The sequence below is a fragment of the Amycolatopsis sp. NPDC114503 genome, assembly GCF_055633655.1.
Genome location: NZ_JBVKDT010000001.1, coordinates 949861 through 1005451 on the forward strand (window position 1 = coordinate 949861; position 55591 = coordinate 1005451).

Here is a 55591-nt window from a genome sequence, read left to right on the forward strand (position 1 = left end):
TCGGCGCGCACGATGTCGATGCGGGCGTGCAGGAGCCGGCGCAGGTAGGACAGGTCTGTCTCCTCCTGCGCGGCCTCGTCGCGCCGCTCGCGCAGCACCGGGAGCGGCAAGTCGCCTAGTCCGGTGAGATATCCCGGGCCGAGGACGCGGTCGATCCGTCGTCGCCCGCCGGGACGCACTTCGATCACGGGCACATCCTGCTCCACATTCCGCGACGACGCTACCGTCGAGTTCACTTCAGCCCCGCAGTCTCTGCGCCGCTTCCCGTCCGGGCGCCGCGTGCTCGCCCGGCACCGAGTCCGGATCGACAGTGGCCTGGACCACTCGGTCCTCGTCTCCTGCCAGCAGTTCCGCCCCGCCCGGCACCGAACGTTTGACCAGCGCCAGCGCGATCGGCCCGAGTTCGTGGTGCTGCGCGACCGTGCCGATCCGGCCGACCACGCGCTCGCCGAGCTTCACCGGGTCGCCGGTCTCCGGCGTGATCTCCGGCGAACCGTCGAGGTGCAGCAGCGCGAGATACCGCGGCGGGCGGCCGACGTTGTGCACCTTCGAGACAGTCTCCTGGCCGCGGTAACAGCCCTTCGCGACGTGCGCGGCCGAGCCGATCCAGCCGACCTCGTGCGGGATCGTCCGCTCGTCGGTGTCGACGCCGAGCCGCGGATGCCGCGATTCCACGCGCAGCGCGTCGAAGGTCCACGAGCCGGCCGGGCGTGCGCCGGCGTCGGTGAGCCGTTGCCACCATTGAGTGAGCTGAGCACGCGGGACCACGAGATCCGCACCCGCTCGCGTCGGCCACGGCATCCGCCGGGCGAAACCGCCCTCGGGCAGCGCGGTCACCGAATACGGCTCGGCGCCGAGCTCGACGCCGAGCACGCTGTCGGTCTCCGGGCCCAGCACCGAAAGAACGGCCAGTTCTTCCGTCGCGTCGCGAATCTCGACCTTGGACCAGAATTTCATCGCTTCGAGGTACTCGCGCAGGGTTTGCTTGCCGCCCTTGGGCAACGCGCTCGTGACGACCGGATCGGGGTCGCTGTCGAGGTACACCGTCTCGCCGGTGTGCGCGAGCACGAAGTGGGTGTCGACGTGGCCTTGGCTGTCGAGGACGAGTGCTTCGGTGCCAGTGTTTCCGGCGAGTTCGGTGACGTGTTGCGAGATCACCAAATGCAGCCAGGACAAGCGTTCCTCGCCGGTGACGGCGAGGATTTCTCGGTGCGAGCGGTCGATCACGACCACTCCTCGGGCGGCGGTGCGCTGCTCGGCGAACGGATCGCCCCAGTGCCACGGAACTCCGGCTTCCGGATGGCCCTCGGGCGCGGCGACCGCGCGGGGGATTTCGAGCAGCGGCGAGCTGTACGGCATACCGCTAAGGGTAAGTGAGTACCTTGTGGGGATGCGCGTTCTCGCCTTCCTCGACGGTTCACTGGCCGACCCCGAAGCCGCCCACCTCCGGGTGGACGACCTCGGCCTGCTGCGCGGAGACGGGGTGTTCGAAACGATCCTCGTGGCCGTGAAAAAGCCGCGGGAAATGCGCCCGCACCTCGACCGGCTCGCCCGTTCCGCGGCGATGCTGGACCTGCCCGCGCCGGATCTCGAGGGCTTCGCCCGAGCCGCGCAGGCGGTCGTCGACGCGTGGCAGGGCGGGCCGGAGATCGCCCTGAAACTCGTGTACACGCGGGGTGTCGACGGTGATCCGGAAGGCAAGCCGACGGCGTTCGCGATGGGCTTGGAGGTCGACGAAAAGGTGCTGCGGGCGCGCACCGAAGGTGTCTCGGTAGTGACCCTGGAGCGCGGTTTCGGCCCCGAACTCGCCGAACGCGCCCCGTGGCTTTTGCTCGGCGCGAAAACGGTTTCCTACGCGATGAACATGGCCGCGCTGCGCGAGGCGTCCCGTCGCGGAGCCCAAGATGTGATCTTCACCGCTACCGACGATTCGGTCCTCGAAGGACCGACGTCGACGGTCGTCCTGGCGAAGGAACGGACGCTCTACACGCCGCCGTCCACTGTTGGCATCCTGCCAGGAACGACGCAGTACGCGTTGTTCCGCGGCGCGGAGAAGGCGGGCTGGTCGGTGAAGGTGGAGCCGCTGTCGGTGGACGACTTGCTGCGCGGGGACGGCGTTTTCCTCACGTCGTCGGTGCGGAAGGTGACCCGGGTGCACACGCTGAACGGGACGGAGCTGCCGGATTCGTCGGCGCTGCACGGCGAGCTGGTGGCGGCTTACGAGAGCGAGTACTGAGGGCCGCTGCGTTCGCCTCGAGGTAGGGGATGTCGCGAAGGCAGAGCTGGTCGTGGCCGTCCGCGACATGGCTGGCGAAGCCTTCGTGGCCAGCTGCTGCCTGGGTCCGCATGAGCTGTACGAGGTCGCGCAGCCGGGCGGCGGTCGAGGTCAGCGGGTAGGTGCTGACTTCGCCGGGGAGAAACTCCAGCACCTCGATGTCGCCTTCGGCACCGAAGTATCGCGGAGCCTGCCGGAATCCGGCGTTCTCGAGATGGCGCACGGTCCGCGCGGGCGCCGCCCGCCGGCGAATACTTCCTCAGTCACGTCCGAAAGCTAGCCCGAACCCTCCGTCCGAGCAGCCGAAATAAGCACCACCGACGGCGTGACCCCCTCCGCCCGATAGGCGCTGATCTTGTGGTGCCCGTCCAGCAAAAACGGTCGCGTACCGGACAAAACCACCGCCACCGGACGGTGTCCGGAACGGATTGCCGTGCGGTAGTACGCGACCCGGGCATCGTCGTCGTCCGGCCAGTCGTTCGCCGGGACCAGATCCGCCGCCTCGAACCGCTGCGGGCCGCTGACCCGGTACTGGCCGTCGGCGAGCAGCGCCAGCAGTTCGCGGAGGGTTTCCGCCAGCGGAAGGCGTACCTGACCGGTCGCGAGCGCGATGCGCAGCGACTGCGGCAGCTCCGCCCGTCCTCCGGTGTTCAGCTCCAGGAAACCCGCGCCGCCGGTGATCGTTACCCGTTCCACGCTCAGAAGGACGTGTGGAACCGCACCAAGATTCCGGGGCGTGCTTGAGCGAGTGCTCCGAGTGACCCCTGTCTCACGACCGCGACCACTGGATAACCGCCCGTGGTCGGGTGATCGGCAAGGAACACCAGCGGCAATCCGTTCGGCGGAACCTGAATCGCGCCGGTGAGGACGCCCTCGCTCGGTAACTCCGAAGTGGACACTCGACGTAGTGGCGGCCCGTCAAGGCGGACCCCCACTCGGTTGGATTCCGCGGTGACTGTCCACTGTGCGTTGAGCGCGCTCGCGGGGTCGGCGAACCAGTCGTCACGGGGCCCGAGCAGGACCGGGACGGCCAGCCGCGACGGCACGGGCGCGGCGGCGACCACGTCGGCACCGGTCGGAACACCGCTGACCGGACCGAGGGGGACCGTCGTGCCAGCGTCCAATGGCGAGGGGCCGAGTCCAGATAGGACATCAGTCGACCGGCTCCCCAGCACTGGCGGCACCGCGATGCCGCCGGACACTGTCAGGTAGCAGCGCAGCCCGGTGGCTGGTCGGCCGATCGTCAGTTTTTGGCCTGGCCGCAGCGAAATCGGCGTGTGCGAGCCGGTTTCCCGTCCGTCCACCGACACCGCGACCGGCGGTCCGGTCACCGCGGCGGTGCACGAAACCGCGGCCCGGACGGTCAATCCGCCCAGCACGGTTTCGATCCCGGCGGCATCCTCGGCATTGCCGACCAGCCGGTTGCCGAGCCGGAGCGCGGCGACGTCAAGAGCACCCGACGGTGGGACGCCCAGATGTGCGTAACCAGGCCGGCCGAGGTCTTGCACCAGAGCCAGAGATCCGGCCGAGACGATCTCCAAGGCGCGCATCAGACGCTCCGGAACCGGACGCGGAGACCGGGCGTGAACAACGCTGGTGGCGCGGCTGAAGGCTCGAAGAGCGTCGCCTCGGTGTGTCCGATCAAGCGCCAGCCGCCGGGAGATTCTCGCGGGTAGACGCCGGTGTACTCGTCGGCGATGGCTACCGCGCCAGCGGGGACCCGGGTCCGCGGAGAGGCCAGCCGCGGCTGCTGCAGCTGAGCGGGAAGCCCGGCGAGATAACCGAAACCTGGCGCGAAACCGGTGAACGCGACCGTGTAGACCGCGCCGGTGTGGAGAGCGACGACCTCGTCCACGCTGAGCCCCGCGTCCTCAGCGACCAGAGAGAGGTCTTTGCCGGAATACCGCACGTCCAAAACAACTTCGCGGGCATCCCCGGCAGGCGGATGGTCCAGATCGGCCGAAGCCAGCAAGGAACGCGCGGCTTCCAGGGCACCCGCGGACGCGACTACCAGCAGAGTGCGAGCACCGGGGACGATCTCTTCGACGCCGTCGAGCGCGGCTTCGGTGAGGGTCGCCCGGGCCGCGCTCATCTCGTCGAGCGAGGCGCAGTCGAGCAGGGCGGCGTGTTCTCCGTACCGCCGCCAGCGCACGGCGTCTCCCGGAGCCTCAGCCCACCACTCGGCGCAGGAGCGCGGAGGCGTGCGGCTGCATTTCCTGGCCGACCATCGCGCGTTCCTCGACGTACCCGAGGTCGCCGTTCACCAGGCCGTACAGCCGCTGCGCGCCGGTGACTTCCTTGGCCGTCGCGGTGCGGATGACCGCGTCGGTGCCGAGCTCCCAGGACGTCTGGCTGCGCGGTTTCCCGTAGTACAGCTCGACGATGCCGGAGCTGTGCGTGAGCAGCAGTTCCAGGGTGTCGTCCTCCTGCGGACGCCAGAACCCGGTTTCGCGGGCGGCGGGCCGCAGCACGCTGCCGTCCTCGTTCAGCAGCCACGAGCGTGCCTCGTGGTACAGGAACGGGCGGCCGTCGTGGGCGACGGTCAGCTGCTGGGCGAACTTGATCGGCCCGTCGATCGTCGGGTAATCGATCTCGCCCTCGCCGCGCCAGACGCCGACGAGCGGCAGCAGTGCCAGGCACGCGTCGTTCAGGTTCGGGCCCTCGCGCAGGTTCGCCGTGTCGTTCGGGATCGGCAGGTCGTCCCACAACGGCAGGTTGCGGTCGCGCGTGCCGGCGGCCCGCTCCTCGGCTGCTGCGATGGCCTCGTCGCCACTCGTCATGCTGGTCAGCGCTGGTCGGCGTACAGCCGGTAGACGACAAAGACCGCGAACAGCACGGTGGCGATGCCCGCGATGATCAACAGGGTCGTAAACAAGGTCTCCACAGCGAGGACAATAGTCCGCCCCGCCTCATCCGGCCCTGCGCAGGGTCGCGGCGGTGAGGACGGTCACCACGAGCAGTGCCGCGCCGGACACCGCCATCGCGGTCTGCAGCCCGGTCGTGAGCGTGCTGCCGTGGTCGAGAAGGGCGCCGAGCGCGGCGACGCCGAGCGCCATTCCCACCTGTCGCGCGGCGTTCACCGTGCCGGCCGCGGTGCCCGTGCGCTGCACCGGAAGCCCGGCGAGCCCGACGACGTTGGTCGGCGTGATGCTCAGGCCGAGACCGATGCCAGACAGGGCGAGCGGGACGCTGAGCAGCCAATACGGGCTCGCGGTGTCGACCAGCAGGAAGGCGAAACTGCCCGCCGCGGTGATGACCAGGCCGATCGGCAGCACGCGTTCCGCGGTGAAGCGGGCGGCGAGCCTTCCGGAGAAAAACGCGAGAACGGCGTTGGCGACGACGTACGGCAGCATCTGCACGCCTGTCGTGGAGGCAGTGCTGCCCCAGGCCTGCTGCAGGTACACGGCGATCAGCACCGGCAGCGGGTAGCAGGCGAAGCCGATGACGAACGACGTGAAGATCGAGGTGGCGAAGCGGAGCTTGCCGAACAGCCGAATCGGCAGCATCGGATGCTGGGCCCGCAGCTCCACGACGATGAATGCGGCTAACCCGAGCGCGCCCACCACCGCGATCACGGCGTCGGACGCGATCACGGCGTAGGTGAACGACCCGATCCACAATGCGCCGAGCAGTTGGCCGGACAGGTCCAGCGCGCCATGCGCGGGATCGGACGACTCGCCGAGACCCCTTCGGCCAGCGAGCACCGCGAAGACACCGACCGGCAGATTGATCAGGAAGATCGAAGGCCAGCCGAATGCGTCGGTGATCGGTCCGCCGATGAGCGGACCGATGACGAGCGCGCATCCGGCGACCCCGCCCCACGCCCCCAGCATCCGGGCCCGTTCTCGCGGCTCTGGATACGCGTGCGCGAGGAGCGCGATACCGCCCGGGATGACCGCCGCGGCCGCTGCGCCTTGCACGATGCGTGCGGCGACCAGCAGACCGAGTGTCGGCGCGAGGCCGCAACCCAGCGAGGCGAGCGTGAACAGGGCGAGCCCGCCGAGGTAGATCCGCTTGCGGCCGTATCGGTCGCCGAGCGTGCCGCCGGTGAGGATCAGCGCGGCGAGCGCGACGGTGTATCCGTCGACAATCCATTGCAGGTCAGTGAATTCGGCGTGCAGCTCGCGTTGAATCGTCGGCAGCGCGACGCTCACCACGCTCGCGTCGAGCAACGCCATGAAGCTGCCGAGGAAGACGGCGACGGCCAGGAGCGGGCTCCGCACAACGGTTTTCGTTTGGGACACACTCGCGAGCCTGGCTCCTCAAGCCGACTTGAGGTCAAGTGTCCCGCACACGAGGAAGGGCCCCTCGGAAACCGAGGGGCCCTCCTGCGGAAGAACGTTGTCAGGCAACCGAAATAGCCAGCTGGTGCAGGCCAGGGCCTTCCGCGGTCACGTTGGCCTCGCCGTTGCCCGTGCGGTGCAGCGCGCGCACCGTCCAGGAGCCGGCGGCCGCGTAGAAGCGGAAGTCGCCGTCGGCCGAGGAGACGACCTCGCCCGCGAAGTCGCCGCCGCCGTCGAGCAGCCGGACGAACGCGCCGCCGACCGGTCCGTCGGTGCCGGTGACCTTGCCCGCCAGCACGACCTGGCCGTTGGTGTCGAAGTCCGCCGGGGTCGCTTCCTGCACAGGTGCGCTGCAGCCGTCTGCCATCACTTAGCTCCCAACTCGACCGGAACGCCGACCAGCGAACCGTATTCCGTCCACGAACCGTCGTAGTTCTTCACGTCCGCCTGGCCGAGCAGCTCGTGCAGGGCGAACCAGGCGATCGAGGAACGCTCGCCGATGCGGCAGTACGCGATGGTCGCCTTGCCCTCGTCGTAGCCCGCCTCGGCGTAGATGTCCTTGATCTCCTGCTCGGACTTGAAGGTGCCGTCCTCGTTGGCGACCTTCGCCCACGGCACGTTCAGCGCGCCCGGGATGTGGCCCGGCACCTGCGACTGCTCCTGCGGCAGGTGCGCCGGGGCGAGCAGCTTGCCGGAGAACTCGTCCGGCGAGCGCACGTCGATGTAGTTCTTCGCGCCGATCTCCTTGACGACCTCGTCGCGGAACGCGCGCAGCGACAGGTCCTGCTCCTTGGCCTTGTAGGTCGTGGCCTCGCGCTTGACCTCGTCGGAGTTCAGCTCGCGGCCGTCGAGCTCCCACTTCTTGCGGCCGCCGTCGAGCAGCTGCACGTTCTCGTGGCCGTAGAGCTTGAAGTACCAGTACGCGTAGGCGGCGAACCAGTTGTTGTTGCCGCCGTAGAGGATCACGCGGTCGTCGTTCGAGATGCCCTTCTCCGACAGGAGCTTCTCGAAGCCCTCCTTGTTGACGAAGTCGCGGCGGACGCCGTCCTGGAGGTCGTTGCGCCAGTCGAGCTTCACCGCGCCGCGGATGTGCCCGTTGTCGTAGGCGGTCGTGTCCTCGTCGACCTCGGCGAACACCACGCCCGGGGTGTCCAGGTTTTCCTCGGCCCACTGGGTGGTGACCAGGACGTCTTCTCGGCTCATGGGAGGCGAACTCTCTTTCTGGGTTGGGTTTACGAGGACGCCCGCGCGGGGCTGAAACGCTTGATCAGCAGGTACACCTGGCACCCGAGGCAGTAGTTGAACGCCGCGTTGAGGAACGCGGCGAAGAGCGCGAACGCGGTCGCGACGACGCCGAGCGGCGTCACGCCGGTCGCGAAGCCGATCGTGCCGACGAGCGCGAACACGAACCCGACCGCCTGGGCGAACCGCAGCGGAGCGGCGTCCTCGCGTTCGGTCGGCGGCCCGAGCCGCGGCGCGACCACGAGCCGGTACAGCACCGAGTACGGCGCGGGCTTGAGCCCGACGAACGCACCGATCGCGAAGACCACGGTCTGCAGTGCGAGCAACGGCCACCACTGCGTGACGAGCACGACGGCGAGCACCACCGTGGTCACGATCGCGGCGAACCTGGGACCTCGCGGGTCTACGGCCGGTCCGGCGGACATGGGTTCCTCCTGCTGAGTGCGAGGGGAAGGCGTGCGGACAGCACGCGGCGAAGACGGATGGAGCTCGAGGAACGGCGCGAGACGTGCTTCAGCGCCGTCCGGGAAAAGGCAGACACAAGCTGCTGCGCACGCGGCAGAAATCGACCGCGCGACGCTGCGTCAGGAGGGTGATGGGCAGCTCGTCCACAGGGGGAGGGTACCCAGGCTCGCTCGCTCCCGGAACCATGTTCATTCCTTGGGACGAGGTCCGGATCCTGAGAATCAACCGTCGCGGCCAGCCGGGGCGGGGCTCTCTCCCCTTGGCCGACGGACTTGGCGCGCGGTGCGGAGGTCTGTGAGGGGAACCCGAGGGGCTCAGAGTCCGTGGGGGTGGCCCTCACGGACCTCCGCGGAAGCGGCGGCGCGCCTCAGCGAGGTGCGGCGGCGAGGTGCGGGCGGAGCGCTTCCAGCAGCTCCGGGCCCTTGGGCACGCCGCCCACGCGCAGCAGTTCCCGGCCTTCCGGGTCCAGCGCGAGCGTGGTCGGCGTGCTGAGCACCGACAGCGCCTGCGCGACCTCGGGACGTTCGGTGACGTCCAGGTCGACGTGGTGCAGGCCGTCGGTCTTCTCCGCGAGCGACGACAGAATCGCCCGCGTGTGCCGGCACGGGGTGCAGAACGTGGTGGAGATCTGCACCAGGGTGACGGCGGATTCCGGATCAAGGGCATCGATGACCGGAGCGGGGAGAGCGCGGGTCGCGGCGGCCGGTTTGGCCGCGCGGATCCGGCCGTTGCGGGCGCGCAGGACCAGGCCCGCGGCCGTCGCCACGACCAGCGTCGCGAGCAGCACCCACACTCCGGTCACCGGGATCAGCCTCCGTGGTTGGTGGACAGGTCGGAGAAGTTCACGTCGTGCGCTTCGCCCTTGAGCGTCACCGAACCGCTGTCCACGCGGACCGCGGTCGGCGTGACCGACAGCGGCAGCCGGGCCGTGTTGATGGTCGCCCGGAAGTTCGGCAGCAGAGCTTTCTGCACAGCTTCCGGAACGATCGTGGTGCTCTGGTCATTCCCGAACTGCAACCGGTAAGGCACGATCGAGATCGACTTCTCCTTGAGCTGGATCAGCGCGAAGCAGAAGATCTCCACCTTCTGCCCGGCCACCTGGACGTCGCCGGAGATCCGCAGGCCCGCGCTGGTGCCGTCGGCCGGTTCGCCGTCGGCGTTGGTGGGCGTCGGGTCCGGCTGCTTGCCCTGCTCGGTGTCGCCGTACTTCACGTACGCCTGGGTCGACTGCTCGATCTTCAGGTTCTGGATCTTGTTCAGCGGCGAGACCCGCGCGAGGTCGGCCGCCTTGATCGTCACCGCGCCGGTGAGCTTGCCGATCTTCACCGCCTTGGTGTTGCCGGACGTGAGGTCCGACAGCGGCGCGATGACGTCCTCGAGTTCGGCGCTCACGCGGAGGTCGCGAAGTTCGCTGCCGACCGGCACGCCGTCGGCGGAAACCGTGATGTGACTGTAGTCACCGGAGAGGGCCTGCACGGTGAACGGGAAGCCGTGGATGGTGACCGACGGATCGTCGCTCAGCCCGAGCTGCGCGCGGGCTTTCTGCGAGATCGTGTGCTCGGCGAAGGCCGCTGCTCCGAAATCCGCACCGACCAGCAGGAGCACCAGCACTCCCAGCACGATGAGCCACCGCCGCACGCGCCTGCCGCGGCGGCCGCTGCCGGGGTTGCTGGCCGGTCGGTCGTCCCGGGTCACGGGCCTGCTCGCCATCGCCTCGGTTCTCCTGTTCGGGTGGATTTCGTCGTGGTGCGGGTCACGCTCTGGCTGTTAGGCCAGGTGTGATCGATCCAGCACGAGCTAGGTGCCGGGGTGTTCACCCGCTATTCTCACTTAGCACCGACCGACGCCACGTTTGAGGCGACGAATCTGAAGGCGGTGCGGATCATGAGCTTGGACCTGCTGGTGCTGACGGGGGAACTCGACGCTACCTCCGTACTACCCGCGCTGGACCTGCTGCCGCACACCGTACGCGTACGCGAGCCGGAAGTGACGGCCCTGCTCGACGCGGGCCACCGGGACGTCATCCTTCTCGACGCGCGCAGCGACCTCGCGTCCGCGAAGAGCCTGTGCCGCCTGCTTAAAGGCGCGGAGGACGAATCGGGCACACCGGTCATCGCGGTCGTCGGCGAAGGCGGCTTGGTCGCGGTCAACGCCGAATGGCGCACGGACGACATTCTTCTGCCCACCGCGGGTCCCGCGGAGGTGGACGCGCGGCTGCGGCTCGCGACCACTCGCGACGGCATCGGCCTGCAGGCGGACGCCGAACTGCGCGTAGGCGACCTTGTCATTGACGAAGCGACGTACACGGCGAAGCTGCGTCGCCGCACGCTTGAGCTGACGTACAAGGAGTTCGAGCTCCTTAAGTACCTCGCCCAGCACGCAGGTCGGGTGTTTACCCGCGCGCAGCTGCTGCAGGAAGTGTGGGGTTACGACTTCTTCGGCGGCACGCGCACGGTCGACGTCCACGTACGGCGCCTTCGCGCGAAGCTTGGCCCGGAGCACGAGCAGATGATCGGCACTGTGCGAAACGTCGGCTACAAGTTCGAGCGGCCGGCGAAGGGCGCGAAGCCGGTGGTCGCCGTTCCGTCCGACGCTTCTGAGCTGACCTCGCGCTGACATTCGCCGGTAGGGTCGGTTTGTGGCTATCGACCTTGGCGACTGGACGACCGAACCCGACGACGCGGTGCGCGAAGTGCTGCTCGCGGCCAAAGCGACTGACGGACGTCCCGAGGTCGACGCGACCGGGCCGTTGCCGCACGACTTCGACGGCGGGCTGCATCTCCTCACCCGCCTCGACGGCGCGCCTGCCGGATACGTTCACCTTGATACCGAAGGCGATTCCCACGGCCATCAGGTCGCGGAGCTTTTCGTGCACCCGGATTTCCGGCGTCGCGGCGTCGGTACCGCGCTCGCGCGGGCGCTGGCCGAACGCGCCGAGGCGGGATTTCGGGTGTGGGCACACGGCGATCACCCTGGTGCGGCGGCGATCGCGGCGAAACTCGGCCTCGGCCGGCAGCGCGAACTGCTGATCCTGCACGTCGAGGTCTCGGGTGCGGATTGGCCAGAACCGGTGCTGCACAACGGTTTCCGGCTGCGCACCTTCGTGCCGGGCCAGGACGAGGACGCGATGGTCGCGGTCAACGCGCGCGCGTTCGACTGGCATCCGGAACAGGGCGCGCTGACCGCCGCCGAGGTGCGGGCCGAAGAACGGCTGGCCTGGTTCGACCCGGCCGGCTTCTTCCTCGCGGAGAACGAGAGCGGCGAGGTCGTCGGCTTCCACTGGACGAAGGTCCACGACCCGGTGCCCGGCCGATTCGACGGCGACCCGGTCGGGGAGGTCTACGTAGTCGGCGTCGATCCTGCTACTCAGGGTAGTGGCCTGGGCAAGGCGCTGACCTTGGCCGGACTCCGCTACCTGCGCTCTCGGGGGCTACCGAGGGTGATCCTCTACGTCGAGGGCGACAACGCCGCGGCCTTGGCTGTGTACAACAAGCTGGGGTTCCAGCGTTTCGAGACCGACGTCCAGTACGGTGCGTGATCACGGTCGACGCGTCCGGTGACCCGTGTTACTTTCTGCGTACTGGCAGGTCACGAGCAGGCCACGGCACCCATTCGGGGTAGTAGTCCTGCTCACAAACGGTGACTTGTTCACCTTCCGTTCATACAACCAAGGACGACCGTCCACCGAGGCTGCCTAGTGTCCGGTTCCGGTGCGGCTCAACCCGCCGCCAATCCCGACCGGATTCAAAAAGGCACATCTCCGAGTGGAGGAAATGCAGTGAAGATCATGCGGCCCCTGGGTGCCGTCGGCATCGTGGCGAGCGCCGCGCTCGTCCTCGCCGCTTGTGGCTCCGACCCTTCGGCGTCCAACAGCGGCTCGGGCTCGAACTCCGCCGCTCCCGCCGCCACCGGAACCGCCAACGTCGACTGCGGGGGCAAGAGCCCGCTGTCCGCCGAGGGCTCGAGCGCGCAGAAGAACGCCATCGAGGTGTTCAACCAGGCCTACGCCAAGAAGTGCTCCGGCCAGAAGGTGAACTACAACGGCACCGGTTCCGGCGCCGGCGTCAAGCAGTTCAACGCCAACCAGGTCGACTTCGGCGGTTCGGACTCGCCGATCAAGGACGCCGACCTCGAGGCCGCCACCAAGCGCTGCGGCTCGCCCGCGCTGAACATCCCGCTGGTCGTCGGCCCGATCGCGGTCGGCTACCACCTGTCCGGTGTGGACAAGCTGACGCTCACCCCGCAGGTCATCGCCAAGATCTTCAACGGCGGCATCAAGAACTGGAACGACCCGGCCATCAAGGCGGTCAAGGGCAACGAGAGCCTGAACCTGCCGGACAAGCCGATCCAGGTCGTCTCCCGCTCCGAGGAGTCGGGCACCACCGACAACTTCCAGAAGTACCTCGGCGCGGCCGCGAAGGACGTCTGGACCCAGGGCGCCGGCAAGAAGTTCAACGGCGGCGTGGGCAACGGTGCGCAGGGCTCGAACGGTGTCGCGAGCACCGTCAAGGGCGCCGACGGCTCGATCACCTACGTGGAGAGCGCGTTCGCCAAGGACGGCGTCACCCCGGCCAAGATCGACAGCGGCTCCGGCGGCGTCGAGCTGAGCGCGGAGAACGTGGCCAAGTCGCTGGACGCCGCCAAGTTCGCCCACCCGGGCACCAACGACCTGGCGATGGACCTCAACGGCATCTACTCCAGCAACGTGCCGGGCGCCTACCCGCTGCTGCTGACCACGTACGAGATCGTGTGCTCGAAGTACTCGAACCCGGACGTCGCGAAGGCCGTCAAGGCGTTCCTGACGGTGTCCGCCACCGACGGCCAGCAGCCGCTGTCGGCCAAGGGCTACGTGCCGATCCCGCAGAGCCTGCAGGACAAGGTGCTGAAGGCCGTCAAGGAAATTTCCTGAACCGCCTAACTGGTACGAAGGCTGACAGAGACTGTCGATGAGCGACCAATCCTCGACGCGAACGCCCACCGGCGACCCCGGTGGGCGTTCGTCGTCCGCCCGAGCGTTCCCGGAGGATCCGATTTCGGACAAGCCACCCGCGCCGGCGCCCGAAGCGCCCCCCGCGCGGAAGAAGCCGACGAAGGTGCGAGCCGGTGACCGCATCTTCCAGAATCTGACCACCGGGGCCGGGATTTTCGTCGTCGCCCTGATCGCCTTGATCGGGATTTTCCTGGTCGTCCAGGCGATTCCGGCGCTGAAGGCGGACAAGGTCAACTTCCTGTTCAACCACGGGTGGTCGACGAACGACCCGGCGAACATGGCGTTCGGCATCGCCGACCTCGCCGAGGTCACCGTGGCGACCTCGGTGGTGGCGCTGATCATCGCGATGCCGATCTCGCTGGGCATCGCGCTGTTTCTCACCCAGTACGCGCCGTCGAAACTGGCCCGGCCGTTCGCCTACGTCGTGGACCTGCTCGCCGCGGTGCCGTCGATCATTTTCGGCCTGTGGGGCATTCTCGTGTTCGCGCCCGCGATCGAGCCGTTTTCCGAGTGGGTCAACAGCACTTTCTCGTGGATTCCGATTTTCGCGCCGGGCAACATCGCGCCGAACGTGCGCGGCACCATTTTCACCGCCGGAATCGTGCTGGCGGTGATGATCCTGCCGATCATCACGTCGCTTACCCGCGAGGTTTTCGAGCGCACGCCGACCGCGCAGATCGAGGGCGCGCTCGCGCTCGGCGCCACGCGCTGGGAGGTCATTCGCACCACGGTGCTGCCGTTCGGCAAGGCCGGTTTCGTCGGTGCGTCGATGCTCGGCCTCGGCCGCGCACTCGGTGAAACCATTGCGCTGGCGGTGATCCTGCTGATCCCGCAGGGCCGCAACTTCGACTGGAGCCTCTTCGACGGCGGCGCGACGTTCGCCTCGAAGATCGCCCAGAACTACAGCGAGTTCAACAACCCGACCTCGGCCGGCGCCTACATCGCGGCCGGTCTGGTGCTGTTCGTGCTGACGTTCCTGGTCAACTTCGCCGCCCGCTCGATCGTCGGCAAGAAGGGGGAGTGACCATGTCGACCACCCTCGAACGGCCCGCCACGACACCGGCTTTCCAGCAGGTGAGTGCGGCCCGCAAGGCCAAAAACGGCGTAGCCACCGTGCTGGTGTGGCTGTCGTTCCTGATCGCCGTCGTCCCGCTGGTGTGGGTGCTGTACACGGTGATCGCCAACGGGATCAAGCGGATCCCGTACAGCAACTGGTGGGGCCAGGACTTCGGTTCGGTGCTCGGCGACGAGGTCGGCGGGGGCGTGCTGCACGCGGTCATCGGCACCCTGATGCAGGGTGTGGTGTGCGCGGTCATCTCGGTGCCGATCGGCCTGCTGGTCGCGATCTACCTCGTCGAGTACGGCCGCGGCAAGCTGGCCAGGGCGACCACGTTCATGGTGGACATCCTGTCCGGTGTTCCGTCCATTGTGGCCGCTCTGTTCATTTACGCGCTGTGGGTCACCACGCTCGGCCTGCCGCGCAGCGGGTTCGCGGTGTCACTGGCGTTGGTGCTGCTGATGATTCCGGTCGTCGTCCGCTCGTCGGAGGAAATGCTGCGGATCGTGCCGGACGACCTGCGCGAGGCTTCTTACGCGCTGGGCGTGCCGAAGTGGAAGACGATCATGAAGATCGTGCTTCCGACGGCGCTGTCGGGCATTCTCGGCGGCATCATGATGGCGCTCGCCCGCGTGATGGGCGAAACCGCGCCGCTGCTGGTGCTCGTCGGCTACACGTCTTACGTCAACTGGAACATCTTCAGCGGGGAGCAGGCGTCGCTGCCGTTGGTGATGAACAACGAACGCGCCACCAACTCGATGGACCCCGGCAGCGTCGGCTTCGACCGGATCTGGGGAGCCGCGCTCACCCTGGTGCTCATCATCGCCGTGATCAACCTGCTCGCCACGGTCCTTTCCCGCATCGTCGCCCCGAAGAAGAAGTGAGTCATGGCCAAGCGAATCGACGTCAAAGACCTGGACATCTACTACGGCAAGTTCCACGCCGTGGACAGCGTCACGCTGAACGTCCCGCCGCGGAACGTGACCGCGTTCATCGGGCCGTCGGGTTGTGGCAAGTCGACGGTGCTGCGCACGCTGAACCGCATGCACGAGGTCATTCCCGGCGCTCGGGTCGACGGCCAGGTGCTGCTCGACGGCGAGGACATCTACGCCTCGGCGGTGGACCCGGTGCAGGTGCGCCGCACCATCGGCATGGTGTTCCAGCGGCCGAACCCGTTCCCCACGATGTCCATTAAGGACAATGTGGTGGCCGGGCTTCGCTTGGGCGGGACCAAAAACCGCAAGCAGCTCGACGAGATCGCCGAGCGGGCGCTGCGCGGCGCGAACCTGTGGAACGAGGTCAAGGACCGGCTGAACAAGCCGGGCGGCGGCCTTTCCGGCGGTCAGCAGCAGCGGCTCTGCATCGCGCGGGCGATCGCGGTGCAGCCGGACGTGCTGCTGATGGACGAGCCGTGCTCGGCGCTGGACCCGATCTCGACGCTCGCGATCGAGGACCTGATCGGCGAGCTGAAGAAGGAATACACGATCGTCATCGTGACGCACAACATGCAGCAGGCGGCGCGGGTTTCGGACCAGACCGCGTTCTTCAACCTGGCCGGCGTCGGCCAGCCCGGGCGGTTGATCGAGCTGAACGACACGGAGAAGATCTTCTCCAACCCGGACGAGAAGGCCACCGAGGACTACATCTCGGGCCGCTTCGGCTGATTCCACTGTGGACGGCCGCCCTGGGTTTATCGCCAGGGCGGCCGTTTTTCATTTCCGGGCACTAAAAAACCGCCACCCGCGCTTGGCCCGGGTGGCGGTTTGCGTTGTGGTGCCTCAGATGGTCAGGTCCTCGTCGTCGGTGCCGTAGCCGGGCATCCGACCGGTGACCACGAAAATCATCCGCTTGGCGACGGACACCGCGTGGTCGGCGTAACGCTCGTAGAAGCGGCCGAGCAGCGTGACGTCGACGGCGGAAGCGACACCGTGCGGCCATTCGCGGTCCATCAGCACGGTGAACAGGTGCCGGTGCAGATCGTCGACCTGGTCGTCCTCGGCCTCGAGATCCTTGGCGGCGGCCACGTCCTTGGTCTTGATGACGGCTTCGACCTGGCGGGCGAGCCCGACCGCGGCGCGGCCCATCTCGGAGAAGTACGGCTTGACCGCGTCCGGCAGCACCGGATCGGGGTGGCGGCGGCGGGCGGCCTTGGCGACGTGCAGGGCGAGATCTCCCATGCGCTCCAGGCTTTCCGCCGCGTGGATGGCGGCGAGCACGGTGCGCAGATCGGTCGCGACCGGGGCCTGCAGCGCGAGCAGCGCGTACGCCTGCTCCTCGCATTCGGCGCGCGCGTCGTCGACCTTCGCGTCGTCGCTGATCACCTGCTCGGCGAGGCCGAGGTCGACCTCCAGCAGTGCTTTGGTGGCCCGCTCCATGGCGTCGGCAACCTGGACCGACATCGCGGCCAGGTTTTCGGCGAGCTGATCGAGTTCCACATGGTAGGCCTCACGCATGACCACACCCTACGACGTGGACTGGCCGAATACCGCATCGCTGGGTGAACCGCATGTGAACCCCGCCTAACGAATCCGAATGATCAGCCCGTGTTGACGCTCTTGCGCGAATCGGCGTTGGCCGGCGGCGCGCTGGCCGCGGTTCCGGCGGGCTGGTTGCCCGGAAGCGGCTTGTTGTCGCGCAACGCGTCGAAGAGGCTCTTGGTCTTTTCCTGGATCAGTACTTCGTTGCCGCGCTTGTTCGGCAGGCCGACGGTGGGCACGGTCATGAAGTTGATGTTGGCCGGGTCCAGCCCGCGCATCGACTGCGCGAGCGTCATCATCTGCTGCACGCCGAGGTTGTCGCCGAACGTGGCGTGCGCGAACGCGGTGATGAAGCCGGACAGTTTTCCTGGATCCAGCACGACATCCGAAGACATGACCTTCTTGAGCAGTGCGCCGATGAACGCCTGCTGCCGCTTGATCCGGCCGTAGTCGGAGGTCGGGTCGCCGATGACGTGCCGGGCGCGCACGTAACTCAGCGCCTGGTCGCCGGAAATGGTCACGTCGCCGGTTTCGGCGAGCACCTTGCCGAGAGTGGTGTCGTCGATCGGTTTCTCGTTGTGCACAGTCACGCCGTGCACCGCGTCGACCATTTCCTTGAACCCGTTGAAGTCGATGCCGATGAAGTGGTTGATCCGAAGGCCGGTGATCTTCTGGATCACTTTCGTCATGCACTGCGGCCCGCCGACCGCGTAGGCGGTGTTGAGCTTCGCGATCTTCTGCTCGCGCACGACCTCGTCGGTAGTCTGCGATTTGGCCGGGTCCCACCGGTTGCAGTCCGGGCGGTCGATTTCGAGGTCCCGGGGGAACGAAACGACGACGACCCGCTTCCGGTCCGCGGGAACGTGCGCCACCATCACCGTGTCCGACCGCGCGCCAGGGATATTCGACGCGTCCCCGACATTTTCCTCGGACGACGCCCCGTCCCGCGAATCGGAGCCGACCATGAGGAAGTTCTCGTCGTTGGCCTGCGCGTCGGCGTTCTGGATGTCGGAAGAGTTCTCGTCCAGCGCGGAAACCTCGGTGAACTTGGCGTCGAACCACGTGACCGCGCCCCAGGCGACCCCGGTGCCGATGAAGATCAGCACGGCGACCACGATCAACGCGATCCGCCCGATCCGGATATTGCGCGCGATATGCCGCTGCTTTTTCTCCTGCAGCCGAGTCTGCTCGGATTGTTCGGCGGGCTTTTCTTCTTCCTCGTCGTCTTCTTTGTCCAGCAAAACGACCCGCTGCAACGCGGTCCGGGTCTGCTCGAACAACGCCATCGACCGGGTAGTGAGCCGCTCCCGCCGTTCCCGGCGCTTCGCCTCCTCAGCCGCCGCGTCGTCGTGCGCGGCCGAGAACCGAGCGAGACTGTGATCGATCTTGCGACGGTACTGAGTCGCCTCGTCGATCACCTCCATCTCGTCGGTCATGGTGAGCGGATCCATCTCAGCCCGCGCCGCCACAGCCGACTTCACCGGCGCACGCCGCGGCCGCTTGCCGTTCGGCCCCTCGACCGCCGGGCTCAGTTGCGTGCGCTCCGGATCGGCGTCCGGTTTGACTGCCGGGCTGAGCTGGGTGCGTTCGGGGTCAGCGTCGGGTTTGACTGCCGGGCTGAGCTGAGTCCGCTCGGGATCCGCGGGGTGCTCCGGGGCCTCGGCCGGGCTGAGACTGAGCCCCTTGACCGGCGTGAACTGCGTCCGATCGCCCGCGAGCGCCTTCCCGCCGAGCGGGGGGCGTTCAGGCTCCGACCCACGCCGAGGTCGCTCACCACGCCGCGGTCGCTCGGGCGCGCCTTGCGGACTGGCGCTGTCGATCGCGGAACCGTCGCCGTCGAGGAACGGACTGAGCTGAGTCTGCTCAAGCCCCCTTGCGCCACCGCGTGGCCGGGGACCTTGGCCAGGCTTGCCTCGCAACCGATCCGGCTCGATCGCCGGACTGAGCTGGGTCCGCTCGAGCCCGTCCTCCGGCTCTGCGCCGTTGACGGCGCTGGGCCGCCGCGCACCTGCTACCCGTCGACCAGGGATCCGGTGCCCGCCGGAGTCCTGCCCGGGGCTTCGCTGCGCGTCGGGGTCGGGTCCGCCGGGCATTGCTGCCGAGTCGGGCCCGCCCACCGGTTGCCCTGCGGACTCCGGGCTTGCCGCCCGTCGCCTGGTCGGGCCGGGGACTGGCATTGCCGCCGATTCAGGACCGGCTACTGGTTGCCCGGCGGGTGCTCGTCGCCCGGCAGGACCGGGCATCGGCATCGCCGCAGACTCAGGCCCGCCGATCGGTTGCCCCGCGGACTCAGCCCCAGCTGCCCGTCGCCTCGCCTGACCGGGCATTCGCTGCTCGCCCGACTCCGGACCAGGTACCCGGTGCCCGCCAGAGTCTTGACCGGGCGTCCGCGGCCCAGCGGAGTCGGGGCTGGCCAACCGGTGCTCGTCGGGCATCGGTGGAACCGCCGAGTCAGGACCAGCGATCCGTTGCTCGCCAGGCATCCGTTGCGCAGCCGCGCCGGGATCGACGAGCGGCTGCCCACCAACACCCGGCCCAGCCGACCGCGGTCCGCCGGGGCCAGCCATTCGCGGCCCGTCCAATTCCGGACCAGGCAACCGATGCCCGCCAGAATCCGGACCGGGACCCCGTTGCCCAGGAGCGTTCTCCGCACCGTGCGGCCGCCGAGGCCCAGGCGGATCCGGCGAAACCGGAACCCCGCCACCCTGCCGAGGCCGAGGCGGAAACCCGTCCGCCCGCCGACGCCGAGGCTGCATCCCCAGCTCCGGAGAACCCAAATCCTGCTTGGCGCTCCCGGACACCCCGTCGTCCGCAGGCCCAGCCCCGGCCGCACGCCGCCGCTGCGGTTCTCCCGGCCGCCCACCAGTCTCACCCGGACCAGGCCGCCCACCAGTCTCGCTCGGACCAGGCTGTCCGCCCAGCTCGCTCGGACCAGGCGGCCCGCCAGCGTCGCCCGGACCAAGCCGACCACCCAGCTCCACGGACCGGCCTTCAGCTTCGTCAAGCCGCCCACCAGCGTCGCCAGACCCCATCGGACGACTACCAGGCTCGGCAATCCGCCCACCCGGCTCCCCACGACGGCCACCGGCCAGCCCGGCTACCTCGCCAGGCCCAGTCCCGTCGGAATATCCACCCCCGGCGTTCTGCTCGCCCAAGTCCCTGCGACGACCACCGGGCCCGCCGACTTCACCAGGCTCAACCCGATAAGCCCCAGCCTCCCGACGTCGAGCGCCCCCACCAGACTCGCCGCTCCGAACATCCCCACCGGCACCATCCACCGGCAACCCGGCAACATCCGGAGCACCGTGGCGATTGCCATCAGGCACCGCACCGCCGAGAAGCGCCCGCCCGCCCACTCGCGCAGCAGTCCCGCCGTTGACGTCCGAAACGCCACCACGACGATCCCCATTCGCCCGACGGCCGCCGGAAAAACCATCGTCATCGCCCGAGGAACCACCGCGCGGGTTGCCGATCCCGTTGACCTGGCCGTTCACGGGTACGTCGGCTGCTGGCCCGCTGGCTCCGTTCCTGAAACCGGAACCGTCGGCACCTTCTCGACCGTGCCGATTGCCAACGCCATTGGCCAGGTCGGGGCCCGAGGCCACGTCTTCTTCCGCAGCGCCACCGTGTCGGTTGCCGCGCCCGTTTGCCCGTCTGCCAATCGAGTCGTCGATTCCGGCCGGTTCGCTGTGCCGACTGCCGATTCCGTTGACGCGTCCGTTCGCCGGTCCGCCGACTGGCGGGACGTCGTCCGCCGCAGACTCGCCGTGCCGACTGCCGACCCCGTTGACGCGCCCGTTCGCCGGTCCGCCAACTGGTCCCGCCGCGGGTTCGCTGTGCCGACTGCCGATTCCGTTGACGCGTCCGTTCGCCGATCCGCCGATTTGCGGGAGATCGCCCGCCGCAGGCTCGCCATGCCGACTGCGGAACCCGTTTGCCCGGCTGCCAGCCGAACCGGTGTCTACTCCGGCCGGTTCACCGTGCCGTCCGCCGACTCCGTTGGCGTAGCCGTTTGTTCGCCCGCCCGCTGGTACGTCGTCTACCGCAGGCTCGCCATGCCGACCGCCGAACCCGTTAGCCCGCCTGCCAGCCGTGCCGTTGCTGCCTCCGGCCAGCTCGTCGCCGCGCCCGTCCGCTACTGAAGCGTCATCCTCCGCCGACCCGCCGTGCCGTCCGCCGTCCCCATTGACCTGCCCATTCGCCCGATCGCCGCCCAGATCCGAGGCATCCCCCGGCTCAGCGTGCCGACTTCCGACCCCGTTGGCGTGCCCATTCGCCCGCCGCCGGCCCGGTTCGGCGGGCAACCCGGTGCCACCGTTCGCCCCCAAAAAACCAGCGTCCGGCTCTGCTCGCCGTCGTCCCGGCTCGGGTCTTTCGGCGTCCGCGCGGCGTCGTCCGGGCTCTGCCCGGCGGGCACCCGGTTCCGCGAGCCGGCTCACCGGCTCCGAGAGTTGCGTCCCGGGATCCTCGGCGAAGGCAGGGCGTTCCCCGGTGTGCCGCGCGACCACGTCGGACACGCTGATGCCGCCGTGAGTGTCCATCGAACGGCGGCGTCCGCCTCGGGGCCGTGCCGTGCTGTCGGAATGGCGACCGGTGCCGGGGGTGTTGCGCTCGTCGGGCACTCGGTCTCCTCTCGCACGTCAGGCGCCAGGCTGGGGCGGCTTACCTTTGAACACCCGGCGGCTTCGCCGGGTCTCCCAGGACTCGTCGTACCGGGGGAGCTTTTCGTTATCGTACGGATACCCGCCGTTCGTGACGACACCCTCCCGCGAATTTCTTCACCATGAGTCGACCTAAGGCGCACTGAAGCGGACGAACAGGTGAAGTTCGGGTTCGATGAATGGAGTAATCGCAGGCGTGCGTTACTCAGAGTGCGTAATTACCTGCGCGGTCTCGCGGTCATGGAAAGCGACCTTGTTGCGGCCGGCCCGCTTCGCGGCGTAAAGGAGATTGTCGGCGCGATGGAGCTGACGCGGCCCGGATTCGGTGCCGTGCGCGAGGCCGACGCTGATCGTAACCCGAAGGCCCGGCTGCAGTTCTGACCAGGGATGACGAGCGACCCGCAGGCGTGCGGCGTCGGCGACCCGGACGGCTCCCCGATGATCGATTCCCGGCAGGACGAGAGCGAATTCCTCGCCGCCGTACCGTGCGCAGAACGCATCGGCCGGCAGCCCCTCCTGAAGGAGATCGGCGACCCGGCAGAGGACGCGGTCGCCGAGAAGGTGACCGTACGTATCGTTCACGGACTTGAACCGGTCCAGGTCGACCAGGGCAACGGCCACCGCGGCCGGCAGTTCGGGCAGCCGCTGGTCGAGGTAGCGGCGGTTGTAGCTCGAGGTGAGCGGGTCGCGAAGACTGCCCGCTCGGGCAATGTCGAGCGCCGAGCGCAGGTGCCGGTAGGCCCGCCGCCAGTCGCCGCGCGTCGCGAACAGGTCCGCGATGGACTCGTGCAACGTGAGCAGGTCTGGCGCGGTCTCCCCCGTTCCGAGCTCGTCGTCCGCCGACACTCTGACCTCCGCCACTCCATCGTTTTCGTCGTAAAGGAGCGGCAGCTTGAGTCATCGGTACGTACGAAGGTGAATTTCGCTCAAGTGGACGACGGACTTCCGCTGATGTCACGCAGCGGAGTTCTCCGCCTCAGAGCGCGGAAAAGGGCTTTTTGTCCTTGAGCTGCGCGAATTGATCACGAGCCCAGTAACTCGCGTCAGTCGCCGGATCCGTGATCCACTGTGTGTAATCAGCCCAGGAAATCCATCGCCAGCCGCCCACCTCTTCGGGATTCGGCCGCGGATCGACGTCCGTCCACGCGGCGAACACCGGACAGAACTCGTTCTCCACGATCCCCTGGAAGGGCGGCGTGCGGTAGCGGTACGTGGGCAACACGCACTCGAGGTCCTCGAGCCCGGGCAGCCCGAGCTCGTACGAGGCCCGCCGGCGCACGGCGGCCTCCAACGCTTCGGCGGGCGCGGGATGACCGCACACGCTGTTGGTCCACACCGCCGGCCATACCTTCTTGTGCGGCGCGCGTTGGGTGATCAGCAGGGCGTTGTCCGAACGGCGCAGGACGTAGCAGGAGAACGCGAGGTGCAGCCGCGTCTCGGCGTGATGACTGGCGAGCTTCGGCCCGGTCTCCCCGGTGGGCACGCCGTCCTCGGTCACGAAGACGACGCGTTCGGTTTCGGCTTCAGTGCTGGTGTCCACTCCGGATACTGAACACCACGCACCTACCGGCCGATACCGCGAGCCGGGTGGCCGTTTCGCCCGATTCGAGTGTCGGATCTTCACGCAGCGCTCGAACCCCGAGCCCGTCGGACGCCCAGCCGAACGACGACGCAGGCCAGACCCGGTGTCACCGGCTGCCGAGATGCTCGACGATCAACGAGGTCAAAGCCTCCGGCGCTTCCTCCGCGACCCAGTGCGACACCTCCTCCAGCATCTCGAACCGGTACGGCCCGGTGCACCAATTCGCCGTGTCGAGCGCGGCGGTCGAACCGAAGGCGACGTCCTCCGTGGACCACACATACATCGCCGGCACCGAAATCTTGCCGATCTTCCCGCCCGGACGCCCGGCTCGGTACCAGTTCAGCGCGGCGGTGAGCGCGCCTGGTTCGGACAGTCGCTGGACGTACTCGTCGATCTTGCTCGGCGGGATGCGCCGGTCGAAGATTTCGCGCAGCGCCTTGGCGTTGTCGGCCAGCATGCGCTGCTCGGTCGCGGGCGTCTGCCGCCACTCCGTCATATAGGCCGACCGCAGGTGCTGGTCCTCGTCCGTCCGCATCGCTTCGGCGAGCGCCCCGGGGTGCGGCGTGGACACCACGGTGAGGCTGCGCAGCCGGTCGGGGTGCTCGTCGGCCGTCCACCACGCGACCGCACCACCCCAGTCGTGGCCGACCAGATCGAACTTGCTCCATCCGAGCACGTCGGCCATTGCCACGACGTCGGACACCAGCGTCGTGATGCCGTATTCGGCCGGGCGCTCGGGCCGAACATCCGGCGAATAACCGCGCTGATCCGGCGCGATCGCGCGGTATCCGAGCACGCCGAGCGTCGCCACCTGGTGCTCCCACTCCACGGCGGCCTGGGGAAAGCCGTGCAGCAGCAGTACCGGACGGCCGTCTTCGGGGCCGGCCGCGATTGCGTCGAAGGATCCCGCGTCGGTCGGGATCGTCAGCTGGTCGATCACGAGTCGCACTCTACGGACAGGCACCGACAGTTTCGGGCGGTCTCTCGCTGTCACTGTGATCTGAGCTACACGGGAACAAATAAGTTGAGTCGTACGTTGGCAACTTTGCAAGCCTTGGTCAGCGCCCCACCAGCTGGCCGCAGTTGTCCGAAAGGGGATTCGACATGCTGATCCGCACCGACCCGTTCGCCCAGTTCGACCGCCTGACCCAGCAGTTCTTCGGCGGTCAGGGCACCGCGTCGCGCTCCGTCCCGATGGACGCTTACCGAGCCGGCGACGAGTACGTCATCCAGTTCGACCTCCCGGGAATCGCGCGCGACTCTATTGACGTGAGCGTCGAGCGCAACGTGCTCACCGTCCGCGCCGAGCGCACCCCGGTCACGGTCGAGGACGCGCAGGTTCAGGTGTCCGAGCGGCCGCGCGGCAAGTTCTCGCGCCAGCTGTTCCTCGGCGACACGCTCGACACCACGCGCATCGCCGCGGACTACGTCGACGGCGTGCTGACGCTGCGCATCCCGGTCTCCGAGAAGGCCCAGCCGCGCAAGATCACCGTCGGCGGCGCACCGCAGGAGATCGACGCCTGAGGCCTGCGGACCGAAGTTGTCCCCAGGTTGTCCACAGTGGGTTGTGGATAACCTGGGGACAATTGCTATCTGTGCAGGTCAGATGGGGATATTCACGCGCTCGGCGGGTTGGCGCTTACGCATCAGCGGCGCGATCGTGCGGTTGAGGACGAAGTACTCCGCGACGACCACGCAGATCGTGATCGAACCCCACGCGCTCGTCGTGTAGATGTCGGCGAAGCTCAGCGTCGGGAAGATGCCCTTCATCGCCGCGCCGATGCCGAGGAAGCCGCGGAGCACGACCGCGGCGAAACTCAGCGCGTAGTTGCGGATCATCCAGATGCGGTGGAGCTGGATCTGGCCCTGCCGGATGAAGGCGTAGCCGCGGTAGAGCGTGTAGAGCCACGCGACGGACAGCAGGTAGAAGGCGATTTGCGCCGAGATGCCGTCGACCGAGAACGTTGCCGCCACGAGTGCGGCGACCGCGGCGAAGATCATGCTCACCACGTAGACGCGGCCGAGTACCCGGTGGAGTTTCGGCGGTCGGGCGCGCAGTCTCCGGGAGAATTGGAACGGTCCGATCAGCAGCACCAGGCTCGCGGGCAGGGCGTGCAGCACGATCGTCAGGTAGTGCGAGGCGATCGCCGGGTTGAGCGGGATCCGGCTCAGGGCCGGGTCGCCGGTCAGGTAGGTCGTGGCGGAGAACAGCGCGACGCCGACGACGGACACCGCGACCGCGGCCAAGGCGATCCGTCGACGGCTGCGGCGGGAAACGGCGAAAGTCATCACGAAACTCCTGCTCGGACTGGGTCTGGGCAGTGAGCGTCTCGTGATGGCGGGGGTGGCCGCGTCGGTGAGAATTGCGTAGATCGGGTGGTACGCGAGGGGTTTGCCGTCGCTGCTGGCTCGGCGAGGTGCCGAGTTCGCGGTCGCTGTTGTGATGCGACCTCTGCGGTGCGGTGAAGTCCGCGACGACAGGGTTTCTAGCTTCCGAACCGCTGCTGCGCGGGCGACGGTGTCCCCGCCGACACGGTCCGCCACGGTCGCTCCGGTACCGCGGTCCGTCGTGGTTGCTCTAGTACCGCGGTTGATCAGCTCGTTCCGTCTGGCTGATCCCTGCTGGTCAGCCGCCGGAGTGCATGTCCTCGGCCTCGGGGACGCAGTCGTCGTCCGGGTCGTCCAGCCAGCCGTGCGGGAGCGTCACCTTGCCCGGCGAGCCCTGGCGTCCGCGCGGGCCGGTGGCGGCCTCGGGGAAGGGGGCTTCGTGGTCGAGCTGGGCGATCAGGTCGTCGAGCTGGTCCATCGACGAGAGCATCGCGAAGCCGCGCCGCAACTCGGAGCCGACCGGGAAGCCCATCAGGTACCAGGCCATGTGCTTGCGAATGTCGCGCATCGCCTTGTCGTGGCCGTCGTGCTCGATGAGCAGTTCGGTGTGGCGGCGCAGGACGCGGGCGACTTCGCCGAGGTTCGGCCCCGCCGGGATCTCCCGGCCTTGGAACGCCGCCTCCAGTTCGCCGAATAGCCACGGCCGACCGAGGCAGCCGCGCCCGACGACGACGCCGTCGCAGCCGGTCTCGGCGACCATGCGGAGCGCGTCGTCCGCGCTGAAGATGTCGCCGTTGCCCAGCACCGGAATGCTGGTGACGGCCTCCTTGAGGGCGGCGATCTTGGTCCAGTCGGCCTGGCCGGAGTAGCGCTGCGCGGCGGTGCGCGCGTGCAGACTGACGGCGGCCGCTCCCTCGGCTTCGGCGATGCGTCCGGCGTCGAGGAACGTCTGGTGGTCGTCGTCGATGCCGACGCGGAACTTCACGGTGAACGGGACGCCACCTTCAGCCGCCGCCTTCGCCGACTCGCGCACGATGTCCGCGAACAGCCGCCGCTTGAACGGCAGCGCCGCGCCGCCGCCCTTTCGCGTCACCTTCGCGACAGGGCAACCGAAGTTACTGTCCACGTGGTCGGCGAGGCCTTCGCCGACGATGATCCGGACCGCCTCGGCCATCGTCTTCGGGTCGACTCCGTAAAGCTGCATGGACCTCGGCTTTTCGTGCTCGCCGAAGGTCATCATGTGCATCGTGCCGGGGTGCCGCTCGACGACCGCGCGGGCGGTGATCATCTCGCACACGTAGATGCCCGCGCCGTACTCCTGGCAGAGCTGCCGGAACGCCACGTTGGTGATCCCCGCCATGGGAGCGAGCACGACGGGAGGATCGACCTGGTAGGGGCCGATCTTCAACGTGGGCGCGCTCAAGGTGGCAGTCACGCTTCCATTGTCGCCCGTGACGTGCGGCACACGCATCCGGGCAGCTCCGGTGGTCACGAGACCATCTCGTGTCCAGCCTTGAGTAGTGCTACGGATCCGATCATCGTGCCGTTTCGCTGACGATGTCCGGTATGACCACGGAAGCTGCAACGCTCCACCGCCTGGCCGGCGAACTGGACGACCTCGGCCGCCGCCTGACCCACGTAGGCGCCGAACTCCGCGCAGTGCACCTCCAGCCCGAGCCGGCCACCGACCAGCCCGCCGAGGCACCCATGCCGGGCACAGCGGCGGCCTCTCAGCAGACGCCGGGCCAGTCAGGCCGCCACGCCGAGCCAGCAGCATCGACCGGAGAGGCGTCGGAGTCGGCCAATCCGCCCGGCGGCACTCAGCCGGTCAGCTCGGACTCGGCCGCGCAAGGACCTGCCGATGTGCCAGGCGCGTCCGCTGCGCCGGCTCAGGACTCCGCGCCGGGCGAGCCGACCGCGTCAGGCCGCTCTGCCGGGCAGGGCCCGGTCGCCGAATCTGGCGATGCTGGTGTGCAAGGCCAGTCAGCCGAGCCAGGCCGCTCCGCTGGACCAACCCAGCCTCCCGCCGCGGGTAACCCTGCCGCGCAGGGATACCCGACTGCTCCAGGCCACTCGCCCGCCCCGGGCTACCCAGCTCCGCAGGGCGCAGGCCCGTACCTGTACCCGGCCTACTCGACCGCGCACGGTGCGGCGTACCACCCCCACCCGGGCTACTACCCGTACAACCCTTACGCAGCTGCGTATTCCGCCCAAGCTATGACCGGCGCGACCCACCCGTCGACACCGTCACCCGGGGCCGGGCAGCCCGCCGCCGAGGATGCCGCCGGGCAGTCCGCTGCCGCCCAGCCGGGCCACGGACAGCCCGCCGCTGACCAGTTCTCGGCCGGACAGTTCGCCGCCGGACGGTCAGGCCAAGAACACCTGCAGGCAGCTGCGCAGAACTCGCCATATGGCCCGCCGCCCTTCGCTCAGCCGCCGTACGGCCAGCAGCCCTATGCCCAGCCGCTGTACACCCCACCTCCGACGCTCCGTGAGCGACTCGGCCGCGAAGGAGCCGGATCGCGACTGCTGGCGTGGGTCGGCGGTGCGGTGACCTTGCTTGGGGTTGTCCTGCTGCTGATTCTGGCCATCCAGCGCGGCTGGCTCGCCCCGCTGCCGCGGGTGGCGGTCGGCGCTGCGTTCGGCGGGATCCTTGTCGGCGCGGGTGCTTGGCTGCACCGCAAACCGGCTGCGCGCACCGGTGCGTTCGCCCTTGCCGCCACTGGGATCGCGACGCTCTACCTCGACACTGTCGCTGCCACCTCCTTGTACGATTTCTTACCGGTTCCCGCCGGGCTCGCGGTCGGCTTCGCGGTCGCGGTGGGCGGGCTTTTGCTTGCGGTCAAATGGGATTCCTCTCTCTTGGCGAATGCCGTGGTGGGAGGATGCGGTGTGTGCGCGCCCCTGATCACTTGGGGTTTCACCTATGAACTCGTGACGTTCCTTCTCATGATCCAGATCGCGACCGTTCCTGTCCAGCTCCGACGGTCAGGGTCGCCCCTTTCGTTTACTGCAGCCATTCCTCCCTTGACAACGGCGCTGATCGGTATCGGGCTGCGCACCTTGCCGGTATGGGCAGTGATTGCCGCCGGTGTCGTCAGCGCGGCGACGGCGCTGATCACGTTGCGGCGTAACGACAATGATCCCTTCTCGCTGTCCGTGCTCGCTGTTGCCCCGCTGCCCGTCCTGGTTGCCGCACTGCTTCTGCATCGGCCGGAATCCGTGTTTCTCGCGGGCGGAACGGCGGTCGTGCTCATCGCGACCTGGCCCATCGTGCGGGGGAATTCCGGTACTGTCGCGGGAATCGCTGGCCTCGTTGCCGCGATGCAAGCGACTGTCACGCAGTTCGATGGCGGAGCGGTCCTGCTTGGCGAAGCGGTCGTGCTCGCGTTCGCGGCGAAGTTCACTCGGAACCGGTTTGCGCTAGGCGGTTCTCTCGCCTTCGCGGTGTTTGGCGGTCTGTTCGTGCTCGGGTCCGAGCTGACGCCGGCACTGCTGATACTTCCGCACTGGCATCCGCGGGATCTTCTTTTCGCTGCTCTGGTCTCGGCCGTGCTTCTTCTGGCCGCTGCGATCGCATTGCCGTGGGCGGCAATTCGGCTCAACATGGTGAAATCGGCCAGTCTTGCGCCTTGGCTGCCTGCGGGGTTGTGCGCGCTCTACGGCGCTGCTGGGCTGGTGCTTGCCGCGTCCATGCTCGTGGCCCCTGGCCGCGTCGGTTTCCTGGTTGGCCACACGCTCGTTACCGTTTCCTGGACAGTGGTCGCGTTTGTCCTTCTCCTGCGAGGGATCGAGGTGGTCGCGTTGCGGATCGCCGGACTGGTGCTCGTGGCCGCCGCGGTGGCGAAGCTCGTGTTGTTCGACCTGTCCGCGCTGGACGGTCTGGCCCGGGTGGGTGCTTTCCTCGGCGCTGGCGTGATCCTGCTCGTGGCGGGGGCGCGGTACGCGCGGGTCGTCGCGTCGCGCTGAACTTGCGAGAAGTCCCCCGATCCGGGGAATCGAGAATTATCTCGGATCGGGGGTTTTCCCTTTCTTAGCAACAAAAATTGTCTGTCAGGACGGTGGCTGAAGGCGGCCCGGGACGTCCTCGGTGCGGACTGATGGCGCGGAACTGTCGGTGGCTCGTGGTTACCTGGGAAACCTACCGAGGAGGTATCCGACCATGACCTACACCCACGACCCGAAACTCATCGAACGCGCAGGCGAGTCCGTCGCATGGCTCACCACCGTGACTCCGAGCGGCCGCCCCGCGCCGAGGCCGGTCTGGTTCGTCCTCGACGGCGAAGACATCGTGGTCTTCAGTCGGCCTGGTACGGCCAAGCTCCGGCACCTCGCCGCCAACCCCGAGGTGAGCTTCCACTTGAACAGCGACGAACACGGCGGGAGCATCATCGTCGTCAACGGGCGCGCGCACATCGACGAAGCCAAAGCCTCTGAAGCGCCCGGCTACCTGGCAAAGTACCAACGGCATTACGCCGGTATCGGGTTCGCCGAGCCGGCCGCCTTCGACGCTGACTACGCGGTTCGGATCCGGATCATGCCCGAGAAGTCCTGGGGATTTTGAGGCCGCTCCGGATTCAGAAGCCGACGTCCAGGCAGGCCAGCCGCCCACCCGCGGTTCCGGCGTGCCCGGGGTTGGTGTGGGTGTGGGTTTCGTGGATCACCACGGACTTCGCCCGTCGTCCGCCGAATTTCCAGTCCACAATGGAGGTTGCATGACCGATGCCTGAGCGGTCGGTGGTGAAGTCGAGCCAGATCTCGTTGCGCGGGTTGGCGTAGGCCGGATCCACCGATGGCTTCACCGGGTCCTGCACGTGCTGGAAGTGTCCGCCCGCGGCGTCACCGGTGGCGCCGCAGGAGTTCACGTGCGCGTGTGCACCGTATTCGTGCTGCGGCAGGAGGCCGCTGATCACCAGTACGGTGGTGGTGCCGATGCGACTGCCGGACAGGGCGAAGACGTGCGCCCTGGCCCCGGCGGGCACGAGATCCGGGCGGTATGTGACGGCTTGGCCGCCCGGTGCGTATGCCGCGAATGTGCCGTGGGCAGTGGTGAAGCGCAGTGGTGCGGCATTGGCCGGAACTGCTGCGACGGTGGTGGCCGCGAGGCTCGTGACGGTGAGACCGGCGGCGAGGGCCGAGGAAAGGAACTTAGGGAGGAAACGCATGAAACTTCTCTAACCAGTCGGCGGGTGCCGTGCCATGTTCTCCACTCGAACGTGTGGAGGTCGCCCGGATCTCGGGACGGCTTTCCGTGCGGGCGTGAGGTGTGCCGGGCCGTCGGGTGGGGACGGCGTCGGGAGCGGTCAGGTTCAGACGCGGGTCGAATCGTGCCGCTAGGCACCAGCGTCGGCCAAGCCGTGCCGCTAGGCAGCAGGTCGGGCCGGGCCAGGCTCGGGTGAGAGCTCGGGCTTCTGTCCGGACGCAAGGCGTGAGGCCAAGCTTGCCGCTGGTACTGGTGCAGGTCGTGTAGCGGCGACGGAGTCCTGGTGCACTCCGCTGACAGGAGCGGTCGGCGGGCCGAATGCGGCTCGGGTACCGGTTGCGGCGGAGGCGAAGGGCGCTCGGCTGGCCTGGGCGAGTTTTCGGGCGATGACGCGTTGGGTACTTGGCAGCGTGGCAGCGTCGGACTTGCCCGGCGATGCTTCGGCGAGCACCGGTGGAGCCTGACATGCCTGACGACCCGAACAGCGCCATGGGGTTTGACGGCCGTCGTGAGGAGGTCCACGGGTCGGCGGATGCCAGTGGGCCGGTCGGGACCGGTGGGTCGCCGGATAGTGGCGGACCGGCGGACTCCGGTGGGCGGGCCCGCGGCGGCGGATCGACCTGGGGCGGGCAGGCCACTGGCGACGAAGCACCCGGCGGCGGACAGGCCAGCCGTGGCGAAGCACCCGACGGCGGGCAGACCAGCCGTGGCGGAGCACCCGGCGGTGAGCAGACCAGCGGTGACGAAGTACCCGACGGCGGACAAGCCAGCGGTGGCGAAGCACCCGACGGTGGGCGGACCAGCGGTGACCGACCGGCCGACGGTGGGCTGGCGGAAAGCATCGGACCGTCGCAGCGCACCGGATCGTCGGACGGCACTGGCTCCTCGGAGGGCAGCGGGTTCGCTGAGGTCGGCGGGTCGGCGCAGGTCGGCGAGTCGGCGGAGCTAGACGACGACGTCGAGCACACCGGCGAGACGCGGAACCAGATGCTGCAGAGGAACGTCGGCGAGCTGTTGCAGGAGCTGCGGGTCGCGCAGGCGGGCGTGCAGATCCTCTTCGGGTTCCTGCTGTCGGTGGTCTTCACGGGCCGGTTCCACGACGCCAGCGGGTTCGAGAAGACGCTGCACCTGCTGGCGGTGCTGCTCACCGTCGCGGCGACGGCGTTGCTGATCGCGCCGGCGGCTTGGCATCGACTGCTGTTCCGGACTGGGCGGCGGGAGGAGATCTTGCGGGTTGGCAACCGGGTCGTGCTTGTTGGCTTTGGGTGTCTTGCCGCGGCGATCACGGTCACCGTGGCGTTGATCGCGAAGGTCTCCTTCGGACCGGTTGCGATGGGGCTCGTCGGCGGGATGGCGGTGTTGCTGTTCGGGCTGCTGTGGTTTGCGGTGCCGGGCATGCTTGTCGGCGACCAAAGGCGACGCGACGGTCACTGAGCGGCGTCAGTGCGCGCCGGTGTTTGTCCTGCACAGGACAGAAACGCCGTGGGCACAGAGCTGTTCATCGAGCCGTCGGCAATTGTTGCCGTAGCGGTTGGGGCTGGCCCGTAGCTTCCTGCTCGTGACTGACTCTTCACGGCGGAACTTCCTGCGCGGTGCCGGAATCCTCGGTGCCGGCGCGGCGGTGTCCGCGCTCCCTGGTCTGAACGGGATCGCCGCGGCTGATCCCAGCGTCGCTCGTCGGCCGGACGGTGACAGTCCGCGGTTCACGATCGCGGTCATGCCGGACACCCAGTACCTGTTCGACGAGGACCGGGGCGACTCGACGCCGGTGGACGCGTCGTTGTCGTACGTGCTGCGTCATGCGCACGACGACAACGTTGTCTTCCTCGCGCACCTCGGCGACCTCACACAAAACGGGCAGGCGCGGGAGTTCGCTGGCATCAGCCGGTCGTTCCAGGCGCTCGACCGGTTCCGGTTCCCGTACAGCACGCTCGCGGGCAACCACGACATCGACGGCTCCACCGACGACCAGCGCGGGCGCACGCCGTACCTCGACGCGTTCGGGCCGCAGCGGCAGCGGAATTCGCCGACTTTCCGCGGCTCCTCCAAAGACGGCTACAACACCTACCACGTGTTCCGGGCCGCCGGTCGGGAGTGGCTGGTGCTCGCGATGGACTGGCGTCCGTCGGCGGGCGGGTTCGCGTGGGCGAAGCAGGTTCTCGCGCAGCACCCTCGGATGCCAGCCATCCTGACGATCCACGAGCTGGTCAACTCCGACGAGCAGGGCAAGGCATTCCTGTCGGACTTCGGTCAGCAGGTCTGGGACCAGTTCGTCAACGAAAGCGACCAGATCTTCCTGACCCTCAACGGCCACTACTGGCCGCCGAGCCGTCTCGTGAAGCGCAACGCCGCCGGCCATGACGTCCACCTGCACCTCACGAACTACCAGGACCGCTACTACGGCGGCAGCGGCATGATCCGGCTGTACCAGTTCGACGTCGCCCGCGGCGTGATCGACGTCCGCACCTTCTCGCCGTGGCTCGACGGCAAGCGCGACCTCACCGAACTTGAGCGCATAGAGGCGGAACGCAGTACCGACGTCGACTACTTCAGCATCGACATCGACTTCGACAAGCGGTTCGCCGGTTTCGCGCCCGTTCCGGTGCCGCCGGCCCGCCCGGTGAAGCCGCAGCTCGTGCCGGGCACCGTCGCGTACTGGCGGTTCGAGGGCGGCCGTGAGGGCGCTCCGGTGGCGGACAACGCGGTGATCAAGGACCTCACCGGCCGCGGCAACGACCTGCGCCGCATGACCGTGTCGGGCAGCGGGCCGACGGCGTTGACTTACTCGGCGGACTTCGCGCCTCGCCAGCCGTCGCGGGCGAGCCTTCGCTTCGACGGTGCGCGCAATCCTGGTCGTGGCGCTTACCTCCAGACCGTCGACAGCGCACCGATGAACAGCCTGACCTTCCAGCGCGGCTACACCGTAGAAGCGTTCGTCCGCCTGCCGGAAGACTTCCGCGACGGCACCCACGGCTGGTGCGGCATCTTCGCCCGCCTCGGCAACGGCGGCGCGGCCGGAAAGTCCGGCGACGACCCGAACGAATCCGCCGCGACGTTCAGCGTCTCGGACGGCGCCGAGCTTCAGTGGGCGGTGTTCCCGTTGAACCAGAACGGGATCTCGACCAACTGGGGGCACGAACTGCCGCTGGCGAAATGGTGGCACGTCGCCGTCGTCAACGACGGATGGCGCAGCACGCTGTACGTCGACGGCTGCCCGCTCCTGCGCAATCCCAAGACGCCGGCGATCGGCCTGGCCAATCCGGGCGGCGGCTGGCTGGTCGGCGCGTCGTCGTACCGGGGCAAGGTGGAGCGCAGCTTCTACGGCGAGATCGGCGAAGCCCGGGTGGTCGACCGAGCGTTGGCTCCGCGGGAATTTCTGCTGGGCTGATAGGCGGGGCCGATTGGCTGCTCGGCAATTGCGGCTGGCGACTGCGGTTCGTGGAAGGCGGACGCGGCAGCCGGGATTGCGACCGACTCGTTGGCCGAAGGTTGATACGGAATCCAGGGTCGCTATTCCGATTGCGCAGTAGGCAAATTCGACTGGTGCGACCGTTCGGAGGTATTAGTAAAACTGATGGCTTCGGCCAGTCGGTCTAATCAGGGGAGGGGTCGTAATAGTCTTCTGCTAGGAGCGTCGGAGCGGCTGGTCGCGAATTCGGTCGGGGTGAGCGTCGGCTGCGGGGTTATTTTTTCGCGGCCAGCGATGTCCCGATGAGTGGGGACCGGTTCGCTGTGCGGAGGGCGCGCGGAAGCCGGCGAGCGTTCCCATGCCGGGGACTGGGGCCGGGAACGTCGGTGTGCGACCGCAGGCGGGCCAGCGTCGATGCTGGGGCGGGATTCCGGGTCATGACCGGTGCCGTTGCCGGAACCGGTGCTTGGCCGGAGTCCCGTTGCCTGGCCGGCACGGATGCCGGTGGCTCGGGCTGACGCCCATTGCCGGGACCAACGTCTCCGTCTTCGACGGCGACGCTGGGTGGTGCGTGTTGCCGGGACCAGCGCGGATGCCTTGGCCGGTGGTGGAATTCGTTGCCGGATCCGGCACGGGTGCTGGAACCGGTGGTCGAGCCGGGGCCGGCGTCGTTGCCGGAACTGGTGTCGACCTGCTTTGCCGCCGGGTCAGCGTCGTTGCTGGAACTGGCGGTTTAGCCTGTTTCGTTGCTGGGCCGGCGTTGTTGCTGGAGCTGGCGGCTTTGCCTGCTTTGTTGCTGGACCGGCGTTGTGTTGCTGGAGCTGGCCACTCGAACCTGCTTCGTTGCTGGAACTGGCACTCAAACCTGCTTCGTTGCCAGGTCAGCGTCGTTGCTGGAACCAGTGGTCCGGCCGGAGCCGGATGTCGCGCCAGCGTCGTTGCTGGAGACGGTCGCCGGGTGCTGGCCAGCGTCGTTGCTGGGCCAGCAGTAGGGCTGGGATCAGTGCCGGAACTGGCGTTTGGCCGGAGCCCGTTGCCGGAACGGAACCTTGCCGCCGGGACCAGTGCCGATTCCGGGGCCGGTGTTCGTGCCGGAATTCCGAAGCCGGGACCAGCGCTGGTGCTGGAATCCGAACTCCGGAGCCGGAAGCTGCGGCCTGTGCCTGAACCGATCCGCGCCTGGTCCGGCCCCGAACTCGGCCGATCCAGCTTGGGGACGCCAGCTGGGATCGGCAGTCGGGGGACCGCGCCTTGATCCGGCCCTGAGGACCGGCCAAGCCAGGACAACAGCATCAGCCGGGAGCGGCGGTCCGAGGACCGTGCCCGCTGAGGCCGGTGGTCCAGTCCAGTTCGAGAACCAGTCGAGCCAGGCCCGGGGACCGGCCCGCTCCAGTCCGCGGAGCCAAGCCGACGCGGCCGAGGCGCCGGTCCGATCCGGACCGGCGGCGTCAGTCCGGTCACGCCAGCCCGAGGGCATCGTCCGATGACCCGAGCCGAGCGCTCCAGCCCGAGAGCTAGGACTGAAAGCCCTGCTCAAGCGGAGTGCTCCGGCTCGAGGATCAGGACCGGAAGCCCAGCTCAAGCGGAGTGCTCGAGCCCGAGGACCAGGACCGGAAGCCCTGCTCAAACCGAGTGCTCCAGCTCGAGGATCAGGACCGGAAGCCCAGCTCAAGCGGAGTGCTCGAGCCCGAGGACCAGGACTGAAAGCCCTGCCCAAGCCGAATGCTCCAGCCCGAGAACCAGAACCGAAAACCCAACCCAAACCGAATGCTCCAACCCAAAGACCAAGACCACAAGCCCAGCTCAGGAACCCAGCCAGGCATCCGCCTCGCTGAAGACCCCAGCCAAGCCAACGGTCCGTCCGCGCCAGGCGGAGAACCCGGCTGGCTGGCCGGTCGCGTATCTCAGACCGGGAACCCCACCGAGAACCCAGCCCGAGCACGCCAGCCCGTGGACCCAGCCGCAAGCCCGGCCAGAAACCTGGCCAGAAACCCGGCCACGGACCCAGCCGCGAACCCGACCCGCGGATCAGGCAGTCAGCCGTCCCCACGAATAGTCCTGTTTCGCGAGCTTCAGGTACACGAACAGCTCCGTCGCGACGACTCCCGCGATTGGCCGTACCTCGTCGCCGAGTACGGACAGGAGGTGGTCGTCGTCGCGGCACAGCAGTTCCGCCAGCAGGTCGAAGCGGCCTGAGCACAGCGCCACCTGGTGTACGTCGGCGACCTTGGCCAGTTGCTGGGCCACTTCGCGGGCGTCTCCGTCCACCGTGATGCCGACCATGGCCCTTCGGGTCAGGTCGACGTGTTCTGGCGAGGTCACGGCGACTATCTGCACCATTTCCTCTCGCAGCAGCCGTTGTACTCGCTGCCGCACCGCGCCTTCCGAAAGACCCACCGCCTTGGCCAGCGCGGTGAACGACGCCCTGCCGTCTTCCTGTAACAGCGTGATGAGCGTCCGGTCGGTCCCGTCTAGCGCTCTCGGAGCACGCGGTTCCTCGATTTTCGTACGGTTTTCGTCACCCATGCCGTCCCTCCCTGTGTTTCGGCATGTGATTCTTCAGACGCGCAGCGTATCGGCAGGAGCCGGAGAGCAGGAGACCCTTTCCCGTTTTCTTCTCCAGATGGCGGACATGCGCGCTCCGCACGCCGCCGTTCTGGCTCGCGCAAACACCGGGTACGGTCGCGGACCGCCGATCTTGAGGAGGAATATTCCAATGACCGAAGCCGTCGCCGCGCCTGTGGTGCCGGCCAAGGGGCTCCGCTCGAACGCGCTGGGCATGGTGTCTTCGACGGTGATCGGAATGTCGTCGACCGCCCCGGCTTATTCGATCGCGGCGACGCTCGGGTTCCTCGTGCTCGCCGGAACGGGGTTCAAGGCCGCCGCGTTCGTGCTGCTGTCGTTCGTCCCGGTGCTGTTCGTCGCTTTTGCCTTCCGGGAACTCAACGCGGCCGAACCCGATTGCGGCACCAACTTCACCTGGGCCACCCGCGCGTTCGGCAGTCGCGTCGGCTGGATGACCGGCTGGGTCGTCCTGGTGGAGCAGCTGCTGGTGATGAGCAGTCAGTCCGCGCTGACCGGCCGGTACACCCTGCTGCTGTTTGGTCTAGACGACCTCGCCAACAACCGCGCGGTGACGACAGCGATCGGGTGCGCGTGGCTGCTCGCGCTGTGCTGGCTGTGCTACCGCGGCATCGAGGTGTCCGCGCGGGCGCAGTGGGTCCTCCTCGGCATCGAACTAGCCGTCCTGGTGATCTTCTCCGTCGTAGCGCTTTCGCGCGTGTACAGCGGCACTGCGGGCCCGCAGGCGACAACGCCGCGGTGGGACTGGCTGTGGCCGAACGGGGTCAGCGTCGGGACGGCGGTGTCGGCGGTGCTGCTCGCGGTGTTCATCTACTGGGGTTGGGAGAGTTCGCTTTCGGTGAACGAGGAATCGGCTGATCCGCGGCACGCGCCGGGCCGGGCGGCGATCCTCTCCACCGTGCTGCTGGTGCTCAACTACCTGCTGGTGACCGTCGCCGCGCTGGCTTTCGCGGGCGTCGGCGAGCACGGGATCGGGCTGGCCAACGAGGCGAACGCCGAGGACGTGCTCGCCGGGCTGGGCGGCGCGGTGTTCGGGACGTCCGGGTTCGGCAAGGTCATGGGGGTCCTGCTGATTGTGTCGGTGCTGACCAGCGGCGCGGCTACGAGCCAGGCGACGATCATGCCCGCCGCGCGCACGACGTTGTCGATGGCCAGCCACGGCGCGCTGCCGAAGGTGTTCGGCCGGGTGCATCCGAAGTATCAGACGCCGTCGGTGACGACTTGGGCGTTCGGGTTGGTATCGCTCGCCTTGTACGTGCTGCTGGCGTTGTGGAGCCGCAACGTGCTCGCGGATTCTGTTGACGCGGTTGGGCTCACGATCGCGATCGAGTTCACGGTGACGGCGCTTGCTTGCGTCTGGGTGTTTCGCCGGACGCTGTTGTCGAGTGTGCGCAACTTCCTGCTTCGCGGCTTATTGCCCTTCGTGGGCAGCATGTTCTTCCTGGCGGTACTGGTGCTCGCGGCGATCGCGTACGCGAAGCCTGACGCCGGAGAGACCACTGTGTTCGGCATCGGCGGGGTCGCGGTGATCGGAGTCGTAGCGATCCTCGTGGGCTTCCCGTTGATGTTTGCCGTGCAACGCGCCTGCCGTGACTTCTTCGCCGGACGACGTCTGACGCGCGGCGCCGTTGCCCGCGGCGGTCAGACCATCGAGAGCTAGCAGCGGCGAAGCAGGTCTTCTTCGGTTTCGCGGCGTACGAGGAGCGTCGCGTGCCCGTCGCGGACGCCGACGAGCGGTGGGCGGCCGACGAGGTTGTAGTTCGACGCCAGCGAGTGGTGGTACGCCCCGGTGCACGGTACGGCCAGCAGATCGCCGACGTGGATGTCGTCGGGCAGACAGACGTCCGCCAGTACGTCGCCGGACTCGCAGTGCCGTCCGACAACCGTCATCGGCGTACGCGCGGCCTTCGTTCGACGGCCGACGAGACGTGCGGTGTAGCGCGCGCCGTACAGCGCGGGACGCGGGTTGTCGCTCATGCCGCCGTCGACAGCGACGAAGGTGCGCGCGCCGCGTTTCACGGCACACACGCGGTAAACGGTGATCCCCGCCGGTCCGACGATCGCGCGGCCGGGCTCGATTGTCAGGTGTGGCAACGGGAAGTCGCGTGACGAGCACTCGTAGCCCAGCGCCACGCGGAGGCGGCGTGCGTACCCCTCAAGGTCGAAGGACGCTTCGCGGTCGGCGTACGGAACCGCGTGTCCGCCGCCGAGATCCAAGTCGCGCAAGGTGATTCCGTATTGGTCGCGGATGCGGACGAGGACTTCGACCATCTTTCGCGCGGCTTCTTCGTAACGGTCCACGCGGGATACCTGCGAGCCGATGTGGCAGTGCAGTCCGGTCAGTTGCAGGCTCGGCTGCGAAAGTACTGCTGCGACAGCGCGATCGACGTTGTCGCGTACGTCGGAGCGCAACGAGAAGCCGAACTTCTGTCCTTCGGTGCCAGTCGTGACCGCAGCGTGCGTGTCGCCGCTGACGCCGGGCGTAACGCGGATGAGGACTCGTTGCGCGCCGTGTGCGAGGGTGCCGAGCTGTTCGACTTCGTCGAGAGAGTCGAGGACGATGCGCCCGACGCCGTACTGCAGCGCGGCTTTCAGGTCTTCGGGCGTCTTCGCGTTGCCGTGCAACAGAATGCGCTCCGCGGGAAACCCGACAGCGCGCGCGACGGCGATCTCACCGGCGGAGCAGGTGTCGAGCGACAGTCCTTCTTCGGCGACCCAGCGCAACACTGCTCGCGTACAGAGCGCCTTGCTCGCGAAGGCGACGTCGGCCTCCGGCAGCGCACGTCGGTACGCGCGGGCCGTTTCGCGCACCTGTTCCTCGTCGAGGAGATAAGCGGGCGTACCGAAGCGCGCGGCCAGGTGACTGACCGGCGCGCCGGCGAAGAGCAGCTCGCCGCCTTCGCCGAGCTTCGTGCCTTGCGGCCAGAGTCCCGGTTCTAGATGGTCGGCGGCTTCACAGCCGAGACTCGGGAGCAGCTCGCTGAGCGTCACGGTTACCTCCGGTCGATGTCGATCGCGGCGAACATCGCCAGCACACTGCGCCGACATCGGATCGGAACGTCCCGGAAACGACCCCCTGACGGCCCAGGCGGTCGTGCTGACGCGTTCTTAACGAGCGAGTAACCTCCGCCACACCCCGGCTGAGCTGGGCTTTGGAGAAGCCGCGGCGCTCGCCGGACGCGCTAGGAAAGCCCCCACGAGGACAGGATTTCGAACAGCTGGTCCCGTTCGGCGGACGTCAGCAGCCTGCTTGGCGGCCGCACGTCGGGGCGGCACAGGCCGAGCTGGGAGAGCGCGTCCTTGACCACGCTGACGTTGTTGGCGTTGCCCTCCGCGGCGCGCATCTGCTCGAACGGGCGGATCCGGTCCCAGATCTCCAGCGCTCCGGCGAAATCGTGGTTGCGCAGGCGGCGGAACAGATCGAGCGAGATCTGCGGCGCGACGTTCACCAGGCCGGAGGTGAAGCCCGTCGCGCCGACTGCGAAGTATCCAGGGGCGGACAGTTCGGCGAGGCCCGCGATCCACACGAAGCGCTCGTACCCCGCGTCGCGCGCGACAGTGCGGAAGCGCACCGGGTCTGGCACCGCGTACTTCACGCCGAGCACGTTCGGCGCGGCGTCGGCGAGCTGTGCCAGGTCTGAACCCTCGATGGCGGGGTTGCGCACGTACAGGACAACCCCAAGCTCGGGCACTTCGTTCGCGATAGCGCGGTGGTAGTCGATCCAGCCCGCGCGCGAGACGTACGGGTGCACGGGCTGGTGGATCATCACCATGTCCGCTCCGGAAGCGCGCGCGTGCTTCGCGGCCTTCACGGCTGTACTCACGTCATGGCCGACGCCAGCGAGGACGCTCGCCTCGCGCGCGGCCTTCGTGGTGACTTCGAGACACTGTCGCGTTTCTTGCTCGTCGAGCGCGTAGAACTCACCGGTGTTGCCGTTCGGCGTGACGACCTCGACGCCGCTCAGCACGAGCCGTTCGACTAGCCGCTCGTACGTCTCGGCGTCCACGTCTCCGGCCGCGGTGAACGGGGTCACCGGGATCGCCACCACGCCGGCGAGCCGCTGTCGCTGTTTCTCGAACGCCACGAGCAGATCCGATCTGATATATGATGTCTCGTCAGAGGGAGGGTAACACGAGGGCGTCCAGGACATTTGTCCTGATCTTTGGGATATGCGTCCTAGATTGGTGCTGAAGGGCGGCCTGGCCTGGCAAAACTAGGTACCGTTGGCAGATGGCCGACGCATCGTTCGCCCATTCCGGTCTCGCGCCGATCTACGACACGTTCGACGGCGACCGGGTCGACCGGACCGCGAGTTCGTCTTCCTCGCGCAAGCAGGGTGAGTCGGCACGCCCCGGCGAAAGGGGCGTGCCGAAACCCTCAGCGCAGAGCGTCCAGTGCGAACGCGGTGTACATCGCCACCCCGGCGGCCATCGCCGGTTCGTGGAACCTCACCCGGTTCGAGTGGTTGTCCTCGGTGGTCGCCGGATCCGCTCCCGGCTCCCGCGCTCCGATGAACGCGAACGTGCCCGGAACCCGCTGCAGCACATACGAGAAGTCCTCCGCGCCCATGATCGGCGTGGCCAGCTCCTCGACGTTCTCCTCGCCCAGCACGTCGGCGCCCAGCGACAACACCTCAGCCGCCACCCGCGGGTCGTTGACCGTCGTCGGGTAGCCCGGGTCCACTCCGGCCGACACTCGGCACCCGTGGGCCGCTCCGACCGCCTCGCACACCTTCGGCAGTTCCTCGCGGACGAAGGAACGCGTCGCCTCCGACAGGGTGCGAATGGTCCCCTCGAGCACCGCTGTCTCGGGGATGATGTTCGTCGTCGTTCCGGCCACGATGCGGGTCACTGAGACCACTGCCGGGTCGAAGACGCTGATTCGGCGCGTGACCATCGTCTGCAGCGCACCGACCATCGCGGCCGCGGCGGGGACTGGGTCGATGGCGTCCTGCGGAGCCGAACCGTGGCCGCCGCGGCCGGTGACCTCGACGCTGAACGTGTCAGCCGACGCCATCATCGGCCCGCCGCGCACCTGCAGGACGCCGCTCGGGCTGTTGGCGATCGTGTGCAGGCCGAAGGCTCGCGTGACGCGCGTGCCGGCCGCGTCCAGCACTCCCTCGTGGATCATGTGCCGCGCGCCGTGGAGGCCTTCTTCGCCCGGCTGGAACATGAACACCACCGAGCCGGCCAGGTCGTCGACGCGCTCCGACAGCAGCCGCGCCGCGGAGGCGAGCATCGCGACGTGCGTGTCGTGTCCGCAGGCGTGCATCGAACCGTCGATCTCGGACGAGAACTCCAGGCCGGTGTCCTCGGTGAGCGGCAACGCGTCCATGTCGGCCCGCAGCAGGACGGCCGGTCCGGGACGGGCTCCGCGCAGCACGCCGGTGAGCGACGTCGTGGAGCGGCCGTCGGTGAGTTCGATCGGCAGGTCGGCCAGTGCGGCGCGGATCGCCGCCTGGGTGCGCGGCAGCTGCAAGCCCTGTTCGGGGTGCCGGTGCACAGCGCGGCGAAGCTCGACAGTGCGGTCCTGCAGCTGCCGTGCGGCGTCGAGCAGCCCGGCGTGCCGATTGCCGGGCAGGGTGGGGAGGTCGGTGGGTCCGGTCATGGCTCGATAGTGGCACCTCGCACGCTTCGGGCGCACCGTGCGTGCGTTCGTCAGCGAGGCGGAATACGGTGTGCGCATGGCGGTGCAAGAGCCGGTCACGGGCTTCGCGATAGCTGTGGTCCGTGAAGACGGTCGGTGGCGGTGCAGTGCGCTCGATTCTTCGGCGCTCACAGAGTTGGACGCGGCGATCACCGAGCTGGGGAAGCTCCGGTCGACCGGGGCGGCGTTCGGCCTGCTGGCCGTCGACGACGAGTTCTTCGTGATCGTCCGGCCGAGCCCGAGGGGACCGTCGCTGCTGCTGTCGGACGCCGCGGCGGCGCTCGACTACGACATCGCGGCAGACGTCCTCGACGTGCTGCGCGTCGATCCGCCCGACGAGGACGACGACGCCGTCTGGCCCGAGGGCGATCTCGAAATACTGGCCGACCTCGGCCTTCCCGGCGGCGAGCTGGAGGTGATCGTCGGCGAGGTCGACCTCTACCCCGACGAGCAGCTCCAGATGATCGCCCAGCGGTGCGGGTTCGAGGCCGAGTTCTCGAAGCTGCTGGACCAGCTCTGAGACGGCCGGACGACATCGAGGCCGTGCGGGCCGCGCTGGACGCGGCCCGCGCCCCTGGTGCCGACGTGCCCATCGGCGCGGTCGTCTTCGACCCCGACGGGCGCCCGCTGGCCGCGGCCCGCAACGCGCGCGTCGAGCTGGCTGATCCCACCGCACACGCGGAGGTCCTCGCCCTGCGCGCGGCGGCTCGCGAATTCGGCGACGGCTGGCGGCTCGAGGGCTGCACGCTCGCGGTCACGCTGGAGCCCTGCACGATGTGCGCGGGCGCGCTGGTGCTCGCCCGCGTCGCGCGGCTGGTGTTCGGGGCCTGGGAGCCCAAGACCGGCGCGGTGTCGTCGCTGTGGGACGTCGTGCGCGACCGCCGCCTCAACCACCGGCCGGAAGTCCATGGCGGAGTGCTCGAAAACGACTGCGCAGCCCTGCTTGAGGCGTACTTCGCGGATCGGCGCCCCGGGGCCGAGTAGACCCCGCCGCACGCCGCTGAGGCAGTCCGGTATTGTTCTCGGCGGTGGCGTGTCCGAGCGGCCGAAGGAGCACGACTCGAAATCGTGTGACGGTTAATCCCGTCCGTGGGTTCAAATCCCACCGCCACCGCGTGCGAGTGGGCGAGTCATGTCGACGGAAAGCGTCGACGTGACTCGCCCGCCGTGTTTCTGGGGGTGCAACCCCCAGACCCCGCCCGGAGGGGCTTCGCCCCCCGGACCCCCCGAGGTGGGTGGGTCACCTTGGGCGTGGAGGGTGCGTGGGTCATCGCGAACCAATTTTTGGGCACGTCTGGTGGGGATCGTTCGTTTGACCTTTCGGTAGCTGGTCCTTGTACCGGAGGTGGCGCGTTGTACATCTATGCCCGGCGTCGGTCGCTCACGTTCAGCGGCAAGCAGGTGACGATCAAGGCCGCGGTCAAAGACGGGCTGTTCGGAGCGGACAAGAGACACAGCTTCACAGTCAGCAAGATCGGCGACGTCAGCAACACCGACCCGGGAGCGTTCAGCCCAGGGTGTCTCAAGTTCAAGGTGGCCGGGGCGTCGACTGAGGTGATCGAGAACCCGGCTTCCGGCGGCGACAAGGCCGATCTGTGCACCTTTTACTACAGTTCGTCCGACAAAAAGAAGGTGCGGCAGCTGGTCGAGGAGATCAAAGCCCTGATGCCGAAGGAGCTTCGTCCGTAGTCTGGGGGCATGAGCGAAGGGCTTCCGGCGGTGGGCAAGACCGCGGTTGGGGTGGCTGGGCTTCGGGCGTTGGAGAGCGGGCGGCCGGATCGGCTGTTCGAGGATCCGTACGCGGGCGCGTTCTTCCATGCCGGACGCGCGATCTTCGAAGGCCAGGAACGGGATTCCCGGCTCGGGATGGTGTTCGCGCAGCAGGTCGCGATCCGCACCCGGTTCTTCGACGACTTTGTTTCCGGCGGGACCCAGACCGTACTGCTCGCGGCCGGTCTCGATGCTCGCGCGTTCCGGCTCGACTGGCCCAGCGGCGCGCGGGTGTTCGAGGTCGATCTGCCGGACGTGCTCGCGTTCAAGGAAACCGTGCTGGCCGAAAAAGGTGCGCGGCCCCGGTGCGAGCGCACGGCGGTCCCGGTGGATCTGCGCGACAACTGGGCCGCTGCCTTGAAAAACGAGGGATTCGACCCGGATCGGCCGACGGTCTGGCTCGCCGAGGGCCTGCTCATCTACCTCAGCCGGGACGAGGCGGAGCGGCTGCTCACGACCGTCACCGAGTTGTCCGTGCCCGGCAGCCGGATTTCGTTCGAGCACCGGCCGGACGGAGAGCGGGACGGGCTGCTGGAACAGGCTCGCAACGTCGGCGGCGAGGTCACGGCGCTGTGGCGCGGCGGTCTGGCCGGAGACGCTCCGGAGTGGCTCGCCGAGCACGGCTGGCAGCCGGAAACCGTTACTGTCGCGGAACTTGCCGTCCAATACGGACGCGAGCCGTTGGAGCTCACGCGCGGCGGATTCGTGACCGCGACCCGTTAATTCTCTTCCTGCAGCACGGGTGTTCCGAAGGCGTCGAGGAAAGTCGTTGCCTCGCCTATGGTTGCGACGCCGCGCGCGACCGCTTCGGCGATAGTCCCGCACGCCTCTCGGACCGCCGGCTCCGCGGATCGGTCTCCGGCCAGCAGCGCGACAGCTGCCGGGGACACGCCTTCCGCGATCAGCATGACCCGCGCCGCGGTCTGATCTGCCAGCCGGTCAAGGAGATCCGCGAGATCCAAGCCGACTGACGCGGTGCGCGCGGCGGCTTCGGCGGCCTGCCGGTAGTGCGCGTCCAGTTCGTCGGCGCTGCCCCGGAATCGCGCGGCCGGTTCGCCGCCCCATTTGCGTTCCGCGCTGTGCGCGCCGCGTTCGAACTCCAGCCGGGCCATTACCAGAACGTCCCGGCCGCCCGACAGCGTGCGTGCCGATTCGCGGATCGTCTGCGGGGAACAGTCGATCTGCCTGAGCGCGGTGACGGGGTCCGGAGCACTGATCGCGGCGGCCGCGGCGCTCAAGGAGGCAAGCCCGGCGGCCGCGTTGTCCAGCGCCGGGTGGAGGAACGGCATCAACTCAGCAGCGCCGTCGCGATCGTCGGACGGTGGTGGTGGCCGCGGGCGGCCATCCGCAGCTGGCCGGCGAGGTCGGACGTCGCGTCGCCGAGGATGCGCGCGTCGACGTCCCTCGCGGCGAGCGCGGCCTCCCACCGGGCGGCGATTTCCCGGGCCGGGGCGGAAATCCCCCAGGGCGTCGATTCGAGGCGGGCTTCGGAGAACCGGCCCGCCGCACGGTCCGCGTCGGCAGCCGCTCGATCGAGCGCGTCCGCGGCGGCGTTGAGCCGCTCGCTCGTCGAACCTGCCATCGGGACCTCCGCTTCCGGGAGAGCGCGAACCGCGGTCCGCCACCCTCTGGGGAGATCTAACCCCATCGAGGCGGCCCGGGTCACTCGGCCGGGCGTGCGACGATTCCACATCGTGGGGATCCTTGACCGGGCGTTCCCCGCACCGCCAGAATTGGAGTCATGCCAGAGTACCGGGAAGTGCCGCTAGCCGGCCGTGCCCCGGCGCGGTCGGACGGAGAGGGCGTCGCCGCCCTCCTGAGGCGTCGCGGTCGTCTCGGCTCTCCTCCCGCTTAGGCGATTTTCCGCTGTCACAGCCGAATTCACCTATTCTTTCGGGAGTACCGCCATGTCTGTAGACCTGCCTGCCCGCCTGCGCTCGTCCGTCACTCCGGACGACGGAATCCTCGAAGGCCCGCGCGTGCTGCGCCGGCTTTCCAGCGCCGAAGCGCCCTACGAGCTTTTCACCCTGCGCCCGCTCGGACGGGTGATCGGCGCTGAAATCTCCGGAGTGGACCTCGGCGCGCCGGTGACGCCGCCGTTGCGTGCCGAACTGAACCGCGCGCTGCTGGAGTGGAAGGTGCTGTTCTTCCGCGACCAGCACATCACGTCGCAGCAGCAGCGCGCGTTCGCCGCGAACTGGGGCGAGCTGGAGACGAATCCGTTCATCCCGCAGGGAGATTCCGACGAGGTCGTGCGGTTCACCCGCACCGCCGGGATGCCCGGGTACGAGAACATCTGGCACACCGACGTCACCTGGCGGCCGAATCCGGCGCTCGGCTCGGTGCTGCGGCTGGTCGAGGTCCCGCCGATCGGCGGCGACACGATGTGGGCCGACATGGCCGCCGCCTACGACAACCTGCCCGCCGACGTCCGCGAGCGGATCGACGGCCTCACCGCGGTGCACGACTTCATCCCCGGTTTCGACCGGTTCACCGACCCGGACCTGCTGGCCCAGTGGCAGGACGCGTACCCGCCGGTCGAGCACCCGGTGGTGCGCACCCATCCGGAGACCGGACGGCGGACGTTGTTCGTGAACCAGGCGTTCACCACGCATATCGTCGGCCTCGACCGCGGCGAAAGCGACCGGCTGCTGCGGTATTTGTTCCTGCAGGCGCACACGCCGGAGTTCCAGGTGCGGTTCCGCTGGGAGCCGGATTCGGTGGCGTTCTGGGACAACCGCGCGACCCAGCACTACGCGGTCAACGACTACCACCCGCACGCCCGGATCGCGGAGCGCGTCGCGATCGTCGGGGATCGGCCGTACTGATCAGCGGGCGACGCCGGTGAGAACGGTGTCGACGAGTCGTTCGAGGTAGGCGTCGTCGGCGGATTTCGCGCGGATGAGGGTGTGGAACCAGAGGTTTCCGCCGAGCAGATCCATGATCATCTCCGAATCCGCGGTGTCGGCTAGTTCGCCTCGGTCGCGGGCGCGGTCGAAGACGGCCTGCTCGCGGCCGAGGCGGTCGGCGAAGAAGCGTCCGGCCGCCTCGGCGGTGGCGGGACGGTCCGGCAGCGCGGAGACGACGGCCGTGATGACGCGCCGGTTCGCGGGATCGGACAGCAGGCGGTGGATCTGGTTCGCCAGTTCGAGGAGATCGCCGCGCAGGGAGCCGGTGTCGGGGATCGCGAAGGCCAGCTCCGGAGCCTGGACCAAGGCGTCGGCGAGGACCTCGTCTTTGGTCGCCCAGGTGCGGTAGATCGTCGTTTTGTGCACCCCGGCCCGCGCCGCGACCGCTTCGACCGTCAATCCGTCGTAACCGCGTTCGGCCAGCAGCGCGAGGGTCGCGGAGAAGATGGCGTCCGCCTTGCGCGGGCGGGAGGCGGTCCGGTCCATGGCCCGATCCTAGTCAGGTTTGCAACGGTGCGTTGCATTTGGTACACCTGGGAAATGCAACGGGCCGTTGCATTTCGGCGGGGAAGGCGGGGACATGAGCGACGCGCTGCCGGTGGTTTTCGTGCACGGCATCCGGCTGTCCGGGGCGTGCTGGGAGCAGCAGAAGCGCCTGGCACGCGGCCGAATCGCCGCGCCGGACCTGCCTGGGCACGGGACGCGGCGCGGGGAACGGTTCACTCTCGACGGCGCGGTGGACGCGGTCGCCGAGGCTATCGACGAGGTCGGCGGACGGGCGGTTCTGGTCGGGCATTCGCTCGGCGGTTACGTCGCGATCGCGACCGCCGCGCGCCATCCGGACCTGGTCGCTTCCCTGGTGGGAGCCGGATGTTCGCTCGTGCCCAGTTCGGTGCTGCGCGGTGGTTTCCGGTTCGCGCGTCGCGGCTTGGCGACGACCGCTGACGACGGGGCGTCCTTCAGCGCGTGGCTGCTCCGCCGGGTTCTTCCGGCTGAAGTCGCCGAGCCGGTGATTGCCGCGGGAATCGCGTCCGAAGTCATTCCCGCCGTGATGGAAGCGGCGGCCGGGATGGATCCGCTCGCGGATCTGGCGCGGTACCCCGGGCGGGTACTCCTGCTCAACGGCCGCCACGACCACTTCCGTCTCGGCGAACGCCGGTTTCTGGCCGCCTGCCAGGACGGAGCGCTGCAGATCGTGCCGGGCGCTGGGCATTATCTGCCGCTTACCCACGGAGCAATGTGCGCGCGGGTGGTGGACCAGTCTCGTGAGTGGCGGGACCGGTTAGAACCGGCGTAGCCACTCACGAGACCGGACGGCTGATGCTCACGAGTGGCGAGGCCAGCCGCCTTCCTCCCCCTCCCCGCGCTCCCCCGCGCGGTTAAGGCGGCGCCTCGCCACTCGCGAGGCTTCCCCGGGGCAAATCCGTGGAGCCGCGGTCGCGGGCGAAGCGGAAAGTCCCGCGCCCGCGGCTGTTTTCCTCCGGTGGTGGCACCCGCGCACTCGACGACGGTCAACCCCCACGTGACCGTGTCGCCTCCCCCGCGGGGGTGCTACCCGTGAGCCCGGGGGTGTGGTCCGAAAGTGGTCTGGGCCACATCTTCCGCGCTCATCGGTAAAGTACTCCCGCCCAGTACCGGTCGACCCCAGGCTTGAGCTGCATTTAAGGCAGATGCGCCGTCCGGGTGACGGCGGGATGGGCGGGTCAGCCGCGAAGTCCTTCGACGGTCGCGAAGCCATCACTGACCGTCACGTTCGTGCCGCGTCGCGCGGACAACTCGACAAACCGCCGCAGCGCGTCGTCCGCGTCGGCTCCCGTCAACGGTACGCATTCGTTGTCGTCGTCGCGGCGGATCGGCACTAATTCGACCCGCATCTGCTCGCCGACGACGCAGCCGGCGAGCAGGCCGTCGCGGTGCCGGTCGCGCATCGCGGGCCAGTCGAAGACGAGGTTGCCCAGGCTGTAGAGGATCGGGCGGCCGCGGTAGACCTCGACCGGTTGCACGGTGTGCGGGCCGTGTCCGACGACCAGGTCGGCGCCGGCGTCGATGATCGCGTGCGCGTAGGTCACCTGGTATTCGGTCAGTTCTTCGCCGGGGATGCCCCAATGCATCGACACCACGACGTGGTCGGCCTCGGCGCGGGCGCGGCGGATGCCGGCGAGCAGCAGTTCCAGGTCGCGGCGGACCGGCATGGTGTGCACGATCGGCGGGCGGCCGGGGACGTCCAGGACGCGCGGATCCGGTTGGTACGACGTGTAAGCGCTCGCCACGGCGACGCCAGGGGAATCCTCCGTCGCTTCCTGCCCGACGGGCCAGCACAGCGAGGTGTAGGCGAGGAACGCGATCCGGCCGCCGGGCCGTTCGAGGATCGCCGGCGCGTGCGCTTCGGCGAGGTTCGCGCCCGCGCCGCAATGCGCGATGCCGGCACGGTCCAGTACCGCGAGGCTCGCCATCGCCGCGGCCGGCGGATAAGTGACGTTGTTGGCGACCGACACGACGTCGATCTCGGCGGCGGTCAGCGCGGCGACCATCTCCGGCGGCGAGTGCCGCCAGTTCGGCTTGTGCGGGATGTCCATGCCGGTCGAGCCGGACAGCGGTCCTTCGAGATTCACGAACCGCACATCGGCGCCGGTGAGCAGCGAGGTCAACGGGTCCAGCGCCGTTTCCGGGTTCGCGCGGCCCTGCAGGTTGACGTCTCCGCCGAGTACGAGCGTGATCATTGCGTCAACCCGTCCAAAGGAGGAAATCCCTCCAGCTCGTTACGAATCGTTGCCCTTTCGTCTTCCTCTGCTTCGCTTGTTCGGGGGACGATGCCTCGACCGTTGACATGCAGAGGGGACTCAGGGTGACCATATCCCGTCGTCCCGCCGGGGGCCGCAGCGCCGGTGGGGCAAGACTGACCAGAGGCGCGGTTGCCGTCTCCGCCGCTGCTCTCGTGCTCGGCGGACTGGCCTCGCCCGCTTCGGCGGCACCGAGCGCGGACGCCCTGATCGCCGAGGTCTACGGCGGTGGCGGCAATTCCGGCGCCACGCTCACCAACGACTTCATCGAGCTGGCCAACCACGGCGGCGCGCCGGTCGCGCTCGACGGTTACAGCGTCCAGTACCTGCCTGGTTCGGCGAGTGCGTCGAGCAAGTGGCAGGTCACGCCGCTCGCCGGGTCCGTCGCGCCAAAGGGCCGCTACCTCGTCGCGGAGGGGAAGGGCAACGGCGGCACGGTCGCGCTGCCGACGCCCGACGCGACCGGAGCCATCGCGATGTCCGCGACCGCGGGGACGGTCGCGCTCGTGTCCGACAGCGCGCCGCTGACCTGCAAGACCGCTGCCGATTGCGCGGCCGACAGCCGGGTCAAGGATCTCGTCGGCTTCGGCGATGCCGTTGTCCGCGAAGGAGATCCGGCCGCCGCGCCGTCCAACACGACCTCGGTCGCGCGCGCGGCGACGCTCGCTGATACCGACAACAACAGCGCGGACTTCGCTGTCGGCGATCCGACGCCCACCAACACCAAGGGCGAGACCACCGGCACCCAGCCCGGCGAACCGGGTGTACCGGCGAAGATCCACGACATCCAGGGCACCACGAGGATTTCGCCGTTCAAGGACAAGCAGGTCGAGGACGTCACCGGCATCGTCACCGCGGTGCGGAGCTTCGGCTCGGCGCGCGGGTTCTGGATCACCGACCCGCATCCGGACAGCGACCCGCGCACCAGCGAGGGCCTGTTCGTGTTCACCGGATCGACCACCCCGGCGGTGGCGGTCGGCGACGCGATCACCGCGCAGGGCAAGATCAAGGAGTACTACCCGGACGCGCCCGCGACCTCGAACTACCAGTCGCTCACCGAGCTGACCAGTGCACAGTGGACAGTCGACTCTTCGGGCAATCCGCTGCCTGCCCCGACCGTGCTGACGCCGGACCAGGTGCCGGATGTGCTGGCCCCCAACGCGGGCGGCAACATCGAACCGCTGCCGCTCGAGCCGTCGAAGTACGCGCTGGACTTCTGGGAATCGCACGAAAGCGAGATCGTCCAGGTTTCTGACGCGCGGGTGGTGGGCCCGAGCAACAAGTACGGCGAGCTGTACGTGACCACGAAGCCGCAGCAAAACCCGACGCCGCGCGGCGGGACGGTTTACCTTGGGTACGACAAGATCAACACCGGGGTGCTGAAGGTTCAGTCGATCATTCCGTCCTCGCAGCAGACGGCTCCGAAGGTCAACACTGGCGACGTGCTCACCGGCGTCACCTCCGGCCCGGTGGAGTACAGCAACTTCGGCGGGTACACGCTTTTCGCGTCGAAGCTGGGTGCGGCGAAGGACAACAAGCTGCAGCGGGAAACCACGCGCAAGCAGCGCCCGGGCGAGCTTTCGGTGGCGACGTACAACGTGGAGAACCTCGCACCGTCCGATTCGGACACCAAGTACGCGCAGCTCGCACACGGCATCGTCGACAACCTCGCGACGCCGGATGTCGTTACCCTGGAGGAAATCCAGGACAACAGCGGTGCGACCGACGACGGCACGGTCGATGCGGGCGATACGCTGAAGAAGTTCACCGACGCGATCGTCGCCGCCGGTGGCCCGCAGTATCAGTGGCGGCAGATCAACCCGGTGAACGACGAGGACGGCGGACAGCCGGGCGGCAACATCCGCGTCGGCTTCCTGTTCAATCCGGCGCGGGTGTCCTTTGTGGATCGTCCAGGTGGCAGCCCGACTTCGTCGGTGGGTGTGGTTTCCGACCACGGCAAGGCACACCTGACGCAGTCGCCGGGCCGGGTCGACCCGGGTAACGAGGCGTGGGAGGACAGCCGCAAGCCGCTGGCCGGCGAGTTCGTGTTCCGCGGCCGGACGGTTTTCGTACTGGCCAACCACTTCAACTCAAAGGGCGGCGACCAGCCGACGCACGGCCGCTACCAGCCGCCGACGCGCAGCTCCGAGGTGCAGCGGCAGAAGCAGGCGACGGTCCTGCAGGGGTTTGTGTCGCAGCTGCTTGGCGCGGACCCGCGAGCGAACGTCGTGGTGGCCGGTGATTTGAACGACTACCAGTTCTCGCCCGCGCTGGCGAAGCTGACGTCGGGTGGGTTGGTGAAGGACCTGATCGCGACGCTGCCTCCGGCTGAGCGGTACAGCTATGTGTTCGAGGGGCAGTCGCAGGTGCTGGACCACATCCTGGCTTCTGCCGCTCCGCGCGGTGTGGATTACGACGTGGTGCATGTGAATGCCGAGTTCGCGGATCAGGCGAGCGACCATGACCCGCAGGTGGTGCGGTTCAGGCCTTCGGCGGGGAATCCGTTCGCGGACTTCGCCAATGACGTGCTGGACCAGCTGGACCGGTTGCTTCACCGGACGGCGTAGCTGATATTGCCGCGAGGGGTTTCCTCGGAAGTCGGGGAAACCCCTCGCTGTTTCTAGTTCAACTCAGCGCCAGGTGCGGCACGAACTGCTGGTGCCTCAGGGATATCTGCTGAGGACAACAACAGCTCAGTTGTTGGTAGCGAGCGCAGAGGGTCTCGTCCTCGCTGCGGTGAAGGTTCGAAGGACATTTTTGTTCCGCGTAGGTATGCGTCGATCGCGATCATTCTTGTTCGACGACTTCCTAGGTCGCTGGAATTGCGGACACTTCGCGCGTAAGCAACTGCACTCTGGTCTATTTCCGACGTTCGTGACAGATTCAAGTCGCCCAGGGAAACCAGCCCGTTGACTGTATCGGAAAAATCCTGCAATCGAGTGGACACTAACGCGCGCTCGTCCCGGTCGAACGGTAGTTCTTCCCGCCTCCCGGCGAGCGCTAAGAAAAGTGAGTAAAAGTCAACCTTCCGATTCCATCGCATCTTCCCTGGCCAGGTAAGCAGATGCTCTAGCTCTCCTAGTACTGTGGAGAATATTCCTTCTATCAGGGTTCGGTCTGGGAACTCCTCTTCAAAGGATGCGTAGTAACCGTCTAAGGCCGACTTCTTATTTTGGGGTCCGAAGAGCGCTCCGATCGTCAGCTCGCTGACGAATTCTACGTCATTCATCCGACGGATATCATTGCTGCTGAATAGTCCTGAGTTGACCCAGAATTCCTTCTTGCTGAGCTCTTCCATGCAAGTAATGAAGTCGCCCCAGTAGGTGGCATGGCGTAGCTCTTGTCGGTTGAGTGCAATGTTATTCCGGTTGATTCTGCCGAATATTTCTCTAATCTTTTCATTAGTCAGGTCCGGCAGTGCTCTAACCACGAACTTGTACTCGAATATCCGCTGCCGATACTCGCCGGAGAGTTGATCGAATCTGAAGCCGTTCAGGTGCTCGGATTCTTCGCCGAGCGGAAATTTATTAGAGATGAACTCGAGGCAGGAGCGGATTCGCTGCTGACCGTCGACGACGACATGAGTTTCCTCGCCATTGCTATTCACGTTGGTTTGAAGATAAATCTCAGGAACAGGGTAACCGCGAATTATGGAATCGATAAGGTAGGCTTTTTGCTGCTCTCGCCACACCAGATTCCTTTGAAATGGAGGGCGCATGTCGAGTTCCTCGCTATTGAGGCGCTGCCAGAACCAGGAAACGGTGTGATGAGCCACTTCAAGGAAACGTTGTGGAGATTGATTAAAATAGTAATCGGTCATGAGTCGTTCCCCACAATTCTAGTGCTGGCGAAATGTTCCCTGAGGCGTCTCGTGTTGTTGACGTGGTAGGTTCGCAATGAATCGATATCTCGGTATATGCGACAGCTAACTTCTCTACCGTTAACGGGGTTTCGGCTCGATGCGTGCGCAAGACCAGTGGTCCAGGTGTTCCCGAAAGAAATGAATTGTAGTACTTTGTCTGTCGCTATGGCTCCGTCGAAGATTAGGCTTTCGCGATGCCGTCTCAGATACTCGGACACCGGTATGCTTGGGTGGAGCCGGTCGGCCGGCCCGAGTGCTCTGAGCTCTCGCCACGCCGTGTCAAAATGGTGCGTGCTGATGACGGCGACATCAATGTCGGAGTCGTCGTGAAACGCAGAGAGATTCTTCTGCGGAGAGAGGCTGTAGCCCAATGCTGAGCTGCCGACGAGAATGATATTAAGCGGATCGACGTTGAGGTCGCCTGCTAATGCAACCTTCCATTCTATGTATCCGGTCCTATCGGGGAAGAGCCACGGAACTCGGTCTAGCAGATGGTGGTTGACGAATACTTCTGGCAGAAGCGTTTCTATGGCAGTCTGCACTTCCTCAGCATTGGTAGGGTGCTGACGGAGCGTGCGGTCGAGGTTGGTTTTCAGAGAGGGAATCGATGACTGTCCTGCTGAATCGGATGCAAGTACACCTATCCCTTTGTCAGTCTGCATGGCACATCCTCAATAAGGGTAACCGAATGCGGCGGACTGTCCGCGTTGCGGTTTCCTCGGACAGTCCGCACCTGACTCAGTGTGGTTTCGGAAAGGTGTTTGCATCCCAGGGTTGGTTTGCTGGCGGAACGCGAACCAGCTTGATTTCTTGCTTAGTCCGCCACTTATTCCAGTTTTGGATGACCAAGCCGATCACGATGTTACGCTTTACTCGTCGGTACTTATCACTACGCACCCGAAGGAGTTGGTTCCGCAGTAGCAACGAGGCATCTTTCGGATAATCCGCGACGCCGTTGATGAGGCAGCTCATGTAGCAGAGCGCATCTTCCCGATCAACTCGAGTAAAAAGCCACAAAAGAAACGAAAAATGATTCCGAGCCATTACTGCATTAATCAGCGTTGGGTCAAATGTTCTGACTAGGTCTGGCAAGGCGACAACGTCGGGATTCTCTAGAAGGTAAGCGTGGGCTTCGTCTGCATCGATTTGCCGCAGGGCTTGATGGGAGATCCAGCCATTCTCATTCCATTCGAAAATGAGTCGCATGATCATGCCCAGTGGCCCGCTATTCGGGTGCAAATATGCGACTCGCAGTTGGTCGCCTAGCGACCTGTTGCGTCCAGTGTCGATCGTGGCTATGGCCTGACGCGGCACATTGCGCGCGACATAGGTCTCGATTGTCATTCCGGAGAGGGCAATCGCGGCCAGCCTATGCTGGCCGTCGATGAGACCGCCTTCCTCGTCGAACTTCACGGTTTCTCCATTGAGGAGAAAACGGTTCTGCTCTATCAACCCCGCGTAGCGCTTCACGCGTTTGGGAGAAATTGTCCGGTTGGTGGGCCTGTCATCCAGCCAGGCCTGAGCCATGGCGGGGGTGACCTGGATAATTTCGGCTCGCTGCCGTGAGCCCCCTCCTGGGGCCCCTTCTGTCTCTTGTGTCACAGGGGGAGTATGCCCGAGCGTTGCGACGAAGCGACGGCCGATGGATCAGTACGGAGAGTTATAATTGCAGGTGAGAGCCACGAAGACGGTTGCGGTTGTGACTGTGCCGTTGTTGCGAAGGTCAATTTTCACTCGTCTAGGTGGATACTTCACCCGTCAGCGTTTCGCGCGCCAGCCAAGCCCCAGCACCGCCTGGACCAGTTCCTGATAACTCGGTTTAACCTCTTCCAAATACCGATCCAAATACTGCGGCCGAGCCGTAGTCACCGGCTGCGGATCATCCAGCGCCTCTACGAAATTCAGCCGCGAAACGTTGTGCAGCGCCATCTTCCACCACCGGCTCGCGCGCTCACGCGTTTTTTCTTCCTGATCCTGCGCAGCAGCAACCGCCGCATGTGCGTCTGACAGCTGGCGCTCGATTTCATCCGCTCGCGCCAGTTCCCACGCGCGCAGGCTGTCCGCCGAG

54 protein-coding genes, 1 tRNA gene and 1 pseudogene (2 of these 56 running past the window's edge) are annotated in these 55591 nt (G+C 67.5%); 23 read left to right on the forward strand and 33 right to left on the reverse strand.

What is annotated here, in order from left to right; all coding sequences use genetic code 11:
* Both ACZ7OI_RS04650 and ygfZ read right to left on the reverse strand, forming a co-directional pair.
* Nucleotides 1-188 carry the 5' end (the start) of an RsiG family protein gene (locus ACZ7OI_RS04650; RefSeq protein ID WP_470262815.1) on the reverse strand. Its footprint begins 379 nt before the window's first position, so 188 of the gene's 567 nt are visible here — the first part of the coding sequence; the start codon lies at nt 186-188; its stop codon lies off the left edge, out of view.
* A 49-nt stretch (nt 189-237) separates the two neighbouring features.
* Nucleotides 238-1359, reverse strand: a complete 1122-nt coding sequence (gene ygfZ / locus ACZ7OI_RS04655; RefSeq protein WP_470262816.1) for a CAF17-like 4Fe-4S cluster assembly/insertion protein YgfZ — start codon at nt 1357-1359, stop codon at nt 238-240.
* Between the two features lie 31 nt (nt 1360-1390).
* On the opposite strand from ygfZ, the gene ACZ7OI_RS04660 reads away from it, so the two are divergent.
* A complete protein-coding gene (locus ACZ7OI_RS04660; protein WP_470262817.1) occupies nt 1391-2236 on the forward strand; it encodes an aminodeoxychorismate lyase in 846 nt (281 codons plus the stop codon).
* Between the two features lie 52 nt (nt 2237-2288).
* Nucleotides 2289-2555: a hypothetical protein gene (locus tag ACZ7OI_RS04665; protein ID WP_470262818.1), complete on the forward strand. Its 267-nt coding sequence runs from the start codon at nt 2289-2291 to the stop codon at nt 2553-2555.
* Here ACZ7OI_RS04665 and ACZ7OI_RS04670 read toward each other — a convergent pair.
* The 10 genes from ACZ7OI_RS04670 to ACZ7OI_RS04715 form a co-directional block, all read right to left on the reverse strand.
* Nucleotides 2552-2971 (reverse strand): hypothetical protein, encoded by a 420-nt coding sequence (locus tag ACZ7OI_RS04670; RefSeq protein ID WP_470262819.1) that lies wholly within the window; start codon nt 2969-2971, stop codon nt 2552-2554. The genes ACZ7OI_RS04665 and ACZ7OI_RS04670 overlap by 4 nt on opposite strands.
* 2 nt (nt 2972-2973) lie before the next feature.
* Complete coding sequence (locus ACZ7OI_RS04675; protein WP_470262820.1) at nt 2974-3825, reverse strand: 5-oxoprolinase subunit C family protein; 852 nt, start codon at nt 3823-3825, stop codon at nt 2974-2976.
* The gene (locus ACZ7OI_RS04680; protein ID WP_470262821.1) at nt 3825-4427 is read right to left on the reverse strand and encodes a 5-oxoprolinase subunit B family protein; all 603 of its coding nucleotides are present in this window, start codon (nt 4425-4427) and stop codon (nt 3825-3827) included. The genes ACZ7OI_RS04675 and ACZ7OI_RS04680 overlap by 1 nt, the downstream gene beginning before the upstream one ends.
* A gap of 16 nt (nt 4428-4443) precedes the next feature.
* Entirely contained in the window at nt 4444-5055 is a 612-nt protein-coding gene (locus ACZ7OI_RS04685) for a heme-binding beta-barrel domain-containing protein (RefSeq protein WP_470262822.1), read from the reverse strand.
* Between the two features lie 129 nt (nt 5056-5184).
* Nucleotides 5185-6498, reverse strand: a complete 1314-nt coding sequence (locus tag ACZ7OI_RS04690) for an MFS transporter (RefSeq protein ID WP_470262823.1) — start codon at nt 6496-6498, stop codon at nt 5185-5187.
* A gap of 121 nt (nt 6499-6619) precedes the next feature.
* On the reverse strand, nt 6620-6925 hold the full coding sequence (locus ACZ7OI_RS04695; protein ID WP_470262824.1) for a DUF1416 domain-containing protein: 306 nt from the start codon (nt 6923-6925) through the stop codon (nt 6620-6622).
* Nucleotides 6925-7761 (reverse strand): sulfurtransferase, encoded by an 837-nt coding sequence (locus ACZ7OI_RS04700; RefSeq protein WP_470262825.1) that lies wholly within the window; start codon nt 7759-7761, stop codon nt 6925-6927. The genes ACZ7OI_RS04695 and ACZ7OI_RS04700 overlap by 1 nt, the downstream gene beginning before the upstream one ends.
* A gap of 29 nt (nt 7762-7790) precedes the next feature.
* Nucleotides 7791-8225, reverse strand: coding sequence for a DUF4395 domain-containing protein (locus tag ACZ7OI_RS04705; protein WP_344266159.1), 435 nt, complete (start codon nt 8223-8225; stop codon nt 7791-7793).
* 407 nt (nt 8226-8632) lie between these two features.
* Complete coding sequence (locus ACZ7OI_RS04710) at nt 8633-9067, reverse strand: TlpA family protein disulfide reductase (RefSeq protein WP_470262826.1); 435 nt, start codon at nt 9065-9067, stop codon at nt 8633-8635.
* 5 nt (nt 9068-9072) lie between these two features.
* A complete protein-coding gene (locus ACZ7OI_RS04715; RefSeq protein WP_470262827.1) occupies nt 9073-9975 on the reverse strand; it encodes an LmeA family phospholipid-binding protein in 903 nt (300 codons plus the stop codon).
* 174 nt (nt 9976-10149) lie between these two features.
* Here ACZ7OI_RS04715 and ACZ7OI_RS04720 point away from each other — a divergent pair, with 174 nt between their 5' ends.
* The 6 genes from ACZ7OI_RS04720 to pstB all read left to right on the forward strand — a co-directional run bounded on the left by ACZ7OI_RS04720 (nt 10150) and on the right by pstB (nt 15976).
* Nucleotides 10150-10881 (forward strand): winged helix-turn-helix transcriptional regulator, encoded by a 732-nt coding sequence (locus ACZ7OI_RS04720; protein WP_354745946.1) that lies wholly within the window; start codon nt 10150-10152, stop codon nt 10879-10881.
* A gap of 28 nt (nt 10882-10909) precedes the next feature.
* Nucleotides 10910-11803: a mycothiol synthase gene (gene mshD / locus ACZ7OI_RS04725; RefSeq protein WP_470263438.1), complete on the forward strand. Its 894-nt coding sequence runs from the start codon at nt 10910-10912 to the stop codon at nt 11801-11803.
* Between the two features lie 240 nt (nt 11804-12043).
* Complete coding sequence (pstS, locus tag ACZ7OI_RS04730; RefSeq protein WP_470262828.1) at nt 12044-13174, forward strand: phosphate ABC transporter substrate-binding protein PstS; 1131 nt, start codon at nt 12044-12046, stop codon at nt 13172-13174.
* A 184-nt stretch (nt 13175-13358) separates the two neighbouring features.
* On the forward strand, nt 13359-14279 hold the full coding sequence (pstC, locus tag ACZ7OI_RS04735) for a phosphate ABC transporter permease subunit PstC (RefSeq protein WP_470262829.1): 921 nt from the start codon (nt 13359-13361) through the stop codon (nt 14277-14279).
* A 2-nt stretch (nt 14280-14281) separates the two neighbouring features.
* On the forward strand, nt 14282-15196 hold the full coding sequence (pstA, locus tag ACZ7OI_RS04740) for a phosphate ABC transporter permease PstA (protein ID WP_470262830.1): 915 nt from the start codon (nt 14282-14284) through the stop codon (nt 15194-15196).
* Nucleotides 15197-15199: 3 nt separating this feature from the next.
* Complete coding sequence (gene pstB, locus ACZ7OI_RS04745; protein WP_116204524.1) at nt 15200-15976, forward strand: phosphate ABC transporter ATP-binding protein PstB; 777 nt, start codon at nt 15200-15202, stop codon at nt 15974-15976.
* Between the two features lie 114 nt (nt 15977-16090).
* Here the strand turns inward: pstB and phoU are convergent, their stop codons facing one another.
* From phoU to ACZ7OI_RS04760, 3 genes are all read right to left on the reverse strand, one after another.
* Nucleotides 16091-16765, reverse strand: coding sequence for a phosphate signaling complex protein PhoU (phoU, locus tag ACZ7OI_RS04750; protein ID WP_470262831.1), 675 nt, complete (start codon nt 16763-16765; stop codon nt 16091-16093).
* Between the two features lie 83 nt (nt 16766-16848).
* On the reverse strand, nt 16849-18225 hold the full coding sequence (locus ACZ7OI_RS04755) for an LCP family protein (RefSeq protein ID WP_470262832.1): 1377 nt from the start codon (nt 18223-18225) through the stop codon (nt 16849-16851).
* A 761-nt stretch (nt 18226-18986) separates the two neighbouring features.
* A complete protein-coding gene (locus ACZ7OI_RS04760) occupies nt 18987-19865 on the reverse strand; it encodes a hypothetical protein (RefSeq protein ID WP_470262833.1) in 879 nt (292 codons plus the stop codon).
* Between the two features lie 838 nt (nt 19866-20703).
* Between ACZ7OI_RS04760 and ACZ7OI_RS04765 the strand changes: the two genes are divergently transcribed.
* A complete protein-coding gene (locus tag ACZ7OI_RS04765) occupies nt 20704-20931 on the forward strand; it encodes a hypothetical protein (protein ID WP_470262834.1) in 228 nt (75 codons plus the stop codon).
* A gap of 720 nt (nt 20932-21651) precedes the next feature.
* On the opposite strand, the gene ACZ7OI_RS04770 is transcribed toward ACZ7OI_RS04765, so the two are convergent.
* The 3 genes from ACZ7OI_RS04770 to ACZ7OI_RS04780 form a co-directional block, all read right to left on the reverse strand.
* Nucleotides 21652-22311, reverse strand: coding sequence for a GGDEF domain-containing protein (locus tag ACZ7OI_RS04770; RefSeq protein WP_378399435.1), 660 nt, complete (start codon nt 22309-22311; stop codon nt 21652-21654).
* A gap of 115 nt (nt 22312-22426) precedes the next feature.
* On the reverse strand, nt 22427-22990 hold the full coding sequence (gene idi / locus ACZ7OI_RS04775) for an isopentenyl-diphosphate Delta-isomerase (RefSeq protein WP_470262835.1): 564 nt from the start codon (nt 22988-22990) through the stop codon (nt 22427-22429).
* 148 nt (nt 22991-23138) lie between these two features.
* Entirely contained in the window at nt 23139-23972 is an 834-nt protein-coding gene (locus ACZ7OI_RS04780) for an alpha/beta fold hydrolase (RefSeq protein WP_470262836.1), read from the reverse strand.
* A gap of 164 nt (nt 23973-24136) precedes the next feature.
* On the opposite strand from ACZ7OI_RS04780, the gene ACZ7OI_RS04785 reads away from it, so the two are divergent.
* Entirely contained in the window at nt 24137-24556 is a 420-nt protein-coding gene (locus tag ACZ7OI_RS04785; protein WP_470262837.1) for an Hsp20/alpha crystallin family protein, read from the forward strand.
* 78 nt (nt 24557-24634) lie between these two features.
* On the opposite strand, the gene ACZ7OI_RS04790 is transcribed toward ACZ7OI_RS04785, so the two are convergent.
* Nucleotides 24635-25321, reverse strand: coding sequence for a DUF2306 domain-containing protein (locus tag ACZ7OI_RS04790; RefSeq protein WP_470262838.1), 687 nt, complete (start codon nt 25319-25321; stop codon nt 24635-24637).
* 337 nt (nt 25322-25658) lie between these two features.
* Complete coding sequence (gene dusB / locus ACZ7OI_RS04795) at nt 25659-26831, reverse strand: tRNA dihydrouridine synthase DusB (RefSeq protein WP_470263439.1); 1173 nt, start codon at nt 26829-26831, stop codon at nt 25659-25661.
* A 746-nt stretch (nt 26832-27577) separates the two neighbouring features.
* On the opposite strand from dusB, the gene ACZ7OI_RS04800 reads away from it, so the two are divergent.
* Both ACZ7OI_RS04800 and ACZ7OI_RS04805 read left to right on the forward strand, forming a co-directional pair.
* Nucleotides 27578-29329, forward strand: coding sequence for a DUF2339 domain-containing protein (locus ACZ7OI_RS04800; protein ID WP_470263440.1), 1752 nt, complete (start codon nt 27578-27580; stop codon nt 29327-29329).
* Nucleotides 29330-29522: 193 nt separating this feature from the next.
* Nucleotides 29523-29924: a TIGR03667 family PPOX class F420-dependent oxidoreductase gene (locus ACZ7OI_RS04805; protein ID WP_470262839.1), complete on the forward strand. Its 402-nt coding sequence runs from the start codon at nt 29523-29525 to the stop codon at nt 29922-29924.
* 13 nt (nt 29925-29937) lie between these two features.
* Here ACZ7OI_RS04805 and ACZ7OI_RS04810 read toward each other — a convergent pair whose 3' ends face one another.
* A complete protein-coding gene (locus tag ACZ7OI_RS04810) occupies nt 29938-30525 on the reverse strand; it encodes a superoxide dismutase (protein ID WP_470262840.1) in 588 nt (195 codons plus the stop codon).
* A gap of 998 nt (nt 30526-31523) precedes the next feature.
* Here ACZ7OI_RS04810 and ACZ7OI_RS04815 point away from each other — a divergent pair.
* A pseudogene (locus ACZ7OI_RS04815) lies at nt 31524-31997 on the forward strand (DUF6328 family protein); the annotation flags it as partial.
* 124 nt (nt 31998-32121) lie between these two features.
* Nucleotides 32122-33951: a LamG-like jellyroll fold domain-containing protein gene (locus tag ACZ7OI_RS04820; RefSeq protein ID WP_470262841.1), complete on the forward strand. Its 1830-nt coding sequence runs from the start codon at nt 32122-32124 to the stop codon at nt 33949-33951.
* A 2049-nt stretch (nt 33952-36000) separates the two neighbouring features.
* On the opposite strand, the gene ACZ7OI_RS04825 is transcribed toward ACZ7OI_RS04820, so the two are convergent.
* Complete coding sequence (locus ACZ7OI_RS04825; protein WP_116202834.1) at nt 36001-36498, reverse strand: Lrp/AsnC family transcriptional regulator; 498 nt, start codon at nt 36496-36498, stop codon at nt 36001-36003.
* Nucleotides 36499-36688: 190 nt separating this feature from the next.
* On the opposite strand from ACZ7OI_RS04825, the gene ACZ7OI_RS04830 reads away from it, so the two are divergent.
* Nucleotides 36689-38215 (forward strand): APC family permease, encoded by a 1527-nt coding sequence (locus ACZ7OI_RS04830; RefSeq protein ID WP_470262842.1) that lies wholly within the window; start codon nt 36689-36691, stop codon nt 38213-38215.
* Here the strand turns inward: ACZ7OI_RS04830 and lysA are convergent.
* From lysA to ACZ7OI_RS04845, 3 genes are all read right to left on the reverse strand, one after another.
* Nucleotides 38212-39546 carry a diaminopimelate decarboxylase gene (lysA, locus tag ACZ7OI_RS04835; protein ID WP_470262843.1) on the reverse strand — a complete coding sequence of 445 codons (1335 nt, stop codon included), beginning with the start codon at nt 39544-39546 and terminating at the stop codon, nt 38212-38214. The genes ACZ7OI_RS04830 and lysA overlap by 4 nt on opposite strands.
* 191 nt (nt 39547-39737) lie before the next feature.
* Nucleotides 39738-40640, reverse strand: a complete 903-nt coding sequence (locus ACZ7OI_RS04840; protein WP_470262844.1) for a dihydrodipicolinate synthase family protein — start codon at nt 40638-40640, stop codon at nt 39738-39740.
* A 293-nt stretch (nt 40641-40933) separates the two neighbouring features.
* Nucleotides 40934-42163, reverse strand: a complete 1230-nt coding sequence (locus tag ACZ7OI_RS04845; protein ID WP_470262845.1) for a M20 metallopeptidase family protein — start codon at nt 42161-42163, stop codon at nt 40934-40936.
* A 76-nt stretch (nt 42164-42239) separates the two neighbouring features.
* Here ACZ7OI_RS04845 and ACZ7OI_RS04850 point away from each other — a divergent pair, with 76 nt between their 5' ends.
* The 5 genes from ACZ7OI_RS04850 to ACZ7OI_RS04870 all read left to right on the forward strand — a co-directional run bounded on the left by ACZ7OI_RS04850 (nt 42240) and on the right by ACZ7OI_RS04870 (nt 44695).
* On the forward strand, nt 42240-42722 hold the full coding sequence (locus ACZ7OI_RS04850) for a tRNA adenosine deaminase-associated protein (RefSeq protein WP_037354362.1): 483 nt from the start codon (nt 42240-42242) through the stop codon (nt 42720-42722).
* Nucleotides 42723-42745: 23 nt separating this feature from the next.
* Entirely contained in the window at nt 42746-43186 is a 441-nt protein-coding gene (locus tag ACZ7OI_RS04855) for a nucleoside deaminase (protein ID WP_470262846.1), read from the forward strand.
* 43 nt (nt 43187-43229) lie between these two features.
* A tRNA-Ser gene (locus ACZ7OI_RS04860) sits at nt 43230-43316 on the forward strand.
* 239 nt (nt 43317-43555) lie between these two features.
* Complete coding sequence (locus ACZ7OI_RS04865; RefSeq protein WP_470262847.1) at nt 43556-43891, forward strand: hypothetical protein; 336 nt, start codon at nt 43556-43558, stop codon at nt 43889-43891.
* A 9-nt stretch (nt 43892-43900) separates the two neighbouring features.
* Complete coding sequence (locus tag ACZ7OI_RS04870; RefSeq protein ID WP_470262848.1) at nt 43901-44695, forward strand: SAM-dependent methyltransferase; 795 nt, start codon at nt 43901-43903, stop codon at nt 44693-44695.
* Here the strand turns inward: ACZ7OI_RS04870 and ACZ7OI_RS04875 are convergent.
* Together ACZ7OI_RS04875 and ACZ7OI_RS04880 are read right to left on the reverse strand one after the other, a co-directional pair.
* Entirely contained in the window at nt 44692-45261 is a 570-nt protein-coding gene (locus tag ACZ7OI_RS04875; RefSeq protein WP_470262849.1) for a hypothetical protein, read from the reverse strand. The two genes, ACZ7OI_RS04870 and ACZ7OI_RS04875, sit on opposite strands and share 4 nt — an antisense overlap.
* Nucleotides 45261-45554: a hypothetical protein gene (locus ACZ7OI_RS04880; protein ID WP_208720114.1), complete on the reverse strand. Its 294-nt coding sequence runs from the start codon at nt 45552-45554 to the stop codon at nt 45261-45263. Before ACZ7OI_RS04880 ends, ACZ7OI_RS04875 begins: the two co-directional genes overlap by 1 nt.
* Before the next feature lie 325 nt (nt 45555-45879).
* Here ACZ7OI_RS04880 and ACZ7OI_RS04885 point away from each other — a divergent pair, with 325 nt between their 5' ends.
* Nucleotides 45880-46800 carry a TauD/TfdA dioxygenase family protein gene (locus ACZ7OI_RS04885; RefSeq protein ID WP_470262850.1) on the forward strand — a complete coding sequence of 307 codons (921 nt, stop codon included), beginning with the start codon at nt 45880-45882 and terminating at the stop codon, nt 46798-46800.
* On the opposite strand, the gene ACZ7OI_RS04890 is transcribed toward ACZ7OI_RS04885, so the two are convergent.
* Complete coding sequence (locus tag ACZ7OI_RS04890) at nt 46801-47367, reverse strand: TetR/AcrR family transcriptional regulator (protein ID WP_470262851.1); 567 nt, start codon at nt 47365-47367, stop codon at nt 46801-46803.
* Between the two features lie 94 nt (nt 47368-47461).
* On the opposite strand from ACZ7OI_RS04890, the gene ACZ7OI_RS04895 reads away from it, so the two are divergent.
* Entirely contained in the window at nt 47462-48178 is a 717-nt protein-coding gene (locus ACZ7OI_RS04895; RefSeq protein WP_470262852.1) for an alpha/beta fold hydrolase, read from the forward strand.
* A 406-nt stretch (nt 48179-48584) separates the two neighbouring features.
* On the opposite strand, the gene ACZ7OI_RS04900 is transcribed toward ACZ7OI_RS04895, so the two are convergent.
* Entirely contained in the window at nt 48585-49601 is a 1017-nt protein-coding gene (locus tag ACZ7OI_RS04900) for a CapA family protein (RefSeq protein ID WP_470262853.1), read from the reverse strand.
* Nucleotides 49602-49708: 107 nt separating this feature from the next.
* Here ACZ7OI_RS04900 and ACZ7OI_RS04905 point away from each other — a divergent pair, with 107 nt between their 5' ends.
* Entirely contained in the window at nt 49709-52228 is a 2520-nt protein-coding gene (locus ACZ7OI_RS04905; protein ID WP_470262854.1) for an endonuclease/exonuclease/phosphatase family protein, read from the forward strand.
* A 53-nt stretch (nt 52229-52281) separates the two neighbouring features.
* Here the strand turns inward: ACZ7OI_RS04905 and ACZ7OI_RS04910 are convergent, their stop codons facing one another.
* The 4 genes from ACZ7OI_RS04910 to ACZ7OI_RS04925 form a co-directional block, all read right to left on the reverse strand.
* Nucleotides 52282-53481, reverse strand: a complete 1200-nt coding sequence (locus ACZ7OI_RS04910) for a DUF262 domain-containing protein (protein WP_470262855.1) — start codon at nt 53479-53481, stop codon at nt 52282-52284.
* Nucleotides 53478-54185 carry a hypothetical protein gene (locus ACZ7OI_RS04915; protein WP_470262856.1) on the reverse strand — a complete coding sequence of 236 codons (708 nt, stop codon included), beginning with the start codon at nt 54183-54185 and terminating at the stop codon, nt 53478-53480. Before ACZ7OI_RS04915 ends, ACZ7OI_RS04910 begins: the two co-directional genes overlap by 4 nt.
* A gap of 76 nt (nt 54186-54261) precedes the next feature.
* A complete protein-coding gene (locus tag ACZ7OI_RS04920) occupies nt 54262-55125 on the reverse strand; it encodes a hypothetical protein (protein ID WP_470262857.1) in 864 nt (287 codons plus the stop codon).
* 156 nt (nt 55126-55281) lie between these two features.
* On the reverse strand, nt 55282-55591 hold the 3' portion of the coding sequence (locus ACZ7OI_RS04925) for a hypothetical protein (protein ID WP_470262858.1). 62 nt of this gene lie beyond the right edge of the window; only the last 310 of its 372 coding nucleotides appear in the window; the start codon falls outside the window, past its right edge; the stop codon is at nt 55282-55284.

What these genes read in the sequence shown, in the direction of transcription:
- ygfZ (WP_470262816.1), bottom strand. Translation starts at nt 1,359, where the DNA reads ATGCCGTACAGCTCGCCGCTGCTCGAAATCCCCCGCGCGGTCGCCGCG.
- ACZ7OI_RS04660 (WP_470262817.1), top strand. Translation starts at nt 1,391, where the DNA reads ATGCGCGTTCTCGCCTTCCTCGACGGTTCACTGGCCGACCCCGAAGCC.
- ACZ7OI_RS04675 (WP_470262820.1), bottom strand. Translation starts at nt 3,825, where the DNA reads ATGCGCGCCTTGGAGATCGTCTCGGCCGGATCTCTGGCTCTGGTGCAA.
- ACZ7OI_RS04685 (WP_470262822.1), bottom strand. Translation starts at nt 5,055, where the DNA reads ATGACGAGTGGCGACGAGGCCATCGCAGCAGCCGAGGAGCGGGCCGCC.
- ACZ7OI_RS04695 (WP_470262824.1), bottom strand. Translation starts at nt 6,925, where the DNA reads ATGGCAGACGGCTGCAGCGCACCTGTGCAGGAAGCGACCCCGGCGGAC.
- ACZ7OI_RS04700 (WP_470262825.1), bottom strand. Translation starts at nt 7,761, where the DNA reads ATGAGCCGAGAAGACGTCCTGGTCACCACCCAGTGGGCCGAGGAAAAC.
- ACZ7OI_RS04705 (WP_344266159.1), bottom strand. Translation starts at nt 8,225, where the DNA reads ATGTCCGCCGGACCGGCCGTAGACCCGCGAGGTCCCAGGTTCGCCGCG.
- ACZ7OI_RS04715 (WP_470262827.1), bottom strand. Translation starts at nt 9,975, where the DNA reads ATGGCGAGCAGGCCCGTGACCCGGGACGACCGACCGGCCAGCAACCCC.
- ACZ7OI_RS04720 (WP_354745946.1), top strand. Translation starts at nt 10,150, where the DNA reads ATGAGCTTGGACCTGCTGGTGCTGACGGGGGAACTCGACGCTACCTCC.
- pstA (WP_470262830.1), top strand. Translation starts at nt 14,282, where the DNA reads ATGTCGACCACCCTCGAACGGCCCGCCACGACACCGGCTTTCCAGCAG.
- pstB (WP_116204524.1), top strand. Translation starts at nt 15,200, where the DNA reads ATGGCCAAGCGAATCGACGTCAAAGACCTGGACATCTACTACGGCAAG.
- phoU (WP_470262831.1), bottom strand. Translation starts at nt 16,765, where the DNA reads ATGCGTGAGGCCTACCATGTGGAACTCGATCAGCTCGCCGAAAACCTG.
- ACZ7OI_RS04755 (WP_470262832.1), bottom strand. Translation starts at nt 18,225, where the DNA reads ATGACCGACGAGATGGAGGTGATCGACGAGGCGACTCAGTACCGTCGC.
- ACZ7OI_RS04765 (WP_470262834.1), top strand. Translation starts at nt 20,704, where the DNA reads ATGCCGACTGCGGAACCCGTTTGCCCGGCTGCCAGCCGAACCGGTGTC.
- ACZ7OI_RS04785 (WP_470262837.1), top strand. Translation starts at nt 24,137, where the DNA reads ATGCTGATCCGCACCGACCCGTTCGCCCAGTTCGACCGCCTGACCCAG.
- ACZ7OI_RS04790 (WP_470262838.1), bottom strand. Translation starts at nt 25,321, where the DNA reads ATGACTTTCGCCGTTTCCCGCCGCAGCCGTCGACGGATCGCCTTGGCC.
- dusB (WP_470263439.1), bottom strand. Translation starts at nt 26,831, where the DNA reads ATGCGTGTGCCGCACGTCACGGGCGACAATGGAAGCGTGACTGCCACC.
- ACZ7OI_RS04800 (WP_470263440.1), top strand. Translation starts at nt 27,578, where the DNA reads ATGACCGGCGCGACCCACCCGTCGACACCGTCACCCGGGGCCGGGCAG.
- ACZ7OI_RS04805 (WP_470262839.1), top strand. Translation starts at nt 29,523, where the DNA reads ATGACCTACACCCACGACCCGAAACTCATCGAACGCGCAGGCGAGTCC.
- ACZ7OI_RS04810 (WP_470262840.1), bottom strand. Translation starts at nt 30,525, where the DNA reads ATGCGTTTCCTCCCTAAGTTCCTTTCCTCGGCCCTCGCCGCCGGTCTC.
- ACZ7OI_RS04825 (WP_116202834.1), bottom strand. Translation starts at nt 36,498, where the DNA reads ATGGGTGACGAAAACCGTACGAAAATCGAGGAACCGCGTGCTCCGAGA.
- ACZ7OI_RS04830 (WP_470262842.1), top strand. Translation starts at nt 36,689, where the DNA reads ATGACCGAAGCCGTCGCCGCGCCTGTGGTGCCGGCCAAGGGGCTCCGC.
- ACZ7OI_RS04845 (WP_470262845.1), bottom strand. Translation starts at nt 42,163, where the DNA reads ATGACCGGACCCACCGACCTCCCCACCCTGCCCGGCAATCGGCACGCC.
- ACZ7OI_RS04850 (WP_037354362.1), top strand. Translation starts at nt 42,240, where the DNA reads ATGGCGGTGCAAGAGCCGGTCACGGGCTTCGCGATAGCTGTGGTCCGT.
- ACZ7OI_RS04870 (WP_470262848.1), top strand. Translation starts at nt 43,901, where the DNA reads ATGAGCGAAGGGCTTCCGGCGGTGGGCAAGACCGCGGTTGGGGTGGCT.
- ACZ7OI_RS04875 (WP_470262849.1), bottom strand. Translation starts at nt 45,261, where the DNA reads ATGCCGTTCCTCCACCCGGCGCTGGACAACGCGGCCGCCGGGCTTGCC.
- ACZ7OI_RS04880 (WP_208720114.1), bottom strand. Translation starts at nt 45,554, where the DNA reads ATGGCAGGTTCGACGAGCGAGCGGCTCAACGCCGCCGCGGACGCGCTC.
- ACZ7OI_RS04885 (WP_470262850.1), top strand. Translation starts at nt 45,880, where the DNA reads ATGTCTGTAGACCTGCCTGCCCGCCTGCGCTCGTCCGTCACTCCGGAC.
- ACZ7OI_RS04890 (WP_470262851.1), bottom strand. Translation starts at nt 47,367, where the DNA reads ATGGACCGGACCGCCTCCCGCCCGCGCAAGGCGGACGCCATCTTCTCC.
- ACZ7OI_RS04895 (WP_470262852.1), top strand. Translation starts at nt 47,462, where the DNA reads ATGAGCGACGCGCTGCCGGTGGTTTTCGTGCACGGCATCCGGCTGTCC.
- ACZ7OI_RS04900 (WP_470262853.1), bottom strand. Translation starts at nt 49,601, where the DNA reads ATGATCACGCTCGTACTCGGCGGAGACGTCAACCTGCAGGGCCGCGCG.
- ACZ7OI_RS04905 (WP_470262854.1), top strand. Translation starts at nt 49,709, where the DNA reads ATGCAGAGGGGACTCAGGGTGACCATATCCCGTCGTCCCGCCGGGGGC.
- ACZ7OI_RS04910 (WP_470262855.1), bottom strand. Translation starts at nt 53,481, where the DNA reads ATGACCGATTACTATTTTAATCAATCTCCACAACGTTTCCTTGAAGTG.
- ACZ7OI_RS04915 (WP_470262856.1), bottom strand. Translation starts at nt 54,185, where the DNA reads ATGCAGACTGACAAAGGGATAGGTGTACTTGCATCCGATTCAGCAGGA.